This window comes from Brevundimonas huaxiensis (assembly GCF_014218725.1).
In the GTDB taxonomy this organism is placed as follows: Bacteria; Pseudomonadota; Alphaproteobacteria; order Caulobacterales; family Caulobacteraceae; genus Brevundimonas; species Brevundimonas huaxiensis.
In genome coordinates this window covers 56,113-97,051 of the sequence record NZ_JABBJE010000008.1, presented here as the reverse complement: position 1 = coordinate 97,051, position 40,939 = coordinate 56,113, and the positions used below count along the sequence as shown (strand labels likewise).

Sequence of the window (40,939 nt, the reverse complement as noted above, 5' to 3'; positions counted from 1 at the left end):
ACCCTGAACGAAGCGGCCCATACCCACCTCCTGCTGACCTCGGGAGAATAAGCTAATTCGCTCGAGCTGGAGGCGTTTTCACACAGCCTCGGTCGGAAGCGGCCAAAGGCATGGGACCAAAAAGCGGACGTACCCAGGCTCAGACTGCACCGATGAATGACGTGTTTCCGGCACCCAGTGAATGACCGCTCCTGGCGCATTGCAGACTTCGGTGAGCAAAGGAGGGCAGGGGTCTTTGCGCCTAAGCGGCATTCAACGAAACGGAACTCCAGCTTAGACGCAGTTTCGTTCGTGCGCGCCAGCACGAGAAAGTCGCGCACGGGCCGTTCCCTATACGAGTTAATCCAACAACTCTCACGCGCACGTGATCGGGGGTCAGCTTGACCGTTGGGGTCGCTTTCTGAACCACTGTTCGTCAAACGGGATGAGAGGATCGCGGTGAGGCAGGGGCTGATGGGGTGGGCATGTCTGGCGGTGCTGGGGCTTGGATCTTCGGCCCAGGCGCAGCAGAGAGACACCTACTTCTACGACGTGCAGGGGGTGCTGTCAGGTTAACCGGGTGCGGATGAAGTTCGCCTAACTCTGGCCGATCTAAGCGACCGCCCTCGCCCAAGCGGCGTCCGCCTCGGCGCGGAAGCGGCGAAGGGTCGGGCGGCTGATCAGATGACGCTGGACGTTGAAGGTATTGTAGATCGCGGCGTGGATGGTGAGGAATCGCTGGGCTGAAGCTTGAGATTTGAAGCCCTGTTGTTGCCGTTCTCGTCGTCGGATCGGCAGATGTGAGTTCTCGATCCGATTGTTTTCTCTGAGGCAGCCCGGTCGGTGGATCTGAGCGAGACCAAGCTCTCGAAGCGCCGCGCCGTAGGACAGCAGGCCATCGGTCGTGATCTTTTCCGGCTCAATGGGCTGGTTGCGCAGCAGGCGCCCCAGCAGTGCCAACGCCGCTTCCGTATTCCTTCGTCGCTGAACGACGAGGTCGAGAACTTCGCCTTCGTCATCGACGGCGCGCCACAGATACATCCGTCGGCCACCGATCCAGCAGACCATTTCGTCAAGATGCCAGCGTGGCGACGGCGTCGGCCGGCGCCTCTTCAGCCGTCGAGCGATCAGCGGTCCGAACTTGATCGTCCAGCAGCGGATGGTCTCGTAGCTGACATCCACGCCCCGTGCCGCGAGAAGCTCTTCAACGTCGCGAAGGCTCAGGCTGAAGCGAAAGTAAAGCCAGACGGCATGGCGGATCACGTCGGCAGGGTAGCGGTGGCGTTTGAAGGATAGTGGCTTCACGAAATGCGATCTCCGATCAGGCCTTAAGGCTGCCTGAGTGGAGACAAGTTAGCGTTAGACTGACAGCACCCCCGTTAGACTGCCAGCACCTCCGCGCCAGCACCAACCGGGGGTCAGACTGACAGCACAGACCCGCCTCATCTTTTGAGGGGAGGGATGTGGGCCGGAAGCCCTATCGGGGTAAATTATATAAATAATTCAATCGGAAATGGCGGAGAGGGTGGGATTCGAACCCACGGTACCCTTCCAGGCACGCCGCATTTCGAGTGCGGTACATTCGACCACTCTGCCACCTCTCCGCGGCGCCGATATCGCTTGGTCGAGCGAGGGGCTTCTCTAGTCGGAGCCGCAGCGCTTCGCAACCCGTCTGTGAAAGAAATCCGACGCTATCTTTGAGCGGGCAAAGACAGGCCCGGCGCGGCGCCGGTCTGGGCGTCCACGCCCTTGAATCGAAACAGTTCGGCGGGCCGGCCGCCCGTGGTGGAAGACAGCTGTCCGGTGGGTTCGACCAAGCCTGTCCGCTCCACGCCGCGACGGAAATTCTGCTTGTGCAGGCTGAGGCCCGACACGGCCTCAGCGCCCGCCTGGAGTTGGGACAGGGTGAAGACGCCAGGCGTCAGATCGAACAGGACCGGGCGGTATTTCAGCTTGCTGCGCAGCCGGCCGAGCGCTGTCGCCAGGATGCGCCGGTGATCGGACGACATAATGCGGCCCGGCATGGGCTGCGTAGGCGTCAGGTCGGCGTCGCGCCAGGCCTCGGCGACCAGACGCGCTTCGTAGAGCAGTTCATATCGCTCCAGGACCCGCTCCTCGTTCCAGCGATGATCGGGCGTCAGGGCGAACAGGGCGCGAGCGCGGGCCAGGCGGTGCTCGTCGCCATCGGTCCAGGCGTGCAAGCCTTCTGTGATTCGCGCGTCTTGACCGCCGCGCCGGTCTTCCCAAGGAAAGAATTCGAACACAGCGTCCCAGCGGGCGTCGTGGGTCTGGCCTTCCGCGGCGTCGGGCGTCAGGGCCAGATAGCCGACGGAGACCTCTCTGTGTCGGCCAGGACCGGGGGTGGCGCGCGGCGAGGCGCGGCCCGCGTCGCCGAAGGTGTAGAGTTGTTCGACAAAGCCGAGCCGGAACCCGGTCTGGGCGGTCACAAAGTCCCGCAGGGCGCGCTCGAAGGTTCGGTCGCGCACCGGATCGAACGGCCCGAAGGGCAGGGCGCGCGAACCGTCCTCGGTCGGGGTGGTCAGGACGACGGCCTGCCGATCTTTCAGGGTCATCACGACCGCCGACAGACCGATGCGAACGCCGTCCTCCGCCCCTTCGGTCATTGCGCTATTCCGTGTGCCAGGCGTCGTCGGCGGGGATCAGGCCAACGGCGCCCGCCAGGACGCGATAGCGTTCCAGATAGCGGGCCTGGGCGACCGGCGCGGGTTGGGGTTCGATCGTCAGGCTGTAGCCCTCGGGCGGGCTGCCGAAGAAGCCCAGCGATTCCTTTTCGGTGAAGCCCGCCAACTGCGTCGCCTCGAAGAAGGCGCAGGCCTTGTCGGCCTTCTTGATCAGCGTCTTGATCGTCTGCGGCGTTTTGGGTGGCAGGCCGTAGCGCAGGTGGATCGCGGCTTCCAGCTTGGCCTCGAAGTCCTTGTAACCGGCCCCGAGCGCCGCCTTGAACGGCGAGATCATGTCGCCGATGACGTATTCCGACGCGTCATGCAACAGGGCGGCCAGACGCCATTTCGGATCCAGGCCGGGCTTGATGTGGGCGGCGATCTCTTCGACCACGCACGAGTGCTGGGCGACGGAAAACGCGTGTTCGCCGATGGTCTGACCGTTCCAGCGGGCGACGCGCGCCAGGCCGTGAGCGATGTCCTCGATCTCGATGTCGAACGGCGACGGGTCCAGCAGATCCAGGCGACGACCGGACAGCATGCGCTGCCAGGCGCGGGGGGCGTTCTTCTTGTTGGGGCGCTCGGCCAAATCGCGTGTCCTGATCGCTTGTCGGCTGGTCAGGTGACGCAAAGATACGCCGGGATCAAGCGGGAGGGACCAGACGGCGCAGGAAATCGCCGCGTCAGCGTCCGACGTTCAGCGTAACCAGTTCCTTGGCGTCATCGAAAATGCCGTCGTTTCGGCGATCCTTGGACCTGACCACGGCGATGACGATCGGGCCGCCGCTGGGGCCGCGCGCTTCGAAGCCGACCTGTCGCCAGCCCGCATCGCCGGGCTGATCGTCAGCCAGGATATAGGTCATGCGCGTCGCCGCGCCCGGCGCACGGGTGCGCACGCGCGTGGAATTGTCGTTGGCGTCCACGCTGACCGTCGAGGTTTCGGTGCGGACGTTTTGTCCGTCCTTGGACTGGATGTTTATGCCGCCGATGCGGACGCTGGCGTTATCGCCCTGGGTCTCGATCTTCAGGCCTGGCAGGCGGACCGAGGCGTCTTCGCCGCGCGTCTTGATGTCGACACCAGGCGCCTGGACCGAAGTCGTATCGCCTGCCTCGATCGCTGGCGGCGGCGCATCTCCGGCTCCGGGAGCAAGGCGCGCGACCGTATGGGGCAGATCGGCGCTGGCGCGCGCTTCGAAGTCCCGCAGCACGTCATCGACGGAGCGACCATCCAGCTTGACCAGATGCAGCACGACGTCGGCGCCCTTGGGGCCGCCATAGACGCAGTTCGCGCCGCCCGCCGCCGCCAGGCCCTTTCGCGTCAGGACGCCAAGACTGTCGGGGCATTGCAGGGCGTCGATCACCTTCAATACGCCCGCGCTTTGATCCTCGCTGGAGGAGGTGGTGGTGATGCGGACCGAGTTGTCGCCGTCACAGGCGGCAAGGCTGGCGCTGAGGGCTAGATAAAGCAGGATATGACGCATGGTCGAACCTCTCTTGGCCTCCATTCTGCCCGCTGCGGCCGCGTGATCCAGTGAAATCGCGGTAATCACCGGGTCAGCCGCCGGGGCGCGAGCCTTCGCGTCGATTCAGGAACGCCAGACGTTCGAACAGATGCACGTCCTGCTCGTTCTTCAGCAGCGCGCCGTGCAGCGGCGGGATCAGCCTGTTCGGCGTCTTCTCACGCAGGGTCTCGGCGTCGATATCCTCGACCAGCAGCAGCTTCAGCCAATCCAGAAGCTCCGAGGTGGACGGCTTCTTCTTCAGGCCCGGCGTATCGCGGATTTCGTAGAAGGTCTTCAACGCCTCCGAAACCAGGCGCGGCTTGATGCCGGGGAAGTGCACATCGACGATAGCCGACAGGGTCTCTGCGTCGGGGAAGCGAATGAAGTGGAAGAAGCAACGGCGCAGGAAGGCGTCGGGCAACTCCTTTTCATTGTTCGAGGTGATGATGACGATGGGACGCACTTCGGCGCGGATCGTCTCGTCCGTTTCCTGGACGTAGAACTCCATCCGATCCAGTTCCTGCAGCAGGTCGTTCGGGAACTCGATGTCGGCCTTGTCGATCTCGTCGATCAGCAGGACGGAGCGGGCAGGGGCGGTAAAGGCCTCCCACAGCTTGCCCTTCTTCAGATAGTTGCGCACGTCATGAACGCGCTCCTCGCCCAGCTGGCTGTCGCGCAGCCGGCTGACGGCGTCGTATTCATAAAGGCCGTTATGGGCCTTGGTCGTGGATTTGACGTGCCAGGTGATCAACGGCGCGTCGAAGGCCTTGGCGATCTCATAGGCCAGGACCGTCTTGCCTGTGCCGGGCTCGCCCTTGATCAGCAGGGGACGCTCTAACGCGACCGCAGCATTCACCGCGACCTTGAGGTCGCTCGTGGCGATGTAACGGTCCGTGCCTTCGAAACGGCTCATAGAAAAACCCACTCCGTGTTTCCACGAAGTGGGTTAGCGGATCGTCCGCGTCGTGAACAGCGATCAGGTGATGCGCTTGGCCGAGACCGGATCACTGGCGGGGAAGGTTTCTTCCAGACCCTCATCCACCAGCGCCTCCTGGCGGCTTTCGGACTTGTCGATCTTGTCGAGTTGGTCCGGCACGCCGTCCTGCGAGGTCGTCCGCTTGGCGTGCGGAGCGTCGGTCGAGGCGTCGTGACGGGCTTTGTCGTCGGTCATGTCATTCTCTCCTTATCGCGCCGGAGCGTCTTGATCGCCGTCCGGGCCGTATCCCAGGTCCGTGATGTCGTCGTCCGAGAGCCGTTTGGCCTCCCAATGGGCGGCGCTGGCCTGTGCGCCGCGTTCATTTTCCATCAGGCCCGAATAGACGAGCTCGACTTCATCCTGCGCTGTCGCAGGCCCGCCTTCGGCGTCGATCTGATCACGGTTTTCACCATCCACGCCCAACAGGGCGTCGGCTTCACGTTCGATGCCGTCGAGGGCCAGCTGGTCATCCAGATCGATCTCGGCGTCCTCGTCGAAATCCTCGTCGTCGGCGTCGCCATCGGCCTGGGTCACGTCCAGCACCTGGTCGGCTTCATCCAGCAGAAATTCGCCGTCGCCATCGTCGTCCAGATGGGTTTCGTCGAATGTCTCAGACTGTTCCTGATCGTCCTGGTAGTCGTTGTCCGGCATGGTCGTCTCCTGTTCGACAAGCCAACGCAACGGCGACGATACGCGTTCCAGCGGATCGATCTCACAAGGGATGGTTAACCGATGCCGGGGTAGGGTCTGATTCACTCGGAGCTGTCGTGCGCGACCGGCTCGACCACGACTGGAGTACGGTCCTCAATGGCCTTAAAGCTGTCGCTGAAACCCGGCGAGAAGTTCGTTTTGAATGGCGCAGTGGTCCAGAACGGCGATCGTCGCGGCGTGCTGATCCTCCAGAACCGCGCCAGCGTCCTGCGCGAGAAGGACATCATGCAGGCCGAGGACGTCACCACGCCCGCACGCCGCATCTATTTCCCGATCATGATGATGTATCTGGACGAGAGTTCGGCGTCGAAATTCTTTGACGAACTGGCTCTGCGGATCACCGAATTCATGGGCGCGACGCAGAACCCCGACATCCTGGCCGAATGCGTCTCGGCCTCGCGTCATGTGCTGGCGCGCGAATACTACAAGGCCCTGATGTCGGCGCGTAAGATTGTCGAGTATGAAGAGAGAGTGCTGAATGTCGCTTCAGGCCTACACAGCGGCGACAGCGAGGGCTGAGAGCCCGCGCGACCTGGAGTACCGTCTGTTCGGTCAGGTCACGCGCGCTCTGGTTCATGCCTCGACCGTCGACGAATCCGACATCGCCACCCGTATCGACGCGCTGGACTGGAACCGGCGCCTCTGGTCGACGCTGGCCGGCGAGTGCAGCGACCCCAGCAACGCCCTGGGCGCTCCGATGCGCGCGCAGATCATTTCCCTGAGCCTGTTCATCAATCGGCATTCCTCGGCGATCATGCGGGGTGAAGAGAGCTTTCAGGATCTGATCGATATCAATCGCATGATCATGCAGGGCCTGTCCGGCGGGGCGTCGCCGACGCAGTAATCGCCACGCGTTCACGAAAGCGCGAAGCCCATTGGCGCAAGGCGTTGAGCCGTCTTATGTTTCACCTCCCTGTTCAACAGTCGAAAGGAGGTGATCCAGTGTCTCATTGTCATCAATCGCGAGCGGCGACCGCGACCCTGGCCCTCGGAGAGGGTCTGGTCTGAGCCTTTCAGACTGAGTTGCGGCCGGACCGTTCGCGGTCAGGCAATGAAGGGTCGTCGGGGAAACCCGGCGGCCCTTTTTGTCGCCGTCAGTGCAGCAGCTTGGTGAACCAGCCGGTCAGGTGCTCGGCCACCTCGACCACCGTCGCCCAGATCAAAAACAGATAGAGGGCGCTGGCGGCGGTCGCGACGACGCCGAGCAGGATGGCGACCCCGTCGCGCTGCATCATGCCCAAGGCGAACAGAACCAGAGCGATACCGGGCAGGGCGTCTCCGAACGGAATGGGCAAGGCCATGATCAGGGCCAGCACGACGCACACCAGGCCGGTGAAGGTGTCGGCGACATCGCCGGTCAGCAGCGGCAGGCGTGGGCGGGTCAAGCGTTCGATGGCGCGGACCATCTTCAGGACGCTCAGGCCATTCGGCCGTCTGCGAACGGCGCGCCTCACGCCGTCGGAAAAGATGTAACGGCGCCCGGCGATCCGCACCTTCGCAGACAGCACCCAGCGACGCAGCCAGGCCGGGGCTGCGAACGGCGTGGCGATCAAGGACGTGTAGGCGGCGCGGGACACCGAGGCCTTCAACATCCAGCGTGGCAGCCAGACGCTCTGTCTCTGGAAGGCCAGTTCCAGCGACATCAGGATGATCGGCACGGCGAAGACCGCCTTGCCGCCGGGCGGCCAGGGCAAAAGCGCCAGCAGCGACAGGATCAGGATCATGGCCCCGAATCCGCGCTCGCCGAACGACGCGACCAGTTCGGCCATGGTCAGCTTGGGTTCTGGGGCGTGGCCGAGGTCTTCAAGAACGTCGGAGAACCGCCGCAGGTCGTCGTTAGGAGGCGGTTGGGCGGGCATCAGACGGGGCGCTCGGCTGGAGATTGCGCCCATCTAGGCGGTCGGCGCGCGGATCGCCACTTACAGAACGGACAGGCGGTCAGATAAATCGACTGTGTCTCAGTCCTGCACGTGCTCGGGTTTGCCTTTGCGCTTGGTCTCCGCCAGGTCTTCCAGCTGCTTTTCCGTCATGGACTCGACCATGGACTTGGACGCGCCCTTCAGCTTTGACTTCGGCGTATCTCCACGTTTGGCTGACAGGGCGGCGCCGGCGGCCTTTTGCTGAGCGGCGGATTTGGCGGGCATGGTCTGTCTCCTTGTGCGGAGACAAGCCGTCAGCCGCCCAGCAGTTCCCGTCCGATCAGGAAGCGGCGAATCTCGTTGGTGCCGGCGCCGATGTCATAGAGCTTGGCGTCGCGGACCAGTCGTTCAACCGGCCATTCCTTGGTGTAGCCGGCGCCGCCCAAGGCCTGAACGGCCTCCATCGTGACCTTCACCGCATTTTCGGACGCCAGCAGGATGGCGCCCGCCGCGTCGTAGCGCGTTGTCAGGCCGGCGTCGCAGGCACGGGCGACCGCGTAGACATAGGCGCGGGCGCTGTTCAGGGCGACGTACATGTCGGCGATCTTGCCCTGCATCAGCTGGAACGAGCCGATCGGCTTTCCGAACTGCTTGCGGTCGCGGACGTAGGGCAAAACCACGTCCAGCGCGGCCTGCATGATGCCGAGCGGACCGGCGGCCAGAACGGCGCGCTCATAATCCAAGCCGCTCATCAGCACGCCGGCGCCGCCGCCCAGCGGACCCATGATGTTCTCTTCGGGCACTTCGCAATCCTCGAACACCAGTTCGGCGGTGTCCGAGCCGCGCATGCCCATCTTGTCCAGCTTCTTGGAGACGCTGAAACCCTTCATGCCCTTTTCGATCAGGAAGGCGGTGCAACCCTTTGATCCCGCGTCCGGATCGGTCTTGGCATAGACGACGAGGGTGTCGGCGTGGGGCGCGTTGGTGATCCAGAATTTGGTGCCGTTCAGAACGTAGCGATCACCCTTCTTTTCGGCGCGAGTGCGCATCGACATGACGTCGGAGCCTGATCCGGCCTCGGACATGGCCAATGAACCGACGTGTTCCCCGCTGATCAGCTTGGGCAGATATTTCTGCTTCTGCTCGGCCGTACCCCAGCGGCGAATCTGATTGACGCACAGGTTGGAGTGGGCGCCGTAGCTGAGGCCGATCGAGGCCGAGGCGCGCGACACTTCCTCCATCGCGACGACGTGTTCGAGATAGCCCAGGCCGAGGCCGCCGAACTCTTCCTCGACGGTGATTCCGTGCAGGCCCAGCTCGCCCATTTCGGGCCAGAGTTCGCGTTTGAACGCGTTCTTATCGTCGATCTCGGCGGCCAGCGGCGCCAGGCGATCGGCGGCCCAGCGGGCGGTGGTGTCGCGGATGGCGTCGGCGTTATCGCCAAGGCCGAATTCCATGGATTGGGGCGCGAAGGGAATGCTCATGCGCTAGGGCGTAGCATCGCGCACGGCCTTTCGCCAAGCGCTGTCAGGCGCGGTCAGCCCGTCCCCAGCGCCGATAGCAGTTGTAGCCTGATACCCCCAGGCAGGCTGCGGCGACCAAGATCAGGACCCAGGCGACCGTGGCGGTGTCGCTGCTGTTCGATAGCGACGCGCGGCGAAAGGCGGCCATGGCGACGCCAAGGCAAAGAGCGCCCAAGCCGCCCATGATGACGAAGGTCAGGGTTTCCCCCAGCCCCGAGCGCCGGTTGGCCCGAGCGCGCGCCACGGCCTCGCGCGTGCTCAGCACGTCTTCACCGGATGCTGCGTCGCCCTCGATGGCCGGTTCGACGGGGCTGTCGGCTGGCGCGGCTTCGGCCAGGCCTGGCGCGGTCAGCACCACGCTGGTCTTCTGCGCATCGGCGAAGCCCGACGACGGCTCCGGCTGCGTGGCTTCAACCGGCGCGTGGATGTCGTTGGCGGCGATGATCGGCGCAGCGACGGAGACGGTCTCCGATTGTCCGGTCAGCGGCATAACGTCCGGGACCGGGCCGACAGCCGTCGCGGCATAGATGGCGTGCGGCTGGGGCGCGGTGGTCGCTTGAGCCAGCGCTGCGCCGTCCTGCGCCGGGAAGGGAGCGACGGCTTCATCCAGGGCGCCGTCGACGGCGGGCAGGGTCGGCTCGTCCGTCTCGAAAGGAGACGGCAGGGGTGCAGCGAGAAGATCCGCCAAGGTGACCGGCGCGCCCGGTGCGGCGTTGAACAGCGCATGTTCAGCAGATCGGCGACGCGTAGGTTTTTCAGCGGCCGCTTCATCGGCCCAGGCGCTCAAAGAGGCGGACGCCTGACGCGCAGATCCCGCGTTCAACTGCTCGACCACGTCGGAGGCGGCAAACCTGTCTGCGCCGATGGAAAAGGCGAAACTGGCCAGGGCGTCGAACTGATGCTGGTTGAGAGGAACGCGGACGTGATTGGTCACAGCCTTCACGACCGGGATCAGGTCGTATTGCATCAGCAGTTCGGCCTCGGCCTCGGACACCCTCGCGCCCTCGCGGGCCGACTGGGTGTGGCCATAGCCGATGACCCAGCGACCGTCGCTGCGTTGCATGGCCCGAGGCCGGAAGCCTTCGAAACTCTTGATGAGCAGGACGCCTTCGCGGGACACCTTGCTGGGTTTGGGGAAGACGTCAGACACAGTTGACCCAATTGGAAACAGGCGCGCGGCGCTCGCACCGCTCACAGCAAGGGCCGCGCCGGATCGTCCGCGTCGTGTCTAGAGCAGCACCAGTGTGGCCAGACCAAGGAAGATCAGGAAACCGAAGAAGTCGGTGGTCGCTGTGACGAACACGGCGGACGACACGGCCGGGTCGAACTTGAGCTTCGACAGGGTCAGGGGCGTCAAGACGCCGATCGATGCGGCGACCAGCAGGTTCAGGATCATGGCCGCGCCGATCACCAGGCCGATCTTCCAGTCTTCGTCCCGGAACCAGAAGCCGGCCGCGATGCCGATCAGGGGCGCCAGAATCAGGCCGTTGGCCAGGCCGACGACCATCTCGCGCCAGAAGGTGCGCGGGGCGTTCGAACTGTTCAGCTCGCGTGTCGCCAGGGCGCGCACGGTCACGGTCAGGGCCTGGGTGCCGGCGTTGCCGCCGATGGCCGAGACAATCGGCATCAGCACGGCGAGAGCGACGATCTGCTGGATGGTGGCCTCGAACAGGCCGATGACGCTGGCGCCCAGGGCTGCCGTCGCCAGATTGATCGCCAGCCAGGGCACGCGGCCGCGAACGATCTCGGGCACGGACGAACCGCGGTCCTCGTCGGCGACACCGGCCAGACGCAGGATGTCCTCGCGGTTCTCTTCCTGAATGATGTTGACGATGTCATCGACGGTGATCTGCCCCACCAGGCGACCGGCCGCGTCCACGACGGGCGCCGAGATCAGGTGGTATTTCTCGAAGATGTAGGCGACTTCTTCCTGATCCTGATCGACGGCGATCTCGTTGATCGGCTCCATCAGATCGGTCAGGGCGACGGTGCGCGCGGCGCGGAGAAGGCCGCTGATCGGCACGCCGCCGACCGGGCGGTTCAGCGGATCGACCACATAGATGTCGAAGAACAGCTCGGGCAGGTCGTCGCCCTGTTTGCGGATGTGGTCGATGGTGTCGCCCACGCTCCAGAACTGGGGCGCGGCCATCACCTCGCGCTGCATCAGGCGCCCGGCGGACTCTTCCGCATAGCCCAGGCTGCTTTCGATGGCGGCGCGATCGACCTCGGGCATGGCGGCCAGAACGCGCTCGCGCTGGTCGTCCTCCAGATCCTCGACGACGGCGGCGGCGTCGTCGGAATCCAGTTCCTGCAGCGCCTCGGCCAGGGTGCCGTGCGGAACTCGCTCCAGCACTTCCTCGCGGATATTGTCGTCCAGCTCGGGCAGGGTTTCGGCCAGAAGCTCCGGCGGCAACCACAGCACCACGACGGCGCGGTGTTCCGCCGTCAGAAAGCCCATCAGGTCGGCGACGTCGGCCGGGTGCAGGTCTTCGAGAAGGGAGCGCAGCCGCATCCCGTCGCCGTCGTCGGCGGCGTCCACGACTTTCTCGACGAATTGAGGGGTGAGGACATAGTCCTCGTCCAGGGCGGCGTGGTCTTCGTTATCGAGCGTCTCATCTGGAGCAAAGGCGGTGTCCGTGGTGCTCACGTGGTCGCCTCCCTTGGTAGAATGTCCAGCCGTACTTAGCCGATGAATCGCCCTGTTTAGCCAGATGGTGCGGTCGAGAAGACTCGAACTTCCACGGGTTGCCCCACAGCGACCTCAACGCTGCGCGTCTACCAATTCCGCCACGACCGCTCGCATCGGAGCGGCGGCGAATAGACGAAGCCGTTGGAAAAGGAAAGGGGCGAAATGAACGACGCAAAGACGTCGCGGATCAAAGCCTCAGGCCGACCCGGCCATGAAGTCGTACACGTCCGCCTGGCGGGTGACGGTGATGGCGATACGGTCGTCTCGGATCTCGATTTCGCCGCGCGCGACCGGATAGTTGTTGGCCAGGATCCAGACCTCGTCGCCCTCTGCGGCATCGAGGGGAATCACCGCGCCGCGACCCATGCGCAGAAGTTGCGACATCGGCAGCACCGAGCGACCCAGAACCACTGAGATTTCGACATCGACGGCGTTGATCTGGGTCACGTAAAGCTCTCTTCACTGGAGGGCCGTCTCTTGCAGAAACGCCCTGGCGATCACATTGAAGCGTCATGCTTGCTGAGCCGTTAAGCCCGTCCCTTCAGAAACTGCGTCTCGACGATGACCGACCGGTCGAATGGGCCGTTTCGAAAGGCTACGTCGACTATGCGGCCGCGGAGGCCTTCATGGAGGCGCGCGTCGCGGCCATTGCGGCGGGCGAAGCGAATGAGCTGGTCTGGTTGCTGGAGCATCCGCCGCTCTACACCGCCGGCGTCTCGGCCAAGGACGACGACCTTCTGGATGCCGGACGGTTTCCGGTGCATCGCACAGGGCGGGGCGGGCAGTTCACCTATCACGGGCCGGGACAGCGCGTGGCCTATGTGATGCTGGACCTGAACCGGCGCGGCAAGGACGTCCGGTGTTTCGTGCGCGGGCTTGAGCTGTGGCTGATCGGCGCCCTGGATACGCTCGGCGTAAAGGCCGACATCCGGCCCGGTCGCGTGGGCGTGTGGGTCGAGCGCAAGGGGGCGGGCTGGTCGCGCGAGGACAAGATCGCCGCCATCGGCGTCAAGGTCCGCAAATGGGTCAGCTTCCACGGCATCAGCCTGAACGTGGAGCCGGATCTGGATCATTTCGGCGGCATCGTCCCGTGCGGCATTCAGGAACACGGCGTCACCAGCCTAGTCGATCTCGGCGTTCTGGCGACGATGGACGAGGCGGACGAGGCCTTGAGGCGCAGCTTCGATCGGATCTTCGGCGCAGCGGTCGAGGCGTCGGCGCCGCTTTGATACGCGCCGCATCGCCGCAGCCCATGTGACAATCGGGCGAAATCCCGCGCGGCGGGGTTGGCAAGCGCTGGACGCATGGGGTTTAACCTTTCCCACGAGCTTGAAATCAAAGGCCGCAGGAAACCCCATGAACCGAATGATCGCCGCCGCATCGGCCGCCGTTCTGTCGCTGACCGTCGCCGCCGGCGCCGCTGTCGCACAGGATTTTCGCGCTCTGGCGCAGCAAGACCTTCAGGCCGCGCATGACGCCCTGGCCGCCAACCACCCCGCCGCCGTGATTTCCGGCGCGCCCAGCGAAGCGTTCCGCAGCTGGATCGATGCCGGCCTGACCGATGCGCAAGGCAAGGTTGGCCGCGTGAACAGCGGCGACAGCCACGCCTATCTGATGCGCTACTACGCCAACGGCTTCCGCGATTCGAACATCGCGATTCGCCCGACCTACGAAGGCCTCGGTCCCTTCTTCGCGACCAGCTGGCCGGGCGTGACCACGGCGTGGCGCAACGGCGAATATGTCGTCTCCTATGTGAAGCCCGGCGTTCGCAACGTGCCGCCGCTCGGGGCGACCCTGGTCAAGTGCGGCGACAAGACCGCCGCCCAGTTGGCCGAAGAGCGGCTGGACCGCTGGGAAGGCGACCTGACGACGGAAGCCGGACGTGTCCGCACCGCCCCCTATCTGCTGTGGAACCGCAACAACCCGTTCACCGGCGGCGTGCCCTCGCTGTGCACCTTCAAGGTCGGGCGTCGTGATCGCGACTTCCAGATGCAGCCCCAGCCGGCCGACGCCGCCAGCCTGGAAGCCGCCTATCGCGCCACCGTCTACACGCCGGGCGCCAATCCGCTGTCGGTCGAGACGGTCGATGGCCGTCCGTGGATCAACGTTCACACCCTGGCTGACGACGCCGGATGGGACGCCTTCTACGCCGCTGTCGAAGCCCAACTGCCCGCTATTCGCGGCGCGCAGGGGCTGGTCATCGATCTGCGCGGCGCAAACGGCGCTTCGCTGAATGCGACGGGCAAGGGCTATGGCCTGGCCAACCGCATCTGGACGCCCGAATTCACCGTCAGCCGTCAGCCTGAAGCCGGCTCGATCACCTACCGCGCCACGCCCGCAAACCGTCAGTGGTTCGCCGACACCCTGGCGCGCATGCAGGCCGACCCGCGCTTCGTCGCTGAATCCGGCCCGGTCATCGAACAGACCCAGGCCATCGTCGCCGCCTTCGATTCGGCCCTGGCCGCCAATCAGCCGACCTTCACCATGCCGGGCCGTCCTTCGGTGGCGGACACGGGCGCGGCAAACCCCGTGGCGGGTCCGGTCGTGGTCCTGGTCGACGGCGGCTGCACCAGCGGGTGCCTGGATACACTGGATCTGCTGACGCGCCTGCCGAACGTGCGCCTGGCCGGATCGGTGACGGCGGAGGATTCGATCTTCATCGAGCCGACCGTTCTGCGCCTGCCGTCGAACTATGCCGAGCTGACCTATGGTCATAAGGCCTGGACCACGCGTCAGCGCGGCAACGACGCGCCCTTCACCCCGGCGCAAGGCCTTGCCTACACCGGGTCGGCGACGGACGAAGCGGCCGTGCGCGCCTGGGTCGGCACGCTGTTCCAATAAGGAAACAGCCGGTCGAATGATCGAGGGGCGGGCAGGGGGTGGAACCCTTGGCCCGCCCTTCTTATTTGCAGTCCATGACCGATCTCGCCCAAACCTCCGGAACCCTCCGTTCGCCGTCGGGCTATGACCTGACGCCGCCGAACGCCGAAGAACGCGCCCGGCTCGAAGCCGATCTGAACCCAGAGGAAAAGCGCGTCCTGCTCTCCCATGGCACGGAGGCGCCCTTCTGCGGCACTCTGCTGGGCGAGAAGCGGGCCGGCGTATTCTGCTGCCGCGAATGCGGCTTGCCGCTGTTCAAGAGCGGAACCAAGTTCGAAAGCGGCACGGGCTGGCCCAGCTTCACCCAGCCGGTTGATGAAGCGCACGTGCACGCGATCCGCGACACCAGCTACGGCATGATCCGGATCGAGACCCAATGCGCCCGTTGCGGCAGCCACCAGGGTCACGTCTTCCCCGATGGCCCGCCGCCGACCGGAAACCGCTATTGCATCAACTCGGTCGCGCTCAGTTTCGTAGCCGAGGGTGAGCCTCTGCCGGACCCCCTCAACCGCGGCGACGGCATCGCCTGACCTTGGCCTCAATCGCTGTGCTAGGATGATGTCGAACGGAGGTGGCCTATGCTGATCGCAAGTCTCTTGGCGGGTGTGGCGCTGGCGGCGTCGGACGGTGATCCGGATGGCGTGGTCACGACGGCGCCGACAAACGCGCCCACCCTCGCTCAGGCCCTGGCTGCGGCGCCTGAGGCGTCGTTGACTGCGCCGACGGCTCAGGACGCCGCCCCGCACGGCATGACCACCGAACAGCAGATCCAGAACTGGATCAGCGCGCGCACGCCCGGCGCAACCTTCGACGAAAGCGCAGAGCCGGGCGCCCCGGCCGAGCGCAAGATGCATGGCATGGTCGAGGCCGGAATCGGCACCGGCGGCTATCGCAGCTATGGCGCGGCCGTTTCCCTGCCGGTCGGCGAGAACGGTCGCCTGGACCTCGCCTACCGCGAAGGCCGCAACGAACCTTGGGGATACGGCTATGGCGGCTATGGTCTGCGCGGACCGGGCTTCTACTCGCCCTACGGCGGCGGCTGGCGCGGTCGAGGCTATGGGGCCGACACCACGACCAAGTCGATGTCGATGGGGTTCAGCTGGAGCAAGGACGGCGATGCGGATGACCGCGATCCCTATCGCCGGGGCCTGTACGGCTACGACTGAAGACTTTTCCGTCCGATCTGGAAATCAAAAAGGCCCGGCGAAAGCCGGGCCTTTTCAAGTCTCAGATGGTGCCGCCGGGGGGAATCGAACCCACGACCTCAGCCTTACCAAGGATGGTTGCATTGACGCTCTAAGCCTTTCGTTGCTTGGGTTTGACGGGGCGTGCGCGGGTTTGGTCCCCGGATTTTCCCCAGATTGCGTTGATGGTGCCGGCCAGCTCCGACGTGTTCACGTGGGCGTATCGCATCACCATTTGGACCGACTTCCAGCCCCCCAGCTTCATCAGGGCTGTCAGGTCGCGGTTGGCTTGATAGTGCCAGGTCGCCCAGGTGTGGCGGCAGTCGTGAGGGCTGAAATCTGCGATTTCGGCGCGCTTGAGCATTCCCGCCCATGCGGTCTTGATTTGACCGCCACCTCCCGCGCGCACCTCGTAGGCTTCGCCCAGCGGCGTCAGCTTACCTCCTGCCGTCAGACGGGGCAGGGAGCGTCGGAACACGGCTCCGGTGCGATGGGGGAGGGCAGACAGCGCAGCGACAGCGCGCGGGTGTAGGGGAACGCCTCGCGGTTCCCCGTTCTTCGTTTCAGGAAAGACGACATGGGCGCGCGCAAGGTCCACGTCGCGCCAGTCCAGATACAGGGCCTCGGCAATCCGGGCGCCGGTCGAGAAAAGAAAGATGACCAGCGGCCGGATGTGAGGCGCAGCAGCCTCCACCAATCTGTCGGCTTCGTCGTGCGTAACCCAGCGGATGCGACCAGCCGATTGCTTGGGCCGGGCCAGGACGGGCTTTTCGCACCACTTCTTGCGGGCGGCATGGTGCAGGACAGCGGCGACGGGGGTGTAGATGTGCCGGTTGATCGTGGCGCCCGACGCGCCCGGTTTCAGCTTGCGGGCCAAGGCCTCGATCTCGGCCTGACCGATAGCGGCGAGCGGCTTGCGCCCGATGGCGTTGAGGATCGGCGTCAGGTGTGACCGTTCACCACCGGCTTCCATGTAGCTCAGGGCCGCCTCCGCGAATGTGCGGACAGCGGAATCACCGTGGACCGATCGCTTGAGCAGTTCGGCTTCCCTGACCGCCCTGATTTCCTCGGCGGCTTTGCGGTCGCGAGTGCCAGTGCTTTCGTCAACGCTGATGCGCCGGACGGTCCCGCGCAAATACCAGTTTGGCGAGCCGTGTCGTCGTTGGATGGTGAGGGGCATGGGAGGCGCTCCAGAAGTGTTTCCATGTCGGCAGGCGTGAAGACGTAGGTGCGGCCGTGCTTTCGCCCCACGCTGTAGGTGCGGGCCATTCCAACAAGCGCCCGCTCGCTGAACGGGACAAGCCCCTCAGCCACAAGCTGGCGTGCAGTCTTCATCTCCGGCCAACCCACCATCAGACGTCCCACCTCCGGTAGCGATTGGCGAGCGTCAGGGACGCGGCGGGCTGGTCCTCGCTGTGCCGGGTATCGAATAGGCGCGCGACGTGGATCAGTGCGGCCGTGCGGACGCTTTCGGGGATCGCGTCTCCAGGCGTCAGACCGTCAGCGTGGGCGAGTGCGGTTTCAGAGGCCGTCAGGATCAGTTGAGCGATCAGCTCGTCCTCGTCGTCGTAGTCAAGGCGCAGGAACGCCTTGGCCTCGGCCAGGGTGATGATTGGCTCAACCATTGGCCACCTCATCAGGAACAGACCCAAGCGCCACCCAGTTGGCGGGCTGGTGATACACGTCGCCGCCGGGAATCGGGGTCTCGTTCTCGCGCCGCCGGATGTCGTTCGGGGACAGGGCGCCGATCTCGCGGCCGATCCGATAAGCCTCGAACCGGGCCGTAACGTCGCCTTTCAGCAGCGCGGCCAGGTCATGCTCGATGTAGAGGGTGCGGCGAGCGTCATCGGTCAAAAGGCAACGCATCATCGCCGCCTCAATGCGGCTGGCGAGCGGTCCCAGGCAGTTGGCCACCAAGGCGCGAGCCTCTTGCTCGGTGTTGGAATAGGTCGCTTTGTCGGTGATCCCCACGCTCGTCGGCGGAACGCCGAACAGGCGGGCCACGTCCTCATTCGACAGCTTCTGACTGGCTAGGAATTCGGCGTCCTCAGCCGTCCAGGCGAGAGAGGTGTATTTCGCACCGCCGTCCATGATGAGAAGCTGACCGGCGTTGGCGGACCCTTGCAGCCGATCGGCCACAGCTTCGCGGATTTTCACCCGGGCGTCACCCGTCAGGCGCTCGTCATAAGACATCACGCCGCTGGGGCGCAGACCGTTGGCGATCAGGTTTTGCGCCGTCTCGGCCTGGCTGACTCGCAGGGCCATCGCACCACGACCATACTGGATCGCGGACAGCCCGATCACGCCGTCCCGTGATGGCCCGCGAACGTGCAGGATTTCCTCCTGCAGATAGGTCGTCAGACCACCGCGCGGGTCGGTGTGACGATACCGCAGACGGCCGCTGGCCAGACGCTCCACGGACACAAGGCCCGGCTCCAGGGGATAGATCGCCGTCACCTGGCCGCGATTGTCTCGCTCAAGACGTGCGTAGGCGTTGCCGTGCAGGTCCAGCGACCGGATCAGGAACTCGCGAGCCTCGAAGGCCGTCGCCTGGGGATTGGCCATGTCGTGCAGGACCGAATAGAGCGGCAGATCATCGGCCCGCTCTCTGCCGCCGTCTGCCGTCCGCCTGAATACGAACAGACCCGCGCTGGCCAGCATTTCGGAACGGATGTTGACGCAGCGCACGGCGACCGCGCTGTTAGACATCAGCGCGTCGGGGGTCACGGCGCCATAGACGCCCGGATAACCCGCCCAGCCCGCCAGATACGGATCGACGGGCGCAGGGTCCGCCGCGCGGGTCTCGCGCTTGAAGGGCCAAAGGTTCATGCCAGCGCCTCCAGATAACGGCGGGCCTGCGCCAGGCGCAGCAGCCGGTTTTCGGTTGCGGAGCGGGCGTTGATGACCGTGCCCCCATAGGCGGGCCACGCCTTCACCACGCTGATCTCGTATAGGGTCAGAGCCTCCAGCGTTCGCACGCCGTTGGCGCGGGTCTCGCCGCCGGGGGCGACGGCAAAGCCGAAGCTCATCCCGCCCAGGTCGCTGCGCTCGGCCAGGGCCAGCACGTCGCGGCCCTCGGTCGTGTCGGGAACGTCGATGGAGAAGGCCAGGCCGGTTGAGTCCTGCGACAGGCGCAGGGAGCCGGAGCGGGTGCGGGCCAGCAGTCGGGCGGGGTCGTGATCGACAAGGGCCAGAACGTCACGGCCAGAGGCCAGGGAGCCGGTGAAAGCCCCCGACCTGATTTCCTCGTCCACGCCGCCGACGCGAGCCCGCACGCCGAAGGTGGCCGCATAGCCCTCCAGCCGACGCCCGCGTGCGCGGATTTCGACAGGAAGGGAGCGACGTTCGGGTGCGGGCTGCATCATCAGGCCACCGTCACCCCGGAAGCCTTCACAAACGAGGCGGGACGGCGGACGCCGAAGTCCACCGTTGCCATGGCCCGGATCAGGACGTTCCCCTTGGAATAGGCGGTCTCGGCGTAGGGGTTCACCAGAATGTCGAGCTGCGACCAGATCCCCACCAGGAAGTCGGACCAGTCGCCATAGGCCAGGGCGTGTTCGTCATCGTCCGCGCCCAGGTCGTTCGGGGCTTGATTGGAGAACTGCACCGGCTCGCCGTGGAAGGTGGCGGCCCAGGGGATCGGCAAGCCATCCGTCGTGCGGAGCTTCATCGCGGACGCCTTGATCCCGTTCGTGGCCAGGAAGCCACGCGAGGCCGAAACATTGGCCAGGTCCGCCGCCGCGATCATGTCTGCCGTGGTCGTAAACAGGTCGGTGGCGAAGGGCACGGCGGCCACGCCGGGATCGTTCAGCAGCCCGCGCGGCTCGGCTCCAACGCCGGAACCGTTCAGGGCGGCGCGGTCGATCTCCAGCGCGATATTGCGCGACAGCATCTGGCGGATGATCCCGTCCACCGCCGGGCTGGATTGCATCAGCAGTTGACGCGACAGCTCGGTGATCGCACCGACGTGGTGCGGGGTCAGGGTCACGTTGTCGAACGTGGCGTTGCCGGTCGGCAGGGCCTGATCCTCGGCCACCCAGCCGACGTTCGGAGAACCGGTCTCGCGCGGGATGACGACGTTGCCGGTCAGGCCAGTTAGGACGGTTGCGCCCAGGCTTTGCAGCACCGTCGAGGCGGTCAGGGCCGACGTGAACAGGTCAGGCCGGAAGCTCTCGGGGACGATGGCGGCGCTCGTCCCCGTTGTCTGGGTGGCGCGGGTCTCGAAAACCTCGGTGGCGATGAAGGCGCCGTTCGCCTTGCGGCCGGCGCGGCGCTCAAGGAACGCCTGTTCGCGTTCGACCTTGGCTCGCTGTTCGGACGACAGGGCGCCCGGATCGACCTTGTAGAGCAGCGTTTCGCTGATCGACTGCGACCGGATTTCCGGGGCCACGTTGTCATTGATCGGCATTGCCGGGGCGGTGCGCTCGGCGTCGGCCAGGAACTGCGCCGAACGGATTTGGCGGTCCAGGTCGTCCAACTCGGGGCGCTTGGTTTCGATCTCCGACAGCTCGGCGTCGGTGAACTCGCGTCCAGCGGCGGCGGTGCGGATTTCGGTCAGTTTGTCCGCGACGGATGCGCGGCGCTCTTGCAGGGCAGGCAGGTTAGGCATGGGAAAAAGTCTCCATCTGGGCCACGCAGGCCACGCGGAAGGGGCGTCTCTCGACGGCGGGGTTTTCCATCAGGCCCAGGACGGGCGCGGGGAACTGGCGTCTCACGACGGCAATGGGGAATGCGACCTCGACACCTTGAACGTCATGAAGCCGGACCGAACCGGGGACCGCCACGCAGGTGTCTTTTCGTTGTTCGCCGGGTCGCGTCAGCGTCAAAGGATGGCGGCCCTTGAGCGACGACCTGGGGGCATTGCCAAGCGCGGCGGACCCCCTTTTGCCAGGCGCGGCGGGCACGGTCGCGGTGCCGGTTCGGATCATCAGGCGTCGCTCTCGTCTTTCGGGCCAACCTCTAGGGCGGCATCCTCCAGGCGGGCGACGGCATAGGCGCGCCAACGCTCCAGACGCCATTCGCGCACGGAGATGATTGCGGTGCCGCTCATCTCCGTAGCGTTGGCGTCGAACTCTGCGGCCCGCATCCAGACCGGCGAACCCATCTGCGAGCGGACGTGAACGAAGCGGTCGGTGTCCGGGTAGCACTTGAGGAAGCCCAGGAACTCGCAGGCCAAGTTTCCGGCGTAACGAGGCGTGACGCCCTCGCTCAGAAGTTGGCCGTAGAGCTTGAGCGCCATCAGATCGAGGATGTTGAAGCTGCGCGCCCGGCCGGGAACCGTGGCCGGGGCGCAGGGATAGAAGCCTTCCGCCACGGCTTCATTGAAACGCTGGCGGTCGATGTCAGCGATCTCGGCGGCAAGTGCCATCGTCGCGCGAAGTTTGGTCATGGGGTTATTCCGCTATTGGTTTCCCAATAGCTAGAGTCAACCAGTGGGGAAGTCAATAGGTGCTATCGGAAAACCGATAGGTTCCGCCCCTGGCCCGCGATAGCGCCCATTCGATTTCACACGGCAGAGGGCGCGCTCCGATCAGGTCGAGGTTATGCTCCAGGTCCTCCAAGGCGTCCCGCTGGGCTGGCGTCAGTGTATCGAGGTCGGGCATCAGTCATGCACCTCCGGCTCGCGGCCATCATGCTCAGCGTCGCCGTCGAAAGCGCCTTCGTCTTCGCAAGCCTCTTCAAGGTCGGTGTAGGCGACGCCGCCGGTCGGAGACCACCGGATCAGCTGATCCTGATTGTCGAAGGATCGCGCCTCTTGAAACGCGAGGTTGGGCTCGTCGCAGCCATCCGGCTCCAGATCCTCTAAATCGGCGTCGATGCGATCCAGCGCGTTGATGGCGGATTGCCGCAGGCGGTCGATGCGGTCGAGCGCGGCGGCGGCGCGGCGGGCATGGCGGGCGAAGCGGTCGTGATAGCGGCCCAGATGCTCCACCACCGCCTCCAGGCGGTCACGGTCTGTCGGGCTGATGAGGGGGAGCGCGTTAGGCGCACCTATGCTATGGGCGTGAGCAGCCATGACGTGATCCTTGCCTGATCCGTTGCGGTTAGGGGCGCGGGAAGCGTTGGCGCGCTTCCCCGTCCTGCTGATTGTGCTATCATGATTAACATGACTGTGCAATCACGATTAACGCGCAAGAAACCTGGGCCACCAGCTACAGGGAAGGGGGTGCCCGTCATGGTCCGCCTACAGCCTTCAGAACTGGCAGCGCTCGACGCCATTCGCGGTGATCAAACCCGTCCTGCCGCCATCCGCGCGATTTTGAGAGAAAAACTCGATGTCAGATCAGATTGATCAAAAGATTCGTGAGCTTCAGTATTCGGTCGCACGATTAACTGCTGTCCAGCGCGCGGGTGTAGCGGGCGACGAGGCAGTGTCGTTTGCGTTAGTCCACGGGGTCTATCCGGTAATGCACGACGGCAACCATGCGGAATTCAGCGACCAGTTTTCTGTTTCTCGAGAAAGCATGAACCGCGTCAGAAATGGATTGTTGGATGGGACGGTGAAGTCCGCGATGGACGTCGAGCGTCTATTTGATCATGAGCGCGAGCCGAACTTTAAAATCGCGGCCGGATTCGTCCTCCGCTACTTCTTTCTCTCAGGCCTTGAGATGACAGATAGAAAGTGGGCAGATTTCGGATTGACCACAGATGCTCGCCAGCCTTTTCGAGAGTTTAGTTGGGATGAAATATCGCTAGCCTAGGCCGCATCCACCCACGGCTCCCAAGCCTCGGCCTCCGGGCGCATCTCCATCGCGTGCAGCGCCATAGCCAGGGCCACCGCGCCGTCGATCCGGCCCGTCGCCCGGCTCTTGTCCAGCTTTCGGTTTCCTGCCGGGTCTGTCGTGACCACCGCATTGGAGACGCACCAGGTCAGGATGGGGTTGTTGCCGTGACGCAGTTTCCGTTCGGCCACCACGCGCTCCAGCACATCCACCGCCGGGGCCATGTCTCGATACCCCTGGCCATGTTCCACCATGTCCAGATCGGTCACGCCCTCGTCTGCGAGGGCCATCTTGAACGTCTCGATGCGCCAGCGGTCATAGGCGAGGGCTTGAACCTTGAAGCGGCTGCATAGCTGGGCCACGGTCGCGGCGATGAACCGGGGATCGGTCGCCGCGCCTGGCGTCGCCGTCAACGCCCCCTGATCTCGCCAGACGGTGTAGGGCACACGGTCCCGCTCCCCGCGATCCGCCAGCCCATCGCCAGGCAGATAGAACCACGACACTGCGTCAATCGAACCGTCATCGTGAGGGAATACGGCGACCAGGGCCGTCAGGTCGCGCGTGGCGGCCATGTCTAGGGCGAGCCAGCACGACTTGCCGTCGAGGTCGGGCGTGACCGGAGCGCCGCACGCCTTCCATTCGGACAGGGGCAGGAATCGGGTTTCCGCCGCGACTCGCTGATTGAGGATCAGGTTTCGGAACGCGGCCTCTTTCGAGGGTATGCGCTGGGCTTGGGACGCCTGGCGCGCCACGTCATCCAGCGAACGGAAGTCCCCCAAGGCCGGATTGGACAGCGCCCAGGTCTCGGGCGACCACGGGTCCGCATCCTCGGGGGCGGCATAGTGGGTCAGGTGGAAAGACGGATCGTCGATCTCACCGGCCGTCACCCGCAAGCCGTAGTCGATCAGTTCCGACATGGGCGCCAGGTCGTCGGGAGCCTGTGTGGAAATCACCAGCATCAGCGGATCGGCACGCGCGCCCATCGCAGTGTCCAGCGCGTCGAACAAGTCGCGTTTGGTCGCCTGGCCCAGCTCGTCATAGATCACGAATGACGGCGAGAGGCCGTGCTTGCCGGGCACGTCGGCAGATAGGGCCGCATAGACCGAACCCGTTCCGCCTAGATCCTCCATTTCCTTCGCATGGCGACGCAGGCTGATCCGGTCATCCAGGAACGGAACCTTCTCGATGATCGCCGCCATCTCGTTGTAGATCAGCGCCGCTTGCGCCCGGTCGTTCGCGGCCGAATAGACCTGACCTCGCGCCTCGGCCTCCGGTCCCGCCAGGTGACACAGCGCCAGGCCAGCAGCCAGTCCAGTCTTACCGTTCTTCCTTGGGAGACTTAAAACCGCCGTTCGCACCGGCCGGCGGTCGCCTTCCACCGCATAGACCGTCTCAAGAAACTGGCGTTGCCACGGACGCACGGCGAACCGCTCACCCGCCAGCGCGCCCGACGTAACCGGTAGGAACTCCAGGAACGCCACCACACGATCCACGCGGCTCAGCCCTTCCGCCTCCCAAGGAAGAGCTGCCACCGCCTCCACAGCCCGCTTTTCAGCCTTCTTGATGGGCTTGGCCCCAGGTCCACGCAGACCCATCAGACGCCCCAATCCCGAACTAAGTGCGAAGTCGTCTTGGCCGCCGGTCTTTGATCGACAGCCCCTCGTCCTTGAAGGGGGTTATCCCCCGTCAGGAACGGATGATTGGGATCGAGAGGCAAGCCGTCGGCGCCACAGCCCTTGATGGCGATGCCCTTGCCGCCTGCCCGGTCGAGGGCGTTGGTCTTGATAGAGTGACAGGGCGCACAGAGGGCGCGCAGGCCATCCATAGGCGGGAAGGCAGGGCCGCCCTGCTTGATGGCTACGACGTGATCGACGTGTTCGGATACGACTTTGCGGCCACGGTGTTCGCACGTCTCACAGAGAGGGGCTTCTGACAGCTTGGCCTTGCGGAGCCTTTGCCACCGGGCGGTCGTGTAGGGCCAGTCAGCCACGGGCGATCCTCCCGGCCAGGCGGCGCAGCTCCCGCTCTATCTCGCTCTTGTCTTCATGGAAGCGTTCCGGGTCACGGTGCGAGGGTGACAGGTGGCGCACCTTCTCGGCCATCAGCAGCAGCGGGTTCGCGTCACCACCACTGCGCCCACCTATAAAGGTGGTGGCGCAGGTGGCGCAGTGGCGCATACGGGTTGCGCCACCACCCTTTTCATCTAGGTGGCGCAAGGTGGCGCAGTGGCGCATCAGGACATCTCCGACCAACGGCCAACCTCGATCACCGGACGCTCTTTCCGATGCTCGTCAGTGGCCATGACCTTCACGAGGAGGCCCTCTTTCAACCACCGGGCCAGCAAACCCTTGACCTTCTGCTTGGCGGCCTTGTTCTCCAGGTCGAGGCCCAGCACCTCAGCGACGGCGATCCCGACCCATTCCTTCGCCTGGCTGTTCTCGCGCCACAAACCACCGTCCACCTTGCGCTGCACGGCCAGCAGATCGGCCGTCTGAACCCCGTCGAACGGGTCAGGCCATTGCCAGCGGGTGACGACGCCGACCTGATCGCTCTCGTTGAAGGCGTCGCCGTTATCCAAATCGACCCCGACCATCTGAAACCAGTCGGAGCCCTCGGGAGGGGGCGCGAGGTTGGCCTTGCCGTTATCGACCCGGAAGTAGGAGCGGTGACGCTCCACCCCGGCGCGCTCGGCTTCCTCTTTGCTCATCTGGTTGAGGACACGCGCAGAGCGGACAGCGGCCAGCAGCGCGCCAGCACCGCGACCGTCCTCGACTGTGATTTCCGGCCCGTGGGCCTTCCTGACGTGGTGGACCAGCTCAACCGCGACGTTGGCCTTGTCCGCGATCCTGGCCCATTCAGCCGCGACACGGCCGATGGCGTTGTTGTCGTTCTCGGTGACGGCATGGGAGCTGACGAACGGGTCAATGATGATGACGTCCAGATCGAACTCGCGGGCCGTGTCCAGCACGCGCTCGACGTTCGGCGCGAGGATGGTCGTTCCCGTGGCGGTCTGTTCAGCGACCAGCAGGGGCATCTCCCGGCCGCTACCAACGAAAAGCCAGTCTTCTAGGTCGCTGGCGCCCAGATCATACTTGAGGCAGGCCGCACCGATCCGGCGTTCGGTTTCCTCCATCGGGTCTTCGCCATTCCAATAAGCGACCTTGAGGCGCTGATCGGGTCGAACGCCCAGAAGCGGCTTGCAACTGGCCATAGCCATGCCTTCGACACCGACCAGCGACGACTTGCCGACACCGCCTGGGGCAAAGGTCGCGGAGATGAACTTGCGGATGTAGTGGCGGCCATAAAGCCAATCCCGGCGCGGCAGGCTAGACGGATCACGCCAGACGAAAGGGCGAACCCAGGCGTTCAGGGGCGTGTCGAGGTCTTCCGTGGAAGGCTCGTCATCGTTGGCCCGCGCCACCGCGATCTGACCCGCTTGGGAGCGACTGTCGACATATCGATCGCCGGTCCAAACCTTCTGTCCGCCCATGCCGTCGCCCACTCGTTGGCCGACAGATGGCTTTGCCCGCTTAACCTGGATCAGCCGCGCCGCTTCCTCGAACTCGGCGTCGTAGTCTCGAACAACGGTCATGACAGCACCACCGGGATGCTGTAGGCTGACCCCCGTTCGTGCCCCCAAGCTGAACTGTGATTGACCCCGGTGCGCCCTGCCAGGCCGCCGGGGTTTTTCGTTCTGGGGTAGAGATGGGGAGAACGAGACGCGAACAGGCTTCCCGGATTTTCCCCGGATTTGGCCAGGGTGTTCTCCACCCGTTCACGTTCACGATGTTGGGGAGAAGGATGCGGGCGGGCTGTTAAAAGCCCGCCACACAAGGTCTCAGATGGTGCCGCCGGGGGGAATCGAACCCACGACCTCAGCCTTACCAAGGATGCGCTCTACCACTGAGCTACGGCGGCCCCGACTGAGGAAGCGGCCGTATAGCCAAACCCTTCCGGGGAGGGAAGCGGCTTTTTGACGATCTGAAAGAAAGTTTGGACATGGCCCGTGATCACGGCATCATCGCGCCATGACTCGCACGCCGCATGACGCCGATACGCCCTCCGCCGCCGCGCAGGCGACGCCGGTCGTCGAATCGGGCCCCGAATTTGAAAAGGCGCGGGCGAAGGCGGAAAAGGCCATGCGGCTGGCCTCGGCGCTCCGGGCCAATCTGCGGCGACGCAAGGCGCCGGCGCGAACGCCGGCCGCGCCACGCGACAGCAACTGAAAGTCATCGGCTCGCGATCACGCAGCCCTTTGGCAAGCGCCCGCCGGCTTGCTAGAGAACCTTCCCCCCGAGGCGTTGGCCCCGGGCGCGCTTAAGGACGTCATGGACAGCATCGCCATTCAGGGCGGCGCCCAGCTTTTCGGGGACATTCCCGTCAGCGGCGCCAAGAACTCCGCCATCAAGCTGATGGCCGCCTCGATCCTGACGGATCAGCCCTTGCTGCTGACCAATATGCCGCGCCTGGCCGACACCCGATTCCTGGGTCAGTTGCTGCGCCAGTTCGGCATCGAAGTGACCGAGCGTGACGGCGCGGACGGGCAGGAGAGCCTGTTCCACGCCAAGGACCTGACCTCGACCTTCGCCCCCTATGATCTGGTTCGCCAGATGCGGGCCTCGTTCAACGTGCTTGGGCCTTTGCTGGCGCGCACCGGCGAGGCCAAGGTCTCGCTGCCGGGCGGCTGCACCATCGGCGCGCGTCCGGTCGATCTGCACCTGCAGGCGCTGACGGCGCTGGGCGCCGAGATCGAGCTGGACGAAGGCTACGTCACCGCCCGCGCGCCCAAGGGTCTGAAGGGCGCCGAGATCGAGTTCCCCTTCGTTTCGGTCGGCGCCACCGAACATGCGCTTCTGGCCGCCGTGCTGGCTGAGGGCACGACCGTCCTGCGTCGTGCGGCGCGCGAACCCGAGATCGGCGATCTGGCCCACTGTCTGACGGCCATGGGCGCCAGGATCGAGGGCATCGAGACGGACGTCCTGACCATTACCGGCGTCTCGTCGCTGAACGGGACGACCTGGTCGGTGATTCCCGACCGGATCGAGATGGGCTCCTACGCCGTCGCCGCCGCCATGGCGGGCGGCGAGGTGCGGCTGACCAAGGCGCGGGCTGAACTGATCGGTTCGCTGACCGACAAGATGGTCGAGGCGGGCGTCGAGGTGTCGCCGACCGCCGACGGCGTGCTGATCAAGCGCGACCCGAAGCAACGCCTGAAGGCCGTGGATGTCGAGACGGCCATCTATCCGGGCTTCGCCACCGATCTTCAGGCCCAGTTCATGGCGCTGATGACGACGGCGGAGGGCGTCAGCACGATTCGCGAGACGATCTTCGAAAACCGCTTCATGCACGTGCCGGAGTTGGCGCGACTGGGCGCCGACATTTCGGTCCACGCCGGAGAGGCGCACGTCACCGGCGTCGAGGTTCTGCACGGCGCCCAGGTGATGGCCACAGATCTTCGGGCCTCGATGTGCCTGGTCATCGCAGGCCTCGTCGCCGAGGGCGAAACGACGGTCGGACGCGTCTATCATCTGGATCGCGGTTTCGAGCGTTTGGAAGAAAAGCTCGGCGCGTGCGGAGCCGACATCCGCCGCATAAGGGGAATAGGTGATGAGCACTGAGATCGACAGCGTCATCCCCGAAGCCAAGGCGCCGGTCGAACCGCTGCGTCTGCTGGCCGAGGACGCCGACGATCTTCAGATCATCTCCGCCGCGCTTCAGGACGCGATCCTGCGCCCCGTCGACATCGTCTGGGAAAAGGCGGCCCGAACCCTGACCATCGCCTTCAGCCGCTTCTGCTGGGAGTGCGGCGGGACGCGCGTGATGTGCGCCATGCAGTTCGGCGACGTTCTGGCGGTCAAGAGCCGTCGCCTGTCGCGCAGTCCCGACGCCTCGCTCGAACTGCTCGCGCTCGAATTCATTCCGACCGAGGACCTGAGCGGGCGCGTCATCCTGATGTTCGCCGGCGGCGGTGATCTGCGAATCGACGTGGAATGTCTGGACGCCGTGGTCACGGACATTTCCGACCGCTGGCCCGCACGGATCGCGCCGACCCATCTGGACACGCCCGAACTGGACGAAGGGACTGCGGCATGAGCGCCGATCATAAGCTGGCCTCGGTCGAACTGGACGCCGCGACCCTGCCGGCGGCGACGGCCGAGATCGAGCACGAGCGTCGCGTCGCCATCTTTGATCTGGTCGAGAAGAACAGCTTCGAGCCCGTCGGCGCCGAGGGCGGACCCTACAGGCTGAAACTGTCGCTTCAGGACAATCGCCTAGTGTTCGACATCGACGGCGACAACTTCACGCGCACCTACGCCATCAGCCTGACGCCGCTGAAGGGTGTGATCAAGGACTATCTGATGATCTGCGACAGCTACTACGAGGCGCTGCGCGGATCCTCGGCCAGCCAGATCGAATCGGTCGACATGGGCCGGCGCGGCCTTCACAACGAAGGGGCCGAGCAGCTGAAGACGCGGTTGGACGGCAAGATCGTGGTCGATCACGAGACGTCACGGCGCCTGTTTACATTGCTCTGCGCCCTCTACCGTCGCGGCTGACCTCGACTATCTCTGTGATTTCGGGCATTAGGCCCGTCCATTCCGCCCCTCGCGCCCGCCCGGCGTGGGGTCGAACGCATATTCAACGGGCGTGAGAGGCCGCATGGCTAAGGAAGAACTGCTCGAGTTTCCCGGCACCGTCAGCGAACTGCTGCCGAACGCCACCTTCCGCGTGACGCTCGAGAACGACCACGAGATCATCGCCCACACCGCCGGCAAGATGCGCAAGAACCGCATCCGAGTCCTGGCCGGCGACAAGGTGCTGGTCGAAATGACCCCCTACGACCTGACCAAGGGTCGCATCACCTATCGCTTCAAGTAAGTGGCTGCGGGTCGCCCCGAACTGGTGCTGGCTTCGGCCAGCCCGCGCCGCATCGAACTGCTGGCGCAGGTCGGGATCACGCCCGACCATATCGATCCCGCCGACATCGACGAGACGCCTCTGAAGGGCGAGACCCCGCCGCGTCTGGCCGAACGGCTCGCCACCTCGAAGGCCCTGGTTGTCGCAGAACGCCGTCCCGACGCGGTTGTCATCGCCGCCGATACGGTTGTCGCTGTCGGGCGTCGTTTTCTGGAGAAGGCGGCGGACGAGGCCGAGGCGACGCGTTTTCTGAAACTGCTGTCCGGCCGCAATCACCGCGTCTTCACCGGCGTCGCCGTGTGGCGCGACGGAAAACTATCGTCGCGCGTCAACGAAACCCGCGTGACCTTCAAACCCCTGTCCGACCACGAGATCGCATCCTACGTCGCCACGGGCGACTGGCGCGGCAAGGCCGGCGGCTATGGCATTCAGGGCCCAGCGGCCGCCTTCATCCAGCGCATCGTCGGCAGCCATCCTTCCGTGATGGGCCTGCCCGTCTATGAGGCCGTCCAGCTCTTGCACGGCGTCGGCTGGCGTTCATGAGCGGCGCAGTCGAGGTCTTCCTCGACGAGACGCCTGGCGAGACGCGTGGCGCGATCATGCGCGACGGCCGCTATACTCATCTTCTGATCCACCGCGAGGATGATGCGGCGCAGACCCAGCTCGGCGCCCGCTCGGTGGGGCGTGTCATCGAGGTGAACCCCGGCTTGCGCGGCGCCTTCGTTGATATCGCCGCACAGACCGCCGCCTTTCTGCCGTTCCCGAGAAATGACCGAATCACCCAAGGCCAACGGCTGGAAGTCGTCGTTGCCGCCGAACCTCGTGCCGGGAAAGGGGCGGCAGTTCGGTATCTAGGACCGGGGGAGGGGACGCCCCGCCTGATTCAGCCCGCACCCAGCATCGCCGAACAGTTGCGCGAGCTCGCGCCCGGCGAGGAATCAGTCACCGGCATCGCCGCCATCGACGCCGTGGTCGAGGCGGAGGAGGAGGCTTTGGCTCAATCGATCGGTTTCGCCTCGCATGGAATCGATCTCGCCGTCGAACGCACGCGCGCCTTGGTGGCTGTGGACATCGACTTCACCTCCACCCCCGGTCGTGATCCGAAACAGGCAAGGGCGGTTGCGAATCGCGAGGGGTTGAAACAGGCGGCGCGGCTGATCGGCTTGCGTAACTGGGGTGGTTTAGTCGTCATCGACATGGTCGGGGACGGTCAGGACGCCGAGGCGCAGTCCAAGGTCGTGCGGGCCGCGTTCGGTCATGAACCCCAGGCCGTCTTCGGACCCGTCAGTCGATTCGGCCTGTTGCAGATGTCGCTTCCCTGGCGCCGCACGCCGATCGAGGAGGTCTTGCTCGACGCCGGCCGACGCCCCTCGGTCCAGACGCGGGCTATATCTGTCGTGCGCGCTTTGCGACGGCAACTGCTGGCGGATACCTTGTCGCCACGCATCATCGGGCGCTGCGCACTGGACGAAGCCCTGATCGCTTATCCGCTGGCGGCGCGTCTGGGACCGCGAGCGGTGATCCAGGCCGATGCCGCGATCCCGCCAGGGCGCGGACGAATAGAAGAGGGTTGAGCCGTGGCTTCCTGTCCCATCTGCCGCAAGGCCGACGCCGATCCCAAGTACAAGCCCTTCTGCTCACGCCGCTGTTCCGACGTCGATCTGCAGCGCTGGTTCACAGGCGGCTACGCCATTCCGGTCGCCTTGGACGAGGGCGCGGAAGATGATGACGAAAAGGACGGATTGGGCGCTGGACAGGCGGAAAAGCCTCCCCTATAGACCCGCCTCTCGCGACGCCGCGTCGGCGCCTGGATAGCTCAGCTGGTAGAGCAGCGGATTGAAAATCCGCGTGTCGGTGGTTCGAACCCGCCTCCAGGCACCATCTTTTCCCACACCGTGAAAATCGATTGTTTTGAGCGCATGATCCTGCGCTGCGGCCTTCGCGCCGCCCTCGGGATTCAGCTGGCTTGCAGCGATCAGCCCTACAACTCGCCATATCGGGAAATGATCGCGCTCAGGATGGCCGTTTTGAACAAACTTGCTCCATCTGACGTCGGATCATCATCAAAATGTCGCGCGGCTGCACTCTAATGCACCGGTTGGTGGAACTTTTCTCCATGTCTCTCGACGGGTTAAAAGCCCCTCTTGTCCCTTGACGCTCCGGTAAGGGTTCGTCAAAGGGTTGAGGCGCCTTCGCAAGAAGACGTTAATGCGGATCGCCGGAGACGTGTCTCCGAAGGTTCGACCAGCGGAGACGAGGCGGGCGACCGGTTCGATCTCCACCGAAGATTTCAGCGGGCTCTGATCCTCGAAAGGACGGGCGCGTTGAAGGAAACATTTCAGGTTGGGGGGCGGTCGCTGACTATGGCCGCACCTTTGGTTCCACGAGTCAGACCAAGCAGGAACTGGCGAATTATGCTGAACAGCAAAAAGACGAATATCCTTCTCGCCATGGCCGGCGCCGCCGCGCTGATGGCGAGCTCGCCGGTCCTGGCCCAGGCCCCGGCCGAGCCCACCCCGGCCGCCTCGACTGCGGCTCCCGCAGCCGCCGCTCCGGCTGCCGGCGAAGCTGACCCCGCAACGGTGAACGACGCCGTCGGCGGCGGTCACGGCGACATCACCCCGATCTCCATGTTCATGGAAGCCACGGTCGTCGTTAAGGTCGTCATGGCCGGCCTGCTGCTGGCCTCGATCCTGTCGTGGACCCTGCTGCTCATCAAGCTGTTCGAGTTCGGCGCTCTGAACCGCAAGACCGACAACTTCCTTGAGAACTTCCGCGGCGCCCGCACCATCGCTGACATGCGCGCCATCTCGACTCAGGAAGAGTTCGACGGCAACCCGCTGGCCGACATGGCCGCCGCCGCCACCGAGGAAATCGAACTGTCGCGTCAATCGGGTCTGTCGGTCACCGGCGATCACCTCGACTCGGCCATGGCCCGCGCTCAGTCGGCTGTCGCCGCCGTGCAATCCGGTCTGGCCCTGCGCCTGTCGGGCGGCCAGCAGTTCCTGGCGTCGGTCGGCTCGATCGGTCCGTTCGTCGGTCTGTTCGGCACCGTTTACGGCATCATGAACTCCTTCATCGGTATCGCCCAGTCGAACACGACCAACCTGGCCGTCGTGGCTCCGGGTATCGCTGAGGCTCTGCTGGCCACCGGCATCGGTCTGTTCGCCGCTATCCCGGCCGTTGTGTTCTACAACTACTTCAACACTCGCATCGCTGCTTACGGCACGCGCGCCGACGGCTTCGCCGCTGAGCTGCTGAACGGCATCTCGCGTCAGCTCGACAAGGGGGCGTAAGACGGATGGCCGCCAAGATTAAATCGGGCGGCGCTGGCAACCTGCCTCAGGCCAACAGTGATATCAACGTTACGCCTTTCGTTGATATCATGCTGGTCCTGCTCATCATCTTCATGGTGGCGGCTCCGCTAGCCTCCGTGTCGGTGCCTGTTGAGTTGCCAATCGCCGTCGCCAAGGCGGCCCCGAACCCGCCCAAGCCGGTCTATATTTCGATCCAGAATGACGGCGACGTCTATGTGGGCGATTTCCGGACCGACGTCGGAGCCCTGGGTGAAGATCTGAAAAAACAGATCGGATCCCGGAACCCGGCCGATGAGCGGATCTTCATTCGGGGCGACCAGAACACCCGTTACGGCGACTTCATGCAGGTGATGAATGCGCTGCAGGATAACGGCTTCTATAGCGTTGCGCTGGTCGGCGAAGACCAGGCGACGAGTTAGGATGCGGAGATAGTATGACAGACGTCGAATATCATCGCAGTCGCTACGACGTACCCAAGAAGAAGGGCTTCATGGGGGTGTCCTACCCCGTGCTGATCGTCTGCCTGATGGTGGTCAGCATCTTGTTTGCGTTGCTGATTTTCTTTGTTCAGCAGTCCAAGTTCAAGCTGAAGGAGTTCAACTACGTCGACGAGTCCGTCGAGGTCGAGTTGGTCGAGCCGGTTCCGCCGCCTCCGCCGCCTCCGCCCCCGCCGCCTCCGCCGACGGATACGCCTCCGCCGCCGAAGCTTCAGGTGCGCGTGCCGGCTCCGGTCCCGAACATCGTTCCCCCTCCGCCGGTCAACATCACGCCGACGAAGAAGGAAGATCGGGTTGAATACACGGGTCCGCCCGTCAATATTCCTGGACCGCCGCCTCCGCCCGCACCGCCGGCTCCGCCGCGTCCGTCGACGATCACGAACGTTCAGTGGTCGCGCCAACCGCGTCCGACGGCTGATGACTTCCCGGCGCGTGCGCTGGAGCGTGAAATCAGCGGTTCGGCTACGGTCGAGTGCACGGCGCGCTCCAACGGATCTCCGGCGAACTGCCGCGTGGTGTCCGAAGAGCCTGCCGGAATGGGCTTCGGCCGCGCCGCCATTCGGGTGGTTCAGCGTGGACAACTGTCTCCGCGGACCGTCGACGGCGCCGCTCAAGACGCGACCTTCCGCGTCCGGGTGCCCTTCACCCTCGGGTGATCGTCACGGCAACAGACAAGACGCCTCGGAGAGCAATCTCCGGGGCGTTTTTGTTTGGGCGGTCACCCGCGAAATCTCCTGACGAAATATGAGGAAGGCGCTTGATCGCCTGCCGCAGGCCCGGTAGAGAACGCGCCTCGCGATGCGCGGGCCGCCTTAGCTCAGTTGGTTAGAGCGCCGGTTTGTGGAACCGGAGGTCCTCAGTTCAAGCCTGAGAGGCGGTACCATCGCAAAGCACGGCCGGGCTTGCAGCCCGCCGTCGCCGCGACCATCTCCTGATCGTCGGCCGTCCTATCTGTTTTTAGGCCGATCCCCACATCGACAGGAGAAGGCCCCATGAAGACGCGTAAGCTGGGTGCGAACGGCCCCGAGGTTTCGGCCATTGGCCTGGGCTGCATGGGGATGAGCGCCTTCTACGGCGGCGCCGACGAGGCCCAGTCCATTTCCGTCATTCATCGCGCGCTCGATCTGGGCATCACCCTGTTCGACACCGCAGAGATGTACGGCCCCCACACCAACGAGGTGCTGGTCGGCAAGGCGCTGAAGGACCGGCGCGATCAGGCCTTCATCGCCAGCAAATTCGGCATCAACTACAATGCCGACCGCACAAAACTGATGACCGACGGCAGCCCGGCCAATGTGCGGCGCGCCATCGAGGGCAGCCTGAAACGCTTGGGCGTCGATCACGTCGATCTCTACTATCTGCACCGCGTCGATCCGGACACGCCGATCGAGGACACGGTCGGGGCGATGGCGGAACTGGTGAAGGAGGGCAAGGTCCGCTTCCTGGGCCTGTCCGAGGCCGCGCCCGACACCCTGCGCAAGGCGCATGCGACCCATCCGATCACGGCGCTGCAGACGGAATACTCGCTGTGGAGCCGCGAACCGGAGGACGAACTGTTCTCGGTCGTGCGCGAACTGGGAATTGGTTTCGTGCCTTACAGCCCGCTGGGCCGCGGCTTCCTGTCGGGCGACATCACCTCGATCGATGACCTGGACGCAGACGACTTCCGCCGCACCAATCCGCGCTTCATGGGCGAGAACTTCCAGAAGAACCTGGATCTGGTCGAGGCCGTGAAAGCCATTGCGTCGGATAAGGGCATAACCGCCGCGCAACTGGCGCTGGCCTGGGTGCTGGCGCAAGGCGAGGATCTGATCCCGATCCCCGGCACGCGCCGCATCGCGACCCTGGAGCAGAATGCGGCGGCCGTGGACGTCGTTCTGACGTCTGAGGATCTCGCCCGGATCGAGGACGTCTTCCCCAAGGGCGCGGCGACGGGGCATCGCTACGCCGAGGCGGCGCGGGCGGCGCTGAACCGTTAAACTAGGGCAGACATGAGAAAGGCCCGGTCGGATCACTCCGGCCGGGCCTTTCGTATGTGGGGGGTCCTGATCCTACTGGATGCGGGTCCAGGTCTGGGTCTTGCAGAGCGGAGCCACGATGCAGCCGCGCAGACGCAGGCTGTTGTCGTTTGTCATGGTAATGGTGCCGCGATAGGTGCCGCCGTCGGCCGGGTTATAGACCGAGCCGTTGCGCCATTCCGTCGGACCGCCGGTGAAGCCGGTCAGCATGGGCAGATTGCGCAGGGTGCGGTTCCGCAGCGAGGCGTCGCGATTGTTCGCGTCGCGCGCATTCGCGTCGCGGCGAATGTGGTCCGAGGTCACCAGCGTGCCGCACAGCGCCTGTCCGCAGCGCGCGATCCGCACCTGACCGCCATTGGTCGGCGTCTGCCACAGGCCCGTCGGGTCGCCCGCCAGGGCCGGAGAGGCGAGGGCGCCCGCCAGGGTCGCTGCGGCCAGCATGATCTTGTTCTTCATAGTCGTTCCCTTTCGTCGGGTCGGTCGCGCCGCCCGTTGAAGCGGACGTTGATCGCGGTTTCGGTTGAAAACAAGGCCAAAACCCCAGCGATCACCAACGAAAACCGACCCTTAGGTCAACTTCAGCCGCCGATCAGGGCCAGCCATTCGTCCTCGGTCAGCACCTGGACGCCATGTTTTTCGGCGTCCTTGAGCTTGGAGCCGGCGCCGGGGCCGGCGACAAGGTAGTCGGTCTTTTTCGACACCGAACCCGACACCTTGGCGCCCAGGCTTTCGGCGCGGGCCTTGGCCTCGTCGCGGGTGAAGCGCTCCAGGGCGCCGGTGAAGACGACGGTCTTGCCGGCGACCGGGGTGTCGGACTTGGGGCGTTCGGCGTCGAGGATCTGGGTCAGTTCGGCTTCCAGAGCCTCCACGACCCTTAGATTGTGCGGCTCGTGGAAGAAGTGGCCCAGGGCTTCAGCGGCGACGGGGCCGACGCCGGTGACGCCGGCGATCTGGTTCAGGATTTCGGACGGGCCGTCCTCGCGCGCGACTCGGGCCAGTTCGACCAGGCCGGACCAGTCGTGAACCATCGTCGCCAACGACCGGCGGGCGGGGGCGGCCATACCCGGAAAGGCCTGGCTGATCTTCATGTCCATCGTGGCCTCGGGCCAGGGATCAACGGCGGGCTGCTTCGCCTCGGCCATCAGGGTCAGGACGCGGGGCGATATGGCGTGGGCGGCGGCCAGAGCGGTCCAGGCGTCGGACGGCACACCCGAAGCGGCCTGGAGGCAGGCGGCCTTCAGCGCGGACCAGCTCTCGAAGGCGCGGGCCAGGACGATGGAGGTCTGTTCGCCGATGTCGCGGATGCCCAGGCCGAACAGGAACCGGTCCAGCGAAATGATGCGACGAGCGTCGATGCCGGCGACCAGGTTGCGGATGCTGGTCTCGCCATAACCATCGTCTCGCTCCAGTTCCTTCAGCCGCGTCTCGTCGCGCGCCAGTCGGAAGATGTCGGCCGGCTCCTTGATCCAGCCGCGCGCATGGAAGGCGACCAGCTGCTTTTCGCCCAATCCTTCGATGTCAAAGGCGCGGCGGCCCACGAAATGTTTCAGCCGTTCGACGATCTGGGCGTCGCAGATGAGGCCGCCGGTGCAGCGGCGCTTGACTTCGCCGCCTTCGCGCACGGCTTCCGAGCCGCAGACGGGGCAGTGTTCAGGGAAGACATAGGGCAAGGCGTCGGCGGGACGTAGCTCGGCGACCACGCCCAGGATCTGCGGGATGACGTCGCCGGCGCGTTGCAGGCGGACGGTGTCGCCGATGCGGACATCCAGACGTTCGATCTCGTCTTCATTGTGCAGGGTGGCGTTGCGCACCACGACACCGCCGACGGTGACCGGATGCAACCGGGCGACGGGGGTCAGGGAGCCGGTGCGGCCGACCTGGATGTCGATGCCCTCCAGCACAGTGGTGGCCTGCTGGGCCGGAAATTTGTGAGCGATGGCCCACCGGGGGCTGCGGGCGACGAAGCCCAGCCGGCGTTGCCAGTCGATGCGATCCACCTTGTAGACCACGCCGTCGATGTCATAGCCCAGGGTCGCGCGGTCACGTTCCAGTTCGCGATAGGCGGCGATCAGGCCTTCGGCGCCCTCGACCCGGCGCGAGCGGGCGTTCACGGGGAACCCCCAGGCCTTGAGCTTTTGCAGGGCGTCCCACTGGGTCTCGGCGAAGTCGCTGGAGTGTTCGCCCCAGGCGTAGGCGAAGAAGTTGAGCGGACGTTTGGCGGTGATCCGGGCGTCCTTCTGGCGCAGGGAGCCGGCGGCGAAGTTGCGAGGGTTGGCGTAGGTCCGGCGCCCTTCGGCCTCGGCGGCTGCGTTGAAGGCAGCGAAGGCGTCGTTGGGCGCATAGACTTCGCCACGCACCTCGATCCGGTCGGGCCAGTCGTCGCCGGCCAAAGTCTGTTGCACATCGGCGATCGTGTTCAGATTGGCGGTGACGTCCTCGCCTGCGCGGCCATCGCCCCGCGTGGCGCCGATCGTCAGTCTTCCATCGACATAGAGCAGATTGGCGGACAGGCCGTCGATCTTGGGCTCGGCGACAAAGGCGATCGGTTCGTCGGCGGGCAGTTTCAGGAAGCGGGCGATCCGGGCGACGAAGTCGCGCACCTCGCCCTCGTCGAAGGCGTTGTCCAGCGACAGCATGGGCACGCCGTGGCGCACCTCGGCGAACTGGGTTGAGGCGGCGGCTCCAACCTTGCTCGACGGCGAGTCGGGGCGGACCAGATCGGGAAAGGCGGTCTCGATCGCCAGGTTGCGCGCACGCAGGGCGTCGTAGTCGGCGTCGGAAATCTCGGGCGTCGCCTCGTTGTACAGCGCGTCGTGACGGGCCATTTCGGCGGCCAGCCAGGCCAGGGACTCGGCGGCTGTCTCGGCGGTGAGGTCTTCGACGGGGACTTCGAGAGGAATCGCGTTGGCCATGGCCGTCGTCATATCATCTGACGCGCCGCCCGTGCATCGCGCAAAGCCGATGATGACAGAACCGTAGGCTGACGCGCCGTCCGCTCTTCGCTAGGTTCGCGCGTCCCTATCGGAGCCTGTATGACTCGTTCGACCCTCTGCCTTTTCGTAGCTGGTGCCGCCCTGATCGTCAGCGGTTGCACCGCCGTTCCTCCGGCAGCGCCGATTGCGCCGAGCGCCGTCGCGACCGGTACGAGCCAACTGCTGGAGGACGTGCGCATCCTGTCGGCCGACGACATGCAGGGCCGCGACACGGGCTCGGAAGGCGGCGAGCGGGCGCGCGCCTATATCGTGTCGCGGCTGGAGGCTATGGGCGTCCAGGCGGCGCCGTTCGGGCGTTTGCAGCGGTTCGAGGCGCCGGGCCGCACGCGCGAGGGCGTGAAGACCTTCAGCGGCGTCAACATCGTCGGCCTGATTCCCGGAACGCGCGTCGCCGACCGCTATATCGTGGTGACTGCCCACTACGACCATGTCGGCGTCAATGACGGCCAGGTCTTCCACGGGGCCGACGACAACGCCTCGGGCGTGGCGACGATGCTGGAGTTGGCGGCGCGACTGAAGGCCCAACCGCCGGAACACAGCGTGCTGATCGTTGCGCTGGATGGCGAGGAGCGGGGGCTGTTGGGGGCTCGCGAGTTCGTCAAGGCGCCGCCGGTGCCCCTGTCGTCACTCAGCCTGAACCTGAACTTCGACATGACGGCGCGGGCGGAAACGGATGGCCATCTGTGGGTCACCGGGACCTATCAGCACCCCAATCTGCGCCCCGTGCTTGAGGCCGTGGTGCCGAACGGGGCCGTGTCCTTCGCCTTTGGCAAGGACACCCCGCAGGATACGGGCGAGAACAACTGGGTCGACGCCTCCGATCATGGCGCCTTCAACGAGGCGGGCGTGCCCTTCCTGTACATGGGCGTCGATTATCATCCCGATTACCATCGACCGAGCGACACCTTCGACCGGATCACGCCGTCGGTCTTCACTAGCGCGACCGAGATCGCCATCGCCGGGTTCCGCGCCTTGGATCAGGCGCTTGATCGATGAGATCTTCATGGGTGATCGTCGCGGTCATGGCCGTGCTGAGCTTGGCGGCATGCGAGCGGCGCGACGCCGCGACACCGACGTCGATGCCGGAAGCGACGTTCCAGCATCGTCTGAGCGGTGATATTTCGGGCGACTATCGCCCGACAGGTGAGGGGGAGATGCCGCTCGTGGCTTCCCTGTTTGTCGGTCAGGATGAGGCCTTCGCCGCCTGGGACGGCGGGGCCCGCGCTTCGCCGCCGCTGATCCTGTCGCTGACCGGCCCGCAAGGCGAGGCCAGGGTTCTGCCGGACGCCTATGTCGTCACCGACGATCGGATCCAGATGCGCGGCTCCGTACCCGGCATGGGCCCGTTGGAGTTGTCGGCGCGGATTGATCATGGCGCATTGGCGACAGCGCGGCGCAATCTCGGAGATCAGACGCCTGTCGTCACCGGGACGATTTCGGCCAACGGTCGTCGCACGCCGTTCACGCTAAGCTGGTGGGGCGGCGACTGATCTAAGCGATCTGTGCTGAAGACGCGCCAAGATTGCCAATCTCGCAATCCCAGGTCATGGTGACGCTTGGGGGGCGCTGAATGTCGACATCGGAATTGGCCGGCTGCGATGTGACGTCGACACGCGGCGTCGTTGCGTCTCGACGCCGCATTCGTCTTGACCCGACCCGCGCCATGGATGTCCTCTTCGCCCTGACAGGTCTGCTTCTGACCTGGCCGCTCTTCCTTGTCATCGCTCTGGGCGTCAGGGCGCAGGACGGAGGGTCCGCGATCTTTCGCCAGCAGCGGATCGGGTGCGACGGCCGAATGTTCGACTGCCTCAAGTTTCGCTCGATGCATATAGGCGCGGAGCAAGCGCTGCCCTCAGCCTCTGATCCGGAATGGCAGGCGATGCGAAAGCTGACACACGATCCGCGCGTTACGTCGTTGGGCCGCCTGTTGCGACGGTTCAGCCTGGATGAACTGCCTCAGCTGATCAATGTGTTGAGGGGCGAGATGTCGCTGGTCGGCCCCCGACCGATCGTGATCGATGAGGCTGCACGATATGGCCGGCGACTGGCCGACTACTGCGCGGTCCGGCCGGGGCTGACGGGGCTGTGGCAGGTCTCGGGCCGAAACGCCGTGCCCTATCCGCGCCGTGTCGCGATGGATGTCTGGCTGGTCAGAAACCGCACCGTCGGCGTCTATCTGGCGATCCTGGCGCGCACGATCCCGGCGGTGCTGAGCCGACGGGGCGTGTCCTAGGGAAGACGCTCCTCAAAGCCGTCGTCCGTGCCGATGATGGCGAGGTCGGCGAGATCCAGGAACAGGCCGTGCTCCACCACGCCGGTGATCAGTTTCAGATCGTCGGCCAGACGGACCGGATCGTGGATCGCCTTGCAGACCGCGTCATAGATCAGATTGCCGCCGTCCGTGCGGACCAGGCCGCGATCCGCCTGACGCACGCGCGCCGGCTGGTTGATGTCGTGGTCGATCAGCACATCGGCGATGCGGTTGGCTGT

At 65.1% G+C, this 40,939-nt stretch carries 50 protein-coding genes and 5 tRNA genes (1 of these 55 cut by a window edge); 24 read left to right on the top strand and 31 right to left on the bottom strand.

Translation table 11 applies throughout. The annotated features are described in order from the left end of the window. Positions 1–591: 591 nt before the first annotated feature. The 8 genes from HF680_RS14010 to HF680_RS13975 form a co-directional block, all read right to left on the bottom strand. Positions 592–1,284 carry an IS6 family transposase gene (locus tag HF680_RS14010; protein ID WP_185225479.1) on the bottom strand — a complete coding sequence of 231 codons (693 nt, stop codon included), beginning with the start codon at positions 1,282–1,284 and terminating at the stop codon, positions 592–594. A gap of 209 nt (positions 1,285–1,493) precedes the next feature. Continuing rightward, positions 1,494–1,583, bottom strand: a tRNA-Ser gene (locus HF680_RS14005). Positions 1,584–1,670: 87 nt separating this feature from the next. After that, positions 1,671–2,603, bottom strand: a complete 933-nt coding sequence (locus HF680_RS14000; RefSeq protein WP_185225478.1) for an NUDIX hydrolase — start codon at positions 2,601–2,603, stop codon at positions 1,671–1,673. A 4-nt stretch (positions 2,604–2,607) separates the two neighbouring features. After that, positions 2,608–3,249 carry a YfbR-like 5'-deoxynucleotidase gene (locus HF680_RS13995; RefSeq protein WP_088582949.1) on the bottom strand — a complete coding sequence of 214 codons (642 nt, stop codon included), beginning with the start codon at positions 3,247–3,249 and terminating at the stop codon, positions 2,608–2,610. Between the two features lie 94 nt (positions 3,250–3,343). Further along, on the bottom strand, positions 3,344–4,141 hold the full coding sequence (locus HF680_RS13990) for a methyltransferase type 11 (protein WP_185225477.1): 798 nt from the start codon (positions 4,139–4,141) through the stop codon (positions 3,344–3,346). Between the two features lie 73 nt (positions 4,142–4,214). After that, positions 4,215–5,075, bottom strand: a complete 861-nt coding sequence (locus HF680_RS13985; RefSeq protein WP_185225476.1) for an AAA family ATPase — start codon at positions 5,073–5,075, stop codon at positions 4,215–4,217. 63 nt (positions 5,076–5,138) lie between these two features. After that, positions 5,139–5,333: a hypothetical protein gene (locus tag HF680_RS13980; RefSeq protein WP_045811317.1), complete on the bottom strand. Its 195-nt coding sequence runs from the start codon at positions 5,331–5,333 to the stop codon at positions 5,139–5,141. 12 nt (positions 5,334–5,345) lie between these two features. Further along, positions 5,346–5,789, bottom strand: a complete 444-nt coding sequence (locus HF680_RS13975; RefSeq protein WP_185225475.1) for a hypothetical protein — start codon at positions 5,787–5,789, stop codon at positions 5,346–5,348. A gap of 156 nt (positions 5,790–5,945) precedes the next feature. On the opposite strand from HF680_RS13975, the gene flbT reads away from it, so the two are divergent. Then, complete coding sequence (gene flbT / locus HF680_RS13970; RefSeq protein ID WP_045811316.1) at positions 5,946–6,368, top strand: flagellar biosynthesis repressor FlbT; 423 nt, start codon at positions 5,946–5,948, stop codon at positions 6,366–6,368. Continuing rightward, entirely contained in the window at positions 6,328–6,693 is a 366-nt protein-coding gene (gene flaF / locus HF680_RS13965; RefSeq protein WP_185225474.1) for a flagellar biosynthesis regulator FlaF, read from the top strand. Before flbT ends, flaF begins: the two co-directional genes overlap by 41 nt. Before the next feature lie 250 nt (positions 6,694–6,943). Here the strand turns inward: flaF and HF680_RS13960 are convergent, their stop codons facing one another. The 7 genes from HF680_RS13960 to HF680_RS13930 all read right to left on the bottom strand — a co-directional run bounded on the left by HF680_RS13960 (position 6,944) and on the right by HF680_RS13930 (position 12,367). Next, positions 6,944–7,708 carry an exopolysaccharide biosynthesis protein gene (locus tag HF680_RS13960; RefSeq protein WP_205196293.1) on the bottom strand — a complete coding sequence of 255 codons (765 nt, stop codon included), beginning with the start codon at positions 7,706–7,708 and terminating at the stop codon, positions 6,944–6,946. Between the two features lie 99 nt (positions 7,709–7,807). Then, positions 7,808–7,993, bottom strand: coding sequence for a DUF3008 family protein (locus HF680_RS13955; protein WP_039247297.1), 186 nt, complete (start codon positions 7,991–7,993; stop codon positions 7,808–7,810). A 29-nt stretch (positions 7,994–8,022) separates the two neighbouring features. Further along, the gene (locus HF680_RS13950) at positions 8,023–9,192 is read right to left on the bottom strand and encodes an isovaleryl-CoA dehydrogenase (protein WP_045811313.1); all 1,170 of its coding nucleotides are present in this window, start codon (positions 9,190–9,192) and stop codon (positions 8,023–8,025) included. 43 nt (positions 9,193–9,235) lie between these two features. Further along, positions 9,236–10,381 (bottom strand): lysozyme, encoded by a 1,146-nt coding sequence (locus tag HF680_RS13945; protein WP_052689568.1) that lies wholly within the window; start codon positions 10,379–10,381, stop codon positions 9,236–9,238. Between the two features lie 78 nt (positions 10,382–10,459). Next, positions 10,460–11,878 carry a magnesium transporter gene (mgtE, locus tag HF680_RS13940; RefSeq protein WP_045811312.1) on the bottom strand — a complete coding sequence of 473 codons (1,419 nt, stop codon included), beginning with the start codon at positions 11,876–11,878 and terminating at the stop codon, positions 10,460–10,462. Positions 11,879–11,943: 65 nt separating this feature from the next. Then, a tRNA-Leu gene (locus HF680_RS13935) sits at positions 11,944–12,028 on the bottom strand. Positions 12,029–12,115: 87 nt separating this feature from the next. Continuing rightward, positions 12,116–12,367: a FliM/FliN family flagellar motor switch protein gene (locus HF680_RS13930; protein WP_017505209.1), complete on the bottom strand. Its 252-nt coding sequence runs from the start codon at positions 12,365–12,367 to the stop codon at positions 12,116–12,118. 65 nt (positions 12,368–12,432) lie between these two features. On the opposite strand from HF680_RS13930, the gene lipB reads away from it, so the two are divergent. From lipB to HF680_RS13910, 4 genes are all read left to right on the top strand, one after another. Further along, on the top strand, positions 12,433–13,149 hold the full coding sequence (lipB, locus tag HF680_RS13925) for a lipoyl(octanoyl) transferase LipB (protein WP_185225472.1): 717 nt from the start codon (positions 12,433–12,435) through the stop codon (positions 13,147–13,149). Positions 13,150–13,276: 127 nt separating this feature from the next. Then, complete coding sequence (locus HF680_RS13920; protein ID WP_185225471.1) at positions 13,277–14,761, top strand: hypothetical protein; 1,485 nt, start codon at positions 13,277–13,279, stop codon at positions 14,759–14,761. Positions 14,762–14,835: 74 nt separating this feature from the next. After that, entirely contained in the window at positions 14,836–15,330 is a 495-nt protein-coding gene (gene msrB / locus HF680_RS13915; RefSeq protein WP_185225470.1) for a peptide-methionine (R)-S-oxide reductase MsrB, read from the top strand. A 48-nt stretch (positions 15,331–15,378) separates the two neighbouring features. Next, entirely contained in the window at positions 15,379–15,966 is a 588-nt protein-coding gene (locus HF680_RS13910; RefSeq protein ID WP_039247305.1) for a hypothetical protein, read from the top strand. 130 nt (positions 15,967–16,096) lie between these two features. On the opposite strand, the gene HF680_RS13905 is transcribed toward HF680_RS13910, so the two are convergent. The 8 genes from HF680_RS13905 to HF680_RS13870 form a co-directional block, all read right to left on the bottom strand. Beyond that, a complete protein-coding gene (locus tag HF680_RS13905) occupies positions 16,097–17,164 on the bottom strand; it encodes a tyrosine-type recombinase/integrase (protein WP_185225469.1) in 1,068 nt (355 codons plus the stop codon). A gap of 172 nt (positions 17,165–17,336) precedes the next feature. Next, positions 17,337–17,609: a head-tail connector protein gene (locus HF680_RS13900; protein ID WP_185225468.1), complete on the bottom strand. Its 273-nt coding sequence runs from the start codon at positions 17,607–17,609 to the stop codon at positions 17,337–17,339. After that, positions 17,602–18,813 (bottom strand): phage portal protein, encoded by a 1,212-nt coding sequence (locus tag HF680_RS13895; protein ID WP_185225467.1) that lies wholly within the window; start codon positions 18,811–18,813, stop codon positions 17,602–17,604. The genes HF680_RS13900 and HF680_RS13895 overlap by 8 nt, the downstream gene beginning before the upstream one ends. After that, positions 18,810–19,349, bottom strand: a complete 540-nt coding sequence (locus HF680_RS13890; RefSeq protein ID WP_205196292.1) for an HK97 family phage prohead protease — start codon at positions 19,347–19,349, stop codon at positions 18,810–18,812. Before HF680_RS13890 ends, HF680_RS13895 begins: the two co-directional genes overlap by 4 nt. Then, positions 19,349–20,593 (bottom strand): phage major capsid protein, encoded by a 1,245-nt coding sequence (locus HF680_RS13885; protein ID WP_185225466.1) that lies wholly within the window; start codon positions 20,591–20,593, stop codon positions 19,349–19,351. The genes HF680_RS13890 and HF680_RS13885 overlap by 1 nt, the downstream gene beginning before the upstream one ends. Further along, on the bottom strand, positions 20,586–20,912 hold the full coding sequence (locus HF680_RS13880; protein ID WP_185225465.1) for a hypothetical protein: 327 nt from the start codon (positions 20,910–20,912) through the stop codon (positions 20,586–20,588). The genes HF680_RS13885 and HF680_RS13880 overlap by 8 nt, the downstream gene beginning before the upstream one ends. Next, on the bottom strand, positions 20,912–21,373 hold the full coding sequence (locus HF680_RS13875; protein ID WP_185225464.1) for a hypothetical protein: 462 nt from the start codon (positions 21,371–21,373) through the stop codon (positions 20,912–20,914). The genes HF680_RS13880 and HF680_RS13875 overlap by 1 nt, the downstream gene beginning before the upstream one ends. A 213-nt stretch (positions 21,374–21,586) precedes the next feature. Beyond that, positions 21,587–22,000, bottom strand: coding sequence for a hypothetical protein (locus HF680_RS13870; RefSeq protein WP_185225463.1), 414 nt, complete (start codon positions 21,998–22,000; stop codon positions 21,587–21,589). Between the two features lie 259 nt (positions 22,001–22,259). Between HF680_RS13870 and HF680_RS13865 the strand changes: the two genes are divergently transcribed. Beyond that, the gene (locus HF680_RS13865; protein WP_185225462.1) at positions 22,260–22,685 is read left to right on the top strand and encodes a hypothetical protein; all 426 of its coding nucleotides are present in this window, start codon (positions 22,260–22,262) and stop codon (positions 22,683–22,685) included. On the opposite strand, the gene HF680_RS13860 is transcribed toward HF680_RS13865, so the two are convergent. From HF680_RS13860 to HF680_RS13840, 5 genes are all read right to left on the bottom strand, one after another. Next, positions 22,682–24,301, bottom strand: a complete 1,620-nt coding sequence (locus tag HF680_RS13860) for a terminase large subunit (RefSeq protein WP_185225461.1) — start codon at positions 24,299–24,301, stop codon at positions 22,682–22,684. The genes HF680_RS13865 and HF680_RS13860 overlap by 4 nt on opposite strands. Further along, complete coding sequence (locus tag HF680_RS16270) at positions 24,301–24,696, bottom strand: HNH endonuclease signature motif containing protein (RefSeq protein WP_185225460.1); 396 nt, start codon at positions 24,694–24,696, stop codon at positions 24,301–24,303. Before HF680_RS16270 ends, HF680_RS13860 begins: the two co-directional genes overlap by 1 nt. Further along, positions 24,689–24,940, bottom strand: coding sequence for a hypothetical protein (locus HF680_RS13850; protein WP_185225459.1), 252 nt, complete (start codon positions 24,938–24,940; stop codon positions 24,689–24,691). The genes HF680_RS16270 and HF680_RS13850 overlap by 8 nt, the downstream gene beginning before the upstream one ends. Then, entirely contained in the window at positions 24,940–26,298 is a 1,359-nt protein-coding gene (locus tag HF680_RS13845; RefSeq protein ID WP_205196291.1) for an AAA family ATPase, read from the bottom strand. The genes HF680_RS13850 and HF680_RS13845 overlap by 1 nt, the downstream gene beginning before the upstream one ends. Before the next feature lie 251 nt (positions 26,299–26,549). After that, a tRNA-Thr gene (locus HF680_RS13840) sits at positions 26,550–26,624 on the bottom strand. 110 nt (positions 26,625–26,734) lie between these two features. Here HF680_RS13840 and HF680_RS13835 point away from each other — a divergent pair. The 14 genes from HF680_RS13835 to HF680_RS13770 all read left to right on the top strand — a co-directional run bounded on the left by HF680_RS13835 (position 26,735) and on the right by HF680_RS13770 (position 35,417). Next, complete coding sequence (locus tag HF680_RS13835; protein WP_185225458.1) at positions 26,735–26,932, top strand: hypothetical protein; 198 nt, start codon at positions 26,735–26,737, stop codon at positions 26,930–26,932. A 102-nt stretch (positions 26,933–27,034) separates the two neighbouring features. After that, the gene (gene murA, locus HF680_RS13830; RefSeq protein WP_185225457.1) at positions 27,035–28,324 is read left to right on the top strand and encodes a UDP-N-acetylglucosamine 1-carboxyvinyltransferase; all 1,290 of its coding nucleotides are present in this window, start codon (positions 27,035–27,037) and stop codon (positions 28,322–28,324) included. After that, positions 28,314–28,799 (top strand): DUF2948 family protein, encoded by a 486-nt coding sequence (locus tag HF680_RS13825; RefSeq protein WP_185225456.1) that lies wholly within the window; start codon positions 28,314–28,316, stop codon positions 28,797–28,799. Before murA ends, HF680_RS13825 begins: the two co-directional genes overlap by 11 nt. Beyond that, the gene (locus tag HF680_RS13820; RefSeq protein WP_039247308.1) at positions 28,796–29,263 is read left to right on the top strand and encodes a UPF0262 family protein; all 468 of its coding nucleotides are present in this window, start codon (positions 28,796–28,798) and stop codon (positions 29,261–29,263) included. The genes HF680_RS13825 and HF680_RS13820 overlap by 4 nt, the downstream gene beginning before the upstream one ends. Positions 29,264–29,366: 103 nt before the next feature. Further along, on the top strand, positions 29,367–29,585 hold the full coding sequence (gene infA, locus HF680_RS13815) for a translation initiation factor IF-1 (RefSeq protein ID WP_008261544.1): 219 nt from the start codon (positions 29,367–29,369) through the stop codon (positions 29,583–29,585). Next, the gene (locus HF680_RS13810; protein ID WP_185225455.1) at positions 29,586–30,167 is read left to right on the top strand and encodes a Maf family protein; all 582 of its coding nucleotides are present in this window, start codon (positions 29,586–29,588) and stop codon (positions 30,165–30,167) included. Then, positions 30,164–31,198, top strand: a complete 1,035-nt coding sequence (locus HF680_RS13805; protein ID WP_045811301.1) for a ribonuclease E/G — start codon at positions 30,164–30,166, stop codon at positions 31,196–31,198. The genes HF680_RS13810 and HF680_RS13805 overlap by 4 nt, the downstream gene beginning before the upstream one ends. Before the next feature lie 3 nt (positions 31,199–31,201). Then, a complete protein-coding gene (locus HF680_RS13800; RefSeq protein WP_045811300.1) occupies positions 31,202–31,402 on the top strand; it encodes a DNA gyrase inhibitor YacG in 201 nt (66 codons plus the stop codon). Between the two features lie 27 nt (positions 31,403–31,429). After that, a tRNA-Phe gene (locus tag HF680_RS13795) sits at positions 31,430–31,505 on the top strand. 533 nt (positions 31,506–32,038) lie between these two features. Beyond that, positions 32,039–32,920 carry a MotA/TolQ/ExbB proton channel family protein gene (locus tag HF680_RS13790; protein WP_039247314.1) on the top strand — a complete coding sequence of 294 codons (882 nt, stop codon included), beginning with the start codon at positions 32,039–32,041 and terminating at the stop codon, positions 32,918–32,920. 5 nt (positions 32,921–32,925) lie between these two features. Beyond that, entirely contained in the window at positions 32,926–33,360 is a 435-nt protein-coding gene (locus HF680_RS13785; RefSeq protein ID WP_017505196.1) for an ExbD/TolR family protein, read from the top strand. A 14-nt stretch (positions 33,361–33,374) separates the two neighbouring features. Further along, positions 33,375–34,094 carry an energy transducer TonB gene (locus HF680_RS16190; protein WP_017505195.1) on the top strand — a complete coding sequence of 240 codons (720 nt, stop codon included), beginning with the start codon at positions 33,375–33,377 and terminating at the stop codon, positions 34,092–34,094. A 150-nt stretch (positions 34,095–34,244) separates the two neighbouring features. After that, positions 34,245–34,321: transfer RNA gene (locus tag HF680_RS13775), tRNA-His, on the top strand. A 109-nt stretch (positions 34,322–34,430) separates the two neighbouring features. After that, positions 34,431–35,417, top strand: a complete 987-nt coding sequence (locus tag HF680_RS13770; RefSeq protein WP_185225454.1) for an aldo/keto reductase — start codon at positions 34,431–34,433, stop codon at positions 35,415–35,417. A 72-nt stretch (positions 35,418–35,489) separates the two neighbouring features. On the opposite strand, the gene HF680_RS13765 is transcribed toward HF680_RS13770, so the two are convergent. Next, complete coding sequence (locus tag HF680_RS13765; protein WP_045811298.1) at positions 35,490–35,912, bottom strand: DUF2147 domain-containing protein; 423 nt, start codon at positions 35,910–35,912, stop codon at positions 35,490–35,492. 122 nt (positions 35,913–36,034) lie between these two features. After that, positions 36,035–38,368, bottom strand: a complete 2,334-nt coding sequence (gene ligA / locus HF680_RS13760) for an NAD-dependent DNA ligase LigA (RefSeq protein ID WP_205196290.1) — start codon at positions 38,366–38,368, stop codon at positions 36,035–36,037. A 120-nt stretch (positions 38,369–38,488) separates the two neighbouring features. Between ligA and HF680_RS13755 the strand changes: the two genes are divergently transcribed. From HF680_RS13755 to HF680_RS13745, 3 genes are all read left to right on the top strand, one after another. Then, on the top strand, positions 38,489–39,445 hold the full coding sequence (locus HF680_RS13755) for a M28 family peptidase (RefSeq protein WP_045811297.1): 957 nt from the start codon (positions 38,489–38,491) through the stop codon (positions 39,443–39,445). Beyond that, positions 39,442–39,939: a hypothetical protein gene (locus tag HF680_RS13750; RefSeq protein ID WP_045811296.1), complete on the top strand. Its 498-nt coding sequence runs from the start codon at positions 39,442–39,444 to the stop codon at positions 39,937–39,939. The genes HF680_RS13755 and HF680_RS13750 overlap by 4 nt, the downstream gene beginning before the upstream one ends. An 80-nt stretch (positions 39,940–40,019) precedes the next feature. Further along, complete coding sequence (locus HF680_RS13745; RefSeq protein ID WP_317134083.1) at positions 40,020–40,682, top strand: sugar transferase; 663 nt, start codon at positions 40,020–40,022, stop codon at positions 40,680–40,682. On the opposite strand, the gene rpiA is transcribed toward HF680_RS13745, so the two are convergent. Next, positions 40,679–40,939, bottom strand: partial view of a ribose-5-phosphate isomerase RpiA gene (rpiA, locus tag HF680_RS13740; RefSeq protein WP_045811294.1) — the 3' portion only. Its footprint extends 423 nt past the window's final position; only the last 261 of its 684 coding nucleotides appear in the window; its start codon lies off the right edge, out of view — the gene reads right to left on this strand; the stop codon is at positions 40,679–40,681. The genes HF680_RS13745 and rpiA overlap by 4 nt on opposite strands.

Excerpts from the sequence above, each read along its gene's own strand:
- HF680_RS14000 (WP_185225478.1), bottom strand. The coding sequence starts at position 2,603 with ATGACCGAAGGGGCGGAGGACGGCGTTCGCATCGGTCTGTCGGCGGTC.
- HF680_RS13990 (WP_185225477.1), bottom strand. The coding sequence starts at position 4,141 with ATGCGTCATATCCTGCTTTATCTAGCCCTCAGCGCCAGCCTTGCCGCC.
- HF680_RS13985 (WP_185225476.1), bottom strand. The coding sequence starts at position 5,075 with ATGAGCCGTTTCGAAGGCACGGACCGTTACATCGCCACGAGCGACCTC.
- HF680_RS13980 (WP_045811317.1), bottom strand. The coding sequence starts at position 5,333 with ATGACCGACGACAAAGCCCGTCACGACGCCTCGACCGACGCTCCGCAC.
- HF680_RS13975 (WP_185225475.1), bottom strand. The coding sequence starts at position 5,789 with ATGCCGGACAACGACTACCAGGACGATCAGGAACAGTCTGAGACATTC.
- flbT (WP_045811316.1), top strand. The coding sequence starts at position 5,946 with ATGGCCTTAAAGCTGTCGCTGAAACCCGGCGAGAAGTTCGTTTTGAAT.
- flaF (WP_185225474.1), top strand. The coding sequence starts at position 6,328 with ATGTCGCTTCAGGCCTACACAGCGGCGACAGCGAGGGCTGAGAGCCCG.
- HF680_RS13960 (WP_205196293.1), bottom strand. The coding sequence starts at position 7,708 with ATGCCCGCCCAACCGCCTCCTAACGACGACCTGCGGCGGTTCTCCGAC.
- HF680_RS13955 (WP_039247297.1), bottom strand. The coding sequence starts at position 7,993 with ATGCCCGCCAAATCCGCCGCTCAGCAAAAGGCCGCCGGCGCCGCCCTG.
- HF680_RS13950 (WP_045811313.1), bottom strand. The coding sequence starts at position 9,192 with ATGAGCATTCCCTTCGCGCCCCAATCCATGGAATTCGGCCTTGGCGAT.
- lipB (WP_185225472.1), top strand. The coding sequence starts at position 12,433 with ATGCTTGCTGAGCCGTTAAGCCCGTCCCTTCAGAAACTGCGTCTCGAC.
- HF680_RS13920 (WP_185225471.1), top strand. The coding sequence starts at position 13,277 with ATGAACCGAATGATCGCCGCCGCATCGGCCGCCGTTCTGTCGCTGACC.
- msrB (WP_185225470.1), top strand. The coding sequence starts at position 14,836 with ATGACCGATCTCGCCCAAACCTCCGGAACCCTCCGTTCGCCGTCGGGC.
- HF680_RS13910 (WP_039247305.1), top strand. The coding sequence starts at position 15,379 with ATGCTGATCGCAAGTCTCTTGGCGGGTGTGGCGCTGGCGGCGTCGGAC.
- HF680_RS13905 (WP_185225469.1), bottom strand. The coding sequence starts at position 17,164 with ATGCCCCTCACCATCCAACGACGACACGGCTCGCCAAACTGGTATTTG.
- HF680_RS13900 (WP_185225468.1), bottom strand. The coding sequence starts at position 17,609 with ATGGTTGAGCCAATCATCACCCTGGCCGAGGCCAAGGCGTTCCTGCGC.
- HF680_RS13895 (WP_185225467.1), bottom strand. The coding sequence starts at position 18,813 with ATGAACCTTTGGCCCTTCAAGCGCGAGACCCGCGCGGCGGACCCTGCG.
- HF680_RS13890 (WP_205196292.1), bottom strand. The coding sequence starts at position 19,349 with ATGATGCAGCCCGCACCCGAACGTCGCTCCCTTCCTGTCGAAATCCGC.
- HF680_RS13885 (WP_185225466.1), bottom strand. The coding sequence starts at position 20,593 with ATGCCTAACCTGCCTGCCCTGCAAGAGCGCCGCGCATCCGTCGCGGAC.
- HF680_RS13880 (WP_185225465.1), bottom strand. The coding sequence starts at position 20,912 with ATGATCCGAACCGGCACCGCGACCGTGCCCGCCGCGCCTGGCAAAAGG.
- HF680_RS13875 (WP_185225464.1), bottom strand. The coding sequence starts at position 21,373 with ATGACCAAACTTCGCGCGACGATGGCACTTGCCGCCGAGATCGCTGAC.
- HF680_RS13870 (WP_185225463.1), bottom strand. The coding sequence starts at position 22,000 with ATGGCTGCTCACGCCCATAGCATAGGTGCGCCTAACGCGCTCCCCCTC.
- HF680_RS13865 (WP_185225462.1), top strand. The coding sequence starts at position 22,260 with ATGTCAGATCAGATTGATCAAAAGATTCGTGAGCTTCAGTATTCGGTC.
- HF680_RS13860 (WP_185225461.1), bottom strand. The coding sequence starts at position 24,301 with ATGGGTCTGCGTGGACCTGGGGCCAAGCCCATCAAGAAGGCTGAAAAG.
- HF680_RS13850 (WP_185225459.1), bottom strand. The coding sequence starts at position 24,940 with ATGCGCCACTGCGCCACCTTGCGCCACCTAGATGAAAAGGGTGGTGGC.
- HF680_RS13845 (WP_205196291.1), bottom strand. The coding sequence starts at position 26,298 with ATGACCGTTGTTCGAGACTACGACGCCGAGTTCGAGGAAGCGGCGCGG.
- HF680_RS13835 (WP_185225458.1), top strand. The coding sequence starts at position 26,735 with ATGACTCGCACGCCGCATGACGCCGATACGCCCTCCGCCGCCGCGCAG.
- murA (WP_185225457.1), top strand. The coding sequence starts at position 27,035 with ATGGACAGCATCGCCATTCAGGGCGGCGCCCAGCTTTTCGGGGACATT.
- HF680_RS13825 (WP_185225456.1), top strand. The coding sequence starts at position 28,314 with ATGAGCACTGAGATCGACAGCGTCATCCCCGAAGCCAAGGCGCCGGTC.
- HF680_RS13820 (WP_039247308.1), top strand. The coding sequence starts at position 28,796 with ATGAGCGCCGATCATAAGCTGGCCTCGGTCGAACTGGACGCCGCGACC.
- infA (WP_008261544.1), top strand. The coding sequence starts at position 29,367 with ATGGCTAAGGAAGAACTGCTCGAGTTTCCCGGCACCGTCAGCGAACTG.
- HF680_RS13805 (WP_045811301.1), top strand. The coding sequence starts at position 30,164 with ATGAGCGGCGCAGTCGAGGTCTTCCTCGACGAGACGCCTGGCGAGACG.
- HF680_RS13790 (WP_039247314.1), top strand. The coding sequence starts at position 32,039 with ATGCTGAACAGCAAAAAGACGAATATCCTTCTCGCCATGGCCGGCGCC.
- HF680_RS13785 (WP_017505196.1), top strand. The coding sequence starts at position 32,926 with ATGGCCGCCAAGATTAAATCGGGCGGCGCTGGCAACCTGCCTCAGGCC.
- HF680_RS16190 (WP_017505195.1), top strand. The coding sequence starts at position 33,375 with ATGACAGACGTCGAATATCATCGCAGTCGCTACGACGTACCCAAGAAG.
- HF680_RS13770 (WP_185225454.1), top strand. The coding sequence starts at position 34,431 with ATGAAGACGCGTAAGCTGGGTGCGAACGGCCCCGAGGTTTCGGCCATT.
- HF680_RS13765 (WP_045811298.1), bottom strand. The coding sequence starts at position 35,912 with ATGAAGAACAAGATCATGCTGGCCGCAGCGACCCTGGCGGGCGCCCTC.
- ligA (WP_205196290.1), bottom strand. The coding sequence starts at position 38,368 with ATGGCCAACGCGATTCCTCTCGAAGTCCCCGTCGAAGACCTCACCGCC.
- HF680_RS13755 (WP_045811297.1), top strand. The coding sequence starts at position 38,489 with ATGACTCGTTCGACCCTCTGCCTTTTCGTAGCTGGTGCCGCCCTGATC.
- HF680_RS13750 (WP_045811296.1), top strand. The coding sequence starts at position 39,442 with ATGAGATCTTCATGGGTGATCGTCGCGGTCATGGCCGTGCTGAGCTTG.
- HF680_RS13745 (WP_317134083.1), top strand. The coding sequence starts at position 40,020 with ATGTCGACATCGGAATTGGCCGGCTGCGATGTGACGTCGACACGCGGC.